A 57,671-nucleotide genomic window follows, 5' to 3' on the forward strand; every position below is an offset into this window, starting at 1 on the left:
TAAATTAGCCCAACAATGGATTACAGAAGAAACAGCCTAGCTTTTGTTTAGCAGAGCCCGGGCAGGAACTAGTAATCGGCTTGCGAACTCTTGACAAACCGAAGTCTTAAAAGGCTAAAATTGGTAACGTCAAGGGCTTATTTGTTATGCCTTTCTTTTGTTCCCTTCGCCCTTGTTATCTTTGAATTAGCCTTTTAAGACTGTTTGTCAAGAGCGATTACGTTATTTTTCTTTATGCTAATCTGTTCGTGTGGTATTTAATCTATTTTTTCATAGAACTTTTTACATTACCACCCTATTCTCTATATTAGACGATTGGAAAAGGAAAAAGTTCTATTATTGATAAAAATTTTTTTTTAGCATATAATAATAAAATCTAGTATAAAAAGGATGGTGTTTTAATGTTATCAAAGGAAAAAATCGAAAGAATTAACTTTTTAGCCAAAAAACAAAGGGAACAGGGTTTGACAGCTAGAGAAAAAGAAGAACAACAGGAATTAAGACAAGAATATATAAAAACAATAAAAAATCAGGTTAAAGCTGCCCTAGATAACACAAAGTTTATAGATGAAAAAGGAAATGAAATTAAAGTAAATCATAAATATCGACACAAAAGCTGTGGTTGCGGCTGTGGTCATAAACATTAAAACGAGGGAATTTCCCTCGTTTTTTACTTAATACCTGCCATATAGTTTTGTTAGTTCTGCTAATCTTAAGGCTATACTTTCAGTTAAATCTCCTTTTTTAAATCTCCATGTCCAGTTACCGCTAGCAGTACCAGGGACATTCATCCTCCCTTCTGCTCCAAGACTTAAAATATCTTGTAAGGGGAATATTGCTATGTTACAAACAGTAGATAAAGCTAGCTGAATAATATCCCAAGAAATATCTTTCCCATCACTTTTGGAATATTTTAAAGCGTATTCTCTATCCTGAGGTGAAGCTTTTTCAAACCAACCTAAAATCGTATCATTATCGTGGGTGCCTGTATATACTACTGAATTTTTTTCATATTTATAGGGGATTACATCACTTTCTTCTTTCGAATCAAAGGCGAATTGTAATATTTTCATTCCTGGGAAATTAAATTGTTCTCTAATCTCATGAACTTCTTTAGTAATAAAACCTAAATCTTCTGCAATGATAGGTAATTTACCTAAAGCCTTTTCTATACTGCTAAATAAATCGGCACCAGGTCCTTTTCTCCAAACTCCATTGACAGCCGTTTTTTCTCCATATGGAACAGCCCAATATGCTTCAAATCCCCTGAAATGATCTAAACGAACAATATCCACTAACTGTAAAGTCACTTTAAACCTATCTATCCACCATTTGTAATCATCTTCTTTCATTTTATCCCAATTGTATAATGGATTTCCCCATAATTGACCTGTAGCACTAAAATAATCTGGTGGCACCCCTGCTACCTCGGTAGGATAACCTTTTTCATCTAAACAAAATAATTCTGGCTGTGACCAAACATCGGCACTATCAAAGGCAACAAAAATTGGAATATCACCAATAACTTCTATGAAGTTTTTATTTGCATAACTCTTCAAATCCATCCATTGCTCATAAAAAATATATTGTATAAATTTTTGAAAACCAATTTCCTCTTTTAATTTTTCTTTCCAATATTCCAGGGCACTAGCTTCCCTTTTCGCTATTGGTTTATCCCAAGTATTCCAAACTGCTCCTTTATAATGTTCTTTTAAAGCCATAAATAGTGCATAATCATCTAACCATTTCTTTTGATTATGGCAGTAATTTTCATACTTTTCTTTTTGTATTTTTGTAGCATGTTTTTTAAAATTATTATAGGCTTTATTGAAAACAGAAAATTTAAAGTTAATTACTTCCCCAAACTCTACATGGTTATCATCAAATTTCTTAGGAGGTTTAATGTCTTCCTTTTTGAGGAAACCTTCTTGTACTAATTTATCTAAACTTATTAATAAAGGGTTTCCAGCAAAAGCAGAGAAACATTGATAAGGTGAATCTCCAAATCCTGTAGGTCCAAGAGGTAAAATTTGCCATAATTTTTGTTTGCTAGCCACTAAAAAGTCAACAAAATCATAGGCTTCTTTCCCTAAATCACCTATACCATAAGGACTGGGTAAAGATGTTGGATGTAATAAAATCCCGCTTGATCTTTTAAACATTAGTATTCGCTCCTTTTTATTATAATTTAAAGGGAGGCCAATACTTATAAAATTATAGGCTTATATGACCTTAAAAAGTATCCTAGTCTATTTTAATTCGATATAAATATAAAATTTCCTGCTAACAATATGCTCTGCTATTAAATTTTAATTATTAAAATTTACTTAATGGTGATGTTTATGATTACTCTTTAATAATGCTATTACTAACACACTAACAAAAACCAACCCCCAAAAACTGCTAGAATGACTAGTACCACTTTTTATAGTAAAAGAGATATTTATTCCAGGAAATAAATGATGAAAAACAATAGCACTGAAGATAGAAAACAGTGGCAATACGATTAAATATAATACCATTGCCCTCTTACCGAAAGCCTTATTTAGCATTAATAACTGACTAGTATTTGTTGCTGGACCTGTAATCAAAAAAACTATTGCTATAGCCGGAAAAGCCCCTTGGTTAATTAACGAAGCTACAAAGGGAATTGCACCTACATTACATACAAACATAATAACTCCTAAAAAAGCCGTTATTGTGAAAGAAAATACTTCCATAGAACCTAAGATATATTTAACAAAATCAGTTGGAACGAAAACTGTTAAAATCCCTGCCACAATAAAACCATAAACTAATGCCGGTGCTAATTCAACAGCTAAATTATTAAATGCCCAATCTAAACCAGAAATCACATTATCTTTTAATACCTTCCCTTTTTTTTCATCATGGTTAACATTACAACAACCACTCTTTTTCTTACCTCCAATATATTGAATATCAGGAACAAAAATATTTGCTAAAACTCCTAGAATTATTGCGGAAAGTCCTACAGTTAATATATAACCTAAAGTTAGTTGAAAACCCAACACTGATATACTTAAACCTATAGAAGCGGGATTAACTGCCGGTGCTGCTACTAATAAAGCTAAACAGGGTCCTATAGCTACTCCTTTTTTATGTAAGGCCAAAGATATCGGGATTATACCACAACTACACACCGGTAATAAGATTCCAATTAAACTTGCCCAGATTATTGGAAAAAAACCTTTCCCTCCAAGATATTTTTGTAGCAATTTATCAGGAATAAGCTGGTGGATTAATCCTGCTACAAATAAACCTACTAAAAACCAAAGGGCTGTTTCTTTTATTAACCCCCAAGTAACTAAAGACAAATGAAAAATTTTTTCCATTTAGTAACTACCCTTTCTATTTGTTTTTTGATTATATTTATTATTTCAATTAAAAATTTAGTACATTTGACATTATTCTCTTTTAAATGTATTATTAAATTAAAAATAAAGGAGGTATTTAATATGTTATCAGAAAAACTTTTAAATGAATTAAATTTACAGTTGAAATATGAAATGGAATCTGCAAATTATTATCTAGCAATGGCAGCTTACTGTGATTCTTTGGATCTCCCCGGCTTTGCTAATTTCTTTTTAGTTCAAGCTGAGGAAGAAAGATTCCATGCTATGAAGTTCTATAATTTCATCAATGATCTAGGGGGCAAAGTAACTATTTACGGTTTTGCTGATCCTAGAAACGACTTTTCATCTTTAGAAGATGTTTTCCAATCTGCATTAAAACACGAGCAATTTGTTACAAAAAGAATACATACGATTTTAGATTTAGCAAATGAAGAAAAACATTATCCAACAATTAGTTTTCTACAATGGTTTGTAGATGAGCAAGTTGAGGAAGAAGCTAGTATGAGTCAATTATTAAGTAAAGTTAAAAGATTAGGAGAAGATAACCCAGGAATCTATATGTTAGATGAAGAACTAGCAAAGAGAACCTTTACACCTCCTGCCACAGAATAATTTTTCCAAAAAATTCAATTGACTTATATATGAAAAGTTAATATAATATAATTCCAATCACATAAAAAAACTAATTTTGAGTAAATGGGATAGTCGCGGGTACAATAGCCGAAAGGCTGTACCTGAGGAAAGTCCGAGCTCCATAGGGCAGGGTGCTGGGTAATACCCAGTGGGGGCGACCCCAAGGAAAGTGCCACAGAAATAAACCGCCTTAAGTTTACCTTAAGGTAAGGGTGGAACGGTGCGGTAAGAGCGCACCAGCAGTTAGGCGACTAACTGGCTAGGTAAACCCCACCTGGAGCAAGACCAAGTAGGAGGGATATAGGAGTGGCCCGCTCTCCCTCGGGTAAGGTCGCTTGAGGTGTTAGGCAACTAACATCCTAGATAGATGACTATCACTTTTCCTTTGGAAAAGTACAGAACTCGGCTTACAAGTTTACTCAAAATTATCATAAAAATAAAGTGGTCTATTTTTAGACCACTTTTTTCTTTAATAATTCCTATTTAAATCATATAGTGGTACTTTTCTTATACCACTAAAAAAAGCCACAAGATTATTGGGAAAACTAGATATTTTTCTATTAAAATTTGAAGCTATTCTATTATACTCAGCCCCTGATATGGAAACTTTTTCATCAATTTCCCGTAACCTTTTAAATTGGCTAAAGTTCTCAACTTCTATATCTAATTTCTCTTTTAAAAAATTAGTAAAAATTAAAAATCCCTCTTCTATATTTTTTATCTTGTTTATATTTTCTCCATTGTAAATCCCTTCTTCACTTTCTAGGATTTCTTTTATATCACCTATTACGATAAAATAAATATATTTACCTCTATCATCATAGAGTTCTGAAAGATCTAAAACAATCCCTTCTTCATTACTTTGGAAATTTATTTCATTATTAAATACATTCATCAAACTAGATATTAGATTAAATCTTTCCTTTAAATCTTCCTCTAAAATTACCTTTGCAGCTTCTAATTCCCGCTCTACATCTAAAATAGAATAATAAACAAACATTAAGCTAACACCTAAAACAATAAAAACAATAAACACAAAAAAAGGCATTAGGGATAAACCCTTTTTTTCCATCGACATTTTAACTCCTCCCTAACCTTTACCTTTAAACTGCCCCAAAGCTTTATAAAAATATATATGGACAAGTATTAACTTTAGTTACATAAACTTCAACATCTTCTAATTTATCATTTACTAATTCCCTTAAATGCTCTAAAACTGGAACCTCTGTATAATAATGTCCTGCATCAATAACTGTTAGTCCTAAATCTACTGCCATTTGACCTTTATGATAATCAATGTCACCAGTTATAAGACATTGACATCCAGCAAATTTAGCTTCTTGAATCAAAGAACCTCCACTTCCGCCACAAATAGCTACTTTAGATATTTTCTTATCTAAATCCCGTGAAAAAATTTTTACTCCTTGGCAGTGCAATTTTTCTTTAACCTTTTCTGCCAATTCTTTTACTTTAATTGGTTCCTCTAGTTCGATAACAGATCCTAACCCAAACACCTTCCCTGTATTATTCAATGGAATTATATCATAAGCCACTTCTTCATAGGGATGAGCCTTAATCATCATTTTTATAACTGAAGATAAAATTTTATTTGGAACTATAGTTTCAAGTTTAATTTCTTGAACCTTTTCTATTGAACCTACTTTGCCAATATATGGATTAGACCCTTCTAAAGGCTTAAAGGTACCTTCTCCTTCAGTCATAAAGGAACAATGGCTATACCTACCAATATGACCTGCTCCAGCTTTGGATATAACTAAAAGAAGATCATGGGCATTTTCCTTAGGAACATAAACAACTAATTTTGAAAGTCCCTCTTTTTCTGTAGGATGTAAAACTGTACCTTTAGGAAACTCTAATTTTTTTCTTAGAGCTTCAGTTACACCTAAGTCCACAACATCTAAATTAGTATGGGCACAATAAACATTTATATTATTTTTTATTCCTTTTATAATAAGCCTTCCTTGTTCCATATCATCCCTAATATTTTTCAATCCTTTAAAAATAAAAGGATGATGGGTAACAATTAACTGACAATTTAATTTAATAGCTTCATCTAATACATCTGAAGTTAAATCTAAAGCCAATAAAACCTTAGAAACATCGGCAGAATAGCTACCTATTAACAAGCCATTGTTATCTTCAGGATAACAAGCTAAATCTTTAGGGGCAATCTCTTCAATTTTTCGAATTATCTCCTGTACTTTCAATTTCTTCAAGTACCTCCTTAATTAAATTATTATCGGCAACTAAACCTTCTTTTATATTTCCAGTATTGCTTCCTTTCTCGAGAAAGTTTAAAATTTTTCTGTTCTTTTCATATTGTTTTTTAAGATAACTGACAAAAGAATCTTCCTTCTTTTCCAATAAAATAGGTCCAAACCTATATTGTTTATAAGATAAAAAGGTAGTACTCCTTTTCTTTTTAGCTTTTATAATCTCATAAAATCTATGACCTTCTTTAGCAATATCTTCATCGATAATTTCCCAACCATTTTTATCTAAATATTCCCTTACAGTTGAAACCTCAGTCATTGGTTGAATTATTAGTGTTAATTCTTTTGAAAAACTAGGTGCTTCTTCTAAGATAGATATTATAGTTTCTCCACCCATCCCTGCTATTATTGCAGTATCAATGTCATCAGTTTTTTCTAAAACCAATAATCCACTTCCTAATCTAAAATCCACCTTTTGTTTAACTCCATATTTTTCTAATGTTTTTTTTGCTGCATTTAATGGTCCTATATTTACATCTGTAGCAATACATTTTTGGATTAGATTATTAATAATTAAATACAGAGGTATGTATCCATGATCTGTACCTACATCTATTACTTTAGATCCTTTATCTATCAAATTAGCTATTTTTTGTAATCTGGGAGTTAACTTCATAAATTCCTCCTAAAAAAATTATATATTTTTATCATATCATATATTTTGTAAAAAAAACAAAAGATATAAAAAAAAACACACTTTTTTGTGTGTTTTATTCACTGTGGTGACCCCTAGGGGATTCGAACCCCTGTTACCGCCGTGAAAGGGCGGTGTCTTAACCACTTGACCAAGGGGCCATGGTTGGTGGGCCCACCTGGACTCGAACCAGGGACCAACCGGTTATGAGCCGGTTGCTCTAACCAACTGAGCTATAGGCCCAAATTTGGCTCCCCAGGTAGGACTTGAACCTACGACCTACCGGTTAACAGCCGGTTGCTCTGACCAACTGAGCTACTGAGGAACGATTTCTAACGACATTTTTTATTATAACTTATTTTTTTTGTTTAGTCAATACTTTTTTTATAAATTTTATTTTTTCTTTCTACAGTTAAGCAGCGACAATATTTATTATATTTAATGCCATAAAAAATGTCAATAATTTTTATGATAAATTTTTTAAACCCCCATCTGAAAATGGGGGTTTTAATATTACTCTAGATAATCTTTAAGCCTCTTACTTCTACTTGGGTGTCTCAACTTCCTTAAGGCCTTTGCTTCAATTTGACGAATTCTCTCCCTAGTTACACCAAACACTTGACCTACTTCTTCTAAAGTCCTTGGTTTTCCATCATCTAGACCAAATCTCAACCTAAGAACTTTTTCTTCTCTATCTGTGAGGGTATCTAAAACTTCCTCCAACTGTTCTTTTAATAATTCAAAAGCTGCAGCATCGGCAGGAGCCTTTGCATCTTGATCTTCTATAAAATCTCCAAGATGACTATCATCTTCCTCACCAATAGGTGTTTCTAAAGATACAGGTTCTTGGGCAATTTTCATAATTTCCCTGACCCTATCTGGAGAGATATCCATATGTTTAGCAATTTCTTCATCAGTTGGTTCTCTCCCAAGTTCCTGTACCAATTGCCTTGAAACCCTAATTAACTTATTAATTGTTTCTACCATGTGAACAGGTATACGGATAGTACGGGCTTGATCTGCAATTGCTCTGGTTATAGCCTGTCTTATCCACCAAGTTGCATAGGTACTAAATTTATAACCTTTCTTATAATCAAACTTTTCAACTGCCTTGATTAACCCTAAATTACCTTCTTGAATTAGATCTAAAAATAGCATTCCTCTACCTACATATCTTTTAGCAATACTTACAACAAGCCTTAGATTTGCTTCAACTAACCTTTTCTTAGCTTGTTCATCGCCTTTTTCCATCCTTTTTGCTAATTCAATCTCTTCATCAGCAGAGAGTAAAGGAACTCTACCAATTTCCTTCAAATACATTCTTACAGGGTCATTAATACTTATCCCTTCTGGCAAGGAAAGATCAAGATCTATGTCAGTAATATCTGATTCAATGTCTGGATCAACAGCAGCTTCATCGATGTCTAATACATCTAAATTATCATCAATAGAATCATCTACTACCTCAATACCCATAGAAATAATTTTTTCATAATATTCATCAATTTGATCAGGTGTTAAATCGAACTCGTGGAGGTAATCCATAATATCTTTATAGGTCAATATCCCCCTACTTTTCCCTCGTTCTAATAGTTCTTTTTTTATTTCAGATAGTTTTTTTTCATTTGCCACTTATACTCCCCCCCTTTCCGAGAGTTAGATTATATAGATAATAGAGTAATGAATTTGACAGATAATATATATTCGCCATTTTTTTAAAAAACCCTTTATTTTTTTCTATTTTTTTCGACTAAATTCGCCATGTATTTTTTAAAATAAAAGTTAAGAATTACTTGTTAAATTTGCTATTAAATATAATAAATTTCTTCTAAATTTATTAATATCTTGATTAGAATATTTTGCTGGTCCTCCCTTTAGTAACTTAGCTTGTCGTAGCTTTGTATTTTGATGGCGAATCAGCAAAAAATTATCGATATTATCATGGGTAAAAATTTCTCCTCTTACTCCTAAGGGATTACCACCTTTTGCTAAAACCATTGATGCTAAACCATAATCTTGAGTTATGACAATATCCCCTTGTTGAGTATCATTTACTAGCTTAATATCAACACTTTGGTCTTTACAATCTAAAAATACATGATCTTCTTGTGAATCAGTTAAATCTGAGTAATGGGCTAAAGTGGTATAAAATGTAAGTGGTAATTTATATTTCTTTGCAATTTCTCTACAACAACTTTTAACTACTTTCGGGCAACCATCTCCATCAACTAATATCCTCATATAAATATTTCCTTTGATAATTATTTTAATATTTATATTCGAGTTTACTATGTAATTTTCCTGCAAAAAAAATGTTAAATTTTAATTTAAGAGTAAAGGCAATTTTCTAGTTTTTGACTATTTAGACTATATATAGTATTGACTTTTTAATTTTTTTTATTCTCAACAACTTATATTAAACTCCAAGCCTTAGGTATAAAGTGTTCTTTAAATATATTAACTATATAACGATCAGTCATCCCTGCAATAAAATCACAAATTGTTCTTTCTAGATTATTTTTTTCAATTTTAATATAAGTTTCTGCTGGTAATTTACGTGGATTTTTTAAATAAAAATGGTATAATAATGTTATGATTTTTTTTGCTTTATACTCTTGGGTTTTAGCAGGAGAATCAATATACACCTTTTTAAACAAAAAACTTCTAAGTTCATCCATAGCTTCTTTAATTTCTGGGGATTGTTTTATTTTAGGACTATTTTGACTAGAATAAATTAAATCTTTAACTAAAGTTTCGATTCTTTGACTTTTAGTTAAACCTAATTTAGATATAGGATAATAGGGCAAATCATTTTCACTAATAATTTTAGCACTAATAGCATCTTCAATATCGTGATTGATATATGCTATTCTGTCAGCTATTTTTACTATTTGTCCTTCAAGGGTAAATGGATCAACAGGTCCTGTATGGTTCAAAATACCATCAAGAACCTCTAAAGTTAAATTTAATCCTACTCCACCACCTTCTAATTTCTCCACTACCCTTAAACTTTGTTCGTTATGTTTAAACCCAAAACTTACCACTGAATTTAAGGCTTCTTCTCCTGCATGCCCAAAAGGAGTATGACCTAAATCATGACCTAAGGCGATGGCTTCTGTTAAATCTTCATTCAACCTTAATCCCCGTGCAATAGTCCTTGAAATTTGGGCCACTTCTAATGTATGGGTAAGTCTGGTACGAAAATGGTCATTTTCTGGAGAAATAAAAACTTGAGTTTTATGTTTGAGTCTTCTAAAAGCTTTAGAATGGATAATTCTATCCCTATCCCTTTGAAAATCCGTTCTAATACTACACTTCTTCTCTTCTTTTTTTCTACCCTTTGTTTGGGAACTAAGGGATGCAAAAGGACTCAACAATAACTTTTCATTGTTTTCCGTAATTTCCCTAATATCCATAGTAGAATCACCTCTAGTGGTATATTTCAACAAAATATTTAATATTCCTTTTTTCCATGTAATAAAAATTAAAAAGATTTATTTAGTACAAACTAATAAAGGTTATTATACAATTCTAGTAGTTCAGGAGGTTATAATTATGAAAAAAATATTTATAACATTATTTTTATTGATATTTAGTATAATAATTCTATTACCAACGGGAAATGTAACGGCCCAAGAATTTAATTTAAGATCCTATATAGTTATGGATGCCCAAACTGGCTATGTAATGTATGAAAAAAATGCTGATACTCCTTACCCACCAGCTAGTATTACAAAAGCAATGACTATGTACCTGATATTTGAAGCATTAGAAAATGGACAAATTACTTTAGATGAAAAAGTTACCGCTGGACCAAGGGTAAAAACAGCTCAAACTCCAGGAGCCCAAACTATATTTCTCCAACCAGGACATCAAGTATCAGTTCGAGAATTATTAACAACTATTGCCGTACCTTCTGCTAACGATGCCGCTGTAGCTATGGCCGAACATATTGCAGGTAGTGAAATGCAATTTGTTGCAATGATGAATGATAAAGCCAGGGAATTAGGATTAACAAATACATTATTTCAAAATTCCCATGGATTAGATGCACCGAATCACTATATGAGTGCTAGAGATATCGCCATTTTGTCCAAAAGGTTAATTAATGATTTCCCACAAGTCCTAGAATTTTCAAGTATTGAAACATATAGAACCCAAGAACAAACAAATCATTGGGGAGAAACACTTTTTTACGAATCTACATTTAGATCATTGCTTCGTAAACATAGAGGTATAATTGATGGACTTAAAACAGGATATACTGAAGAAGCAGGGCGCTGTATTACTGCAACTGCTTTCATTAATGGTCGCAGAGTGATAATAGTTCTGATGGGAGCTGAATCTATTAGCCAAAGGGATAATTATATAGAACAATTTATGAACAAAATAGTTACAGACTTCCGTTCTGTTATCGTTGCTGAAAAAGAGAACCCTGTAGAAGAAGTTCCCATACCAAGGGCAAAAAACAGATTAGTTCAAGTAGGCACTTTAGATGATGTAAGTTTAATGGTCCCTAATGTCAATCCCGATGTAACACAACAAATTATAATCAATGAAGGGGTTAGAGCACCATTAAACAAAGGAGATGAAGTAGGTAAAGTTATATATTATATAGGTGAACAACAGGTTTATGAGACACCTATTTATGTATTAGAAGATGTTCCCCAAGCTAATATAATTGTTAGGTTCTTTAGAGGTATAGGAAATCTCTTCTCAAAACTATTTAATTTAATATTCTAAAATATACCCCCAGCTTAAGCTGGGGGTATATTTTTTTACCCTTTAATTTTACTTTGAGCTGCAGCTAATCTTGCAATTGGCACCCTATATGGAGAACAGCTTACATAATTTAGTCCTAATTTATGGCAAAATTCTATAGATGATGGTTCTCCACCATGTTCTCCACAAATACCAGTTTTTAATTCAGGTCTAGTACTTCTTCCCTTTTCTACAGCAATTTTCATCAATGCCCCTACTCCTTCACGGTCTAAAACAGCAAAGGGATTTTCTTTATAAATCTTTTGATCGAGGTATGAAGGTAAAAACTTTCCTTCCGCATCATCACGACTAAATCCTAAGGTAGTTTGGGTTAAGTCATTGGTACCAAAGGAGAAAAATTGAGCGTGCTCTGCAATTTTATCTGCTGTTACACAGGCCCTAGGTAACTCAATCATAGTACCTACTGTATAATTTAATTTTTTACCTAACTTTTCTTCATATTTATTAGCAATATTTACTATCATCTCTTTTAAAATAGCCAATTCCTTTGCTTCTCCCACTAATGGAATCATTATTTCTGGGTAAACCTCTATATTTTCATTAACTAATTGGCTAATTGCAGCAAAAATTGCATTTACTTGCATTTCATAAATCTCTGGGAAAACAATGGCTAAACGGCAACCACGATGACCCAACATTGGATTAGCCTCTTGTAATGCTTTAACTCTTTTTAAAAGTTCTTCTCTTTTAGCAATTTCTCCACTGGATAATTCTCCTTTTTCTTTAGCAAGGGCTAATTCTATAGATAAATCACTTACATCAGGTAAAAATTCATGTAATGGCGGATCTAAAAGTCTAATGGTTACTGGAAGACCAGCCATAACTTTAAAGATTTCGTAAAAATCCCTTTGTTGAATGGGCAACAATTTATCTAAGGCTTCTTTCCTTTGAGCAATGGACTGGGCTAAAATCATTTTTTGTACTATAGGTAATCTATCTGCTTCCATAAACATATGCTCTGTTCTACAAAGACCAATTCCTTCTGCTCCAAATTCCCTCGCTTTTTTGGCATCTTGAGGGGTATCTGCATTAGCTCTAACCCTTAAATCCCTTAGCTCATCCGCCCAACTTAAAACTTTTAAAACATCTTCATTTAATTCTGGTTCTACTAAGTCAACTTCACCAATAATCACATCACCAGTAGTACCATCTATTGTTAGAATATCACCCTTATATAAAACAATATCACCGACAACTAGCTTTTCTTCTTCTAGATAAATATCTAAAGCTTCACAACCACAAACACAAGGTTTACCCATTCCCCTGGCTACCACCGCAGCGTGACTAGTCATACCACCTTTGGTTGTCAAAACACCTTGGGCTTCTACCATACCGTGAATATCATCGGGAGTAGTTTCAGGTCTTACTAATAATACCTTTTCACCTTTTTTACCTAATTGTTCTGCTTCATCGGCTTCAAAAACAATTTTTCCTGTGGCTGCCCCTGGAGAAGCAGGTAATCCCTTAGCGATTACATCTAATTTTACCTTGGTATCTATGGTGCGATGAAGTAATTTATCTAATTGATTAGGATCAATTTTCAAAAGAGCTTCTTCTCTAGATAATAACCCTTCTTCTACTAAATCAACAGCAAACTTAACCGCAGCCTTTGCAGTTCTTTTAGCATTACGGGTTTGTAATATAAATAATCTATTCTTTTCAACGGTAAATTCAATATCTTGAACATCCTTGTATTCTCTTTCCAACTTTTCACAAAGCTGTAAAATTTCTTCATAAATATCTGGCATAATTTCCTTCAGTTTTTGTATAGGCTGTGGTGTTCTAATCCCAGCAACGACATCTTCCCCTTGTGCATTGACTAAAAACTCACCGAATAAGATCTTTTCACCAGTTGAAGGATTTCTGGTAAATAAAACTCCTGTTCCACAATCATTTCCTTTATTGCCGAATACCATTGACTGAACATTTACAGCAGTACCATAATGCTCAGGAATCTTGTTAATTTGGCGGTAAATTATAGCCCTTGGATTATTCCAAGAATCAAAAACTGCCTTAATAGCCAGCTTTAATTGTTCAAAAGGCTCTTGTGGAAAAGATTTTCCACTATTTTTAAGTACTATTCTTTTATACTCATCAACTAAACCTTTTAAAATTTCCCCATCTAACATAGTATCTTCTGTTACTCCAGCTAATTCCTTTGCATTATCTAATGCCCTTTCAAAATTATAATGGGGAATACCTAAAACTACATTACTAAACATTTGAATAAATCTTCTATAACAATCATAGGCGAATCTTTTATCTCCAGTTTCTTCAGCTAATGCTTCAACAGTTACATCATTTAAACCTAAATTTAAAATAGTATCCATCATCCCTGGCATAGACACTGGTGCTCCTGATCTTACTGATACCAGTAGAGGATTTTCAGTAGAACCAAATTTCTTTCCTAAAGCTTCTTCTATTTTCCCCAAAGCATTTTTAACTTCTTCAAAAAGTTCCTCAGGTAATGACTTATTCTGATGATAATATAAATGGCATGCTTCAGTAGTAATGGTGAAACCTGGAGGAACAGGTAACCCTAAACTAGTCATTTCAGCTAAATTAGCCCCTTTACCTCCCAATAGTTCCTTCATGCTTTTATTGCCTTCAGAAAATAAATAAACATACTTTTTCAAATTTAGCCCTCCTTAATAATTTTTAATATACGACTAGCAGTTTCTTCTACCGCTTTGTTAGTAACATCTAAAATTGGACAATTTAATTTTCTCATTATCTCTTCTGCATATTCTAACTCCATCAAAATCCTTTCCATGGAGGCATAACTAGCATGATCCCTTAATCCTAATGCTAATAATCTTTCTTTTCTTATCTCATTTAACTGGTGGGGCGATATTATTAAACCGACAATTTTTTTAGGATCAACCTGAAACAGTTCCTTAGGTGGTTTAACTTCTGGTACTAAGGGGACATTTGCCGCTTTTATTTGTTTATGGGCTAAATACATACTTAATGGAGTTTTAGAAGTTCTAGATACTCCAACTAACACAACATCAGCCCTTAGTAATCCCCTAGGATCTTTCCCATCGTCGTATTTTACAGCAAATTCTATTGCTTCTATTCTTTTAAAATAATCGGTGTCTAACTTCCTCATTATTCCAGGCTCAAATTTAGGTTCTTTATTAGTTATTTTACGTAGTTGCTCCATTACTGGTCCTAATATATCTACATAGGGTAGTTTTTTCAGTTGACAAAGCTTAATGGTATATTCTCTAAGTTCTGGTAAAACAAAAGTAAAGGCTACCATGGCATTATCCTTTACAGCATCATGTATAGCTTCATTTACCGTTTCTTTATCAGTAACATAAGGAACCCTATTGATTATAGCATTACCTGAGTTAAATTGACTGGCAGCAGCTTTAACCACTAGTTCTGCCGTTTCTCCTAAAGAATCTGATAAAACATAAATAATTGGTTTATCCATCTATTTATCCCTCCTATTTGCCTTCCGCTAACTCTAATAACAATTTAGCAATATTTGTTTTAGTAAATCTCCCTACAACTTCTAAATACTCTTTACCATCAACAATTACCTTCTTAACTACTGGTAGAGAATCCACCTGATAATTGATTATTTTTTTTATAGCTTCATAAACTGGAGTCTCTTCTTCTACAAAAACAATGTGGGGAAGTCTAGTCATCACAACATCAACAGGAGTTGTCTCTAAATTCCCTTTACCCATAGTAGTTTTCAATAGATCTTTCCTTGAAACGACACCAGCCAAGAAACCATTTTTAACTACATAAATAGTTCCCACATCTTCTAAAAACAAAGTAACAATAGCTTCATATATACTTTGACCTTCTGTTATAACAATAGGTAAACTTTTAACTTCTCCAACTTTTAATTTTTTAAGGTAATCCCCTGTAATGTTAGTAAATCCTTTATCTACATAAAAATAACCAACCCTTGGTCTAGCTTCTAAAAGTCCAGACATAGTTAAGATAGTTAAATCAGGTCTTAAAGTAGCCCTTGTTAAATTTAACTTTTGGGCAATTTCTTCACCAGTTATTGGTTGGTTATTTTTAACAATATCTAATATCTTATATTGTCTTGCAGTAAGCTCCACATCTAATCACCACCAAATAGTATGTAATATTTAATTATTATGTTATACTATTTATTGATTTTTGTCTAGTGGTTTTGATAAATATGTTACACTACTTTTTAATTTTTCCACCTCTTTATCCGTTAATACTCTATATTTCCCTACTGGAACCCCTGCTAATGTTAAATCACCATAACGAACCCTAGTTAGTTTTAATACTTTTTTTCCTATAGCTTCCATCATCCTCCTAACTTGTCTATTACGTCCTTCATGAATAGTTAGTGAAATTACAGTCTCTCCATTAGTCTCCTTTAAAATAACAGCCTTTGCCGGAGCAGTTAAACCATCCTCTAACATAATCCCCTTTTCTAGTTTTTCAATTTGATCTAAACCTACTTTCCCTTTAACTTTAACATGGTACTCTTTTTCTACTAAATACTTAGGATGAGTCAACTGATAAGCTAACTGACCATCATCCGTTAATAGTAATAATCCATCAGTCATTATATCTAACCTTCCAACTGGAAATACCCTTTTACCCTTAGGTACTAATTCCATAACTGTTTTTCTTCCTTGAGGATCTGATACTGTAGTTACATAACCTACTGGTTTATTGAGTAAATAGTAAACATGATTTATTTTTTTGTTTATTACTTTTCCTTCTACTTCTACTCTATCTTTTTCTGAAACTTTAAATCCTAATTCCCTTATTACTTGACCATTTACCTTTACTTTACCTTCTAAAATTAACTCTTCTGATTTTCTCCTGGAAGCTACCCCTGCTGCAGCCATAAATTTTTGTAACCTTTCTATTTTAATCAACTCCCATTTATATTTTTAAATTTATTTTAACAAATAATAGCTAATTTTTGTCAACATTTTATAACTGGTGAATATGATAGATTAGAAGAGGGGGTGGGTTTTTGAGAATTTCCTATGAGTTTCTATTGAATAAAGGTGTAAAATTGCATATCGGGTCTTTTTTTGAATCATCATTATATCAAAATGGTAAATATATTAATAAAAGCTTTGGTTCTGATAATTTCCATGTAGAAACATTCCTTGAAAAAAGTAATCGGATTTCTGCTGTTGGAAGAAACTGTACAATTCAAATTCCCATTGAAGAATTACCTACAAAAGTACAAGTTCCTAAACCCTCTCAACTCACTTTAAGTTCCTTAGATAATTTAGAAATATTATGCCGGACTAATATTTTTCTAACAAAGGACTGTTTATGTAAACATATCAATCTATCTGTTAATTTAGATGAAAATAAATTATTAATTCCTTTAATAAAACACAATAATGAAATTACCTTCATAGAAAAGGGAAGATATATAATTAACCTTTCAAATATATTAATAACAATTGTAAACAAAGTCATTTTTTAAAGGCTGTAGTAATTAAACATTCTAACAAAGTTTTGCGTCGAGATTTAAGGCTTCTATCTAAAAGAAAGAAGGGTACCGCTCTAATTCGCCATCCATGGCTCAATAGAGCTTTCGGAACGTCCTGTTCCTCACCCCTTCTTCCTTTTATCTAATCAGCTCTTAAATCTATCTCCTCAACTTAATCGTATCTTTGTTTAATTACCACAGCTGATGATGACTTTATCTATAGTTTGTCTTCAGTCTAAACCACCGAGAGGTGGTTTTAGTCGTGTTTTAAGAAAAGATATCTTTCATACCAGTTTTTTTCACCCGCACACGAATTTCATCCAAATCTGTGGTATACAAGTTTTGATCTACTATATGTTGGAATAAAATGGAACCTGAGAAGGTGAAACGATTTTTGTTTCCTCCTTGACTTTTAAGGATTTTACCAGAATAATGAATTCCTTCCCCAATAGCAAGTTGTCTTGGAACCGCCAACATCTTTTCCCTTTTCCCTAACCTTACAGCATTAAAACCAGCTAAAGTACCTGTAACAATAGCTTCAGTATGGCCAACTAAAAGTCCTGCTTTCTCCCCTGCACAAAAGAGATTTTCCAAGCCTTCTACCTGTAAATATTCGTTTCTATATACAGAACTTAATAATCTTACAGAATTTGTTACTCCTCCAGATAAAGGATCTGAAAATCGGGCTTTTTCAAAGCCTGGAACATTTCGTAACAGTTCTAAGGGGAAATAAGGTGTCATCAATTTAGCATGTCCGCAATCTAATAAAACAAGATTTTCTTCATATTCTTTATAGGTATATTGCTGACAAACCTTTACTGATAAATATTTCCCTTTCCTCAATTCTTGTGGAATAGGAATTATACAAACTCCCGCTTCTTTAAGCCTTATTTGAATATCTTTTGCTAAACTTTCTTTTATAATTTTACATGCTCCACTTAATGCTCCAACTTCACCATTTTCTCTAATTCCTTGATATTCATTTATCCCAGCCTTTTCACTTATAGAAATCCTTCCTCCAAAGGTAGGACACCTAAGAATACACATAGCACAACCATTACCATATCTAGTACAATTATCTATACCTCCTGCACTTCCAGTAGTATCAATAAAGACATCTGCCTCCACTTCAGTGCCATCATCTAAAATAACCTTAATAATTTTTCCATCTTTTTTTACCACTTCTTTTCCCCTATTAGCAAAAAGAAGTTTAATACCTAATTTACTCAATAAACTCCGTACTTCCCCTTCGATAATTCTAACATCATATAATGAGCTGTGACTATGTTTTGGAAAATCTATATTTTTATGTAGACAATTATTATCAATTAAATCAACTAACTCTTTAGCACCCATCTCTTTCAATTCTTCAAAGACAGTATATCGACCATTATTCCTTACTATTCCCCCAACTAACCCAGTACCTAATAACATATCGGTTCTTTCTACTAATATTACATCTCCACCTGTTTTTTTAGCCTGAACTGCTGCAGCACAACCAGCCCAGCCTCCTCCAAATACTGCTACTTTAACCACTACTACCACTCCTTGAACTTCTTTTATTAGTTTAGTATTCCCCTAAATATAAAGAGTTATATTAAAGTAAGATTCTACAAACCAAAATAGAGGCTAAAAAACCAGCCATATCCGCCAACAACCCTACTGTCATGGAATAGCGGATTTTTTTTATACCTACTGAACCAAAATAAACGGTTAGAATATATAAAGTAGTATCGGTACTTCCTTGTAAAGTTGAAGCAACCATCCCTAAATAAGAATCTGGGCCATAATGTTCCATTATTTCAGTTGCCATAGCTAAGGCTCCACTGCCAGATATTGGTCTCATTAAAGCCAAAGGTAGTATTTCCGATGGAATCCTTAATAGATTTGTAATAGGTGCTATTATGCCTGTTAAAATTGCAAAGCCACCGGATTCCCTAAATATTCCGATAGCCACTAACATTCCCACTAAAAAAGGAATTAACTTAACAGCTGTTTGAAATCCTTCTTTTGCTCCTTCCACGAATGTGTCAAAAACATCTACTTTTTTTATGTAAGCATAAACAACAACCAGAAAAACCATGGCAGGCAATGCCCACTGAGATACAATATTTATAATTCCCATTTTAACGCCTCCTATATAGTTTTCTAAAAAATCTATCTAAGGAAATAGCTACAAAGGAAGAACAAAAGGTGGCTACAATAGTTGTTCCAACAATTCTAGTAGGGTCTGTAGAACCAGTAGCCATCCTTAAAGCAATTACAGTAGTAGGTATAATCGTTAAACTTGATGTATTTATTGCTAAAAAAGTACACATAGCATCAGATGCCGTTTCTTTATCTTCATTTAACTGTTGTAATTGTTCCATAGCTTTTAATCCTAAAGGGGTGGCAGCACTACCCATCCCTAAGAGATTAGCACTAATGTTCATTAAAATACTGGACATTGCAGGATGGCTAGATGGCACATCAGGAAATAAAAATTTTACAAAGGGCTTCAATAGCTTAATAAAAATATTTATCAAACCAGATCTTTCTATCAATTTCATAATTCCCAACCAAAAAGTTAAGATAGAAATAAGGCCAAAGGCCACTGTTACCCCTTTTTCTGCAGAGTTTAATAAAGTACTAGTTACAAGTCCTATTTCTCCCTTAACTGCAGCAACTAAAATTCCTATCACAATAAAGAAAAACCAAATCTTATTTACCATGAAAAATACCCCCTAACCCTTGGTAAAATATTGAGCATTCTAACTAACCTTTTATACCAAGGTAAAGGCTTTTCTTCTACACAATCACCAGCTACTAAGGGTTGAGTGTATATTAGTTCTCCCCCATTATAAAATAAGATTTCTCCTACTTTCTCACCCTTTTTTATCGGTGCTTTTAAAGAAAAAATTTTTTTCTCAGAAGATATAACCAATTGTTCCCCCTTTTTTACTGGATAAAAAACATCTTCTTTACTGACAACTGGTATCTTGTTTATTTTTCCATTTTCCACATCCACCACATCAACAACGGTGTCTTTTAATATCAATGGAACTAATTCATAATTCTCAAAGCCCCAATTCAATAATTTCATAGCATTATTAAACCAATCAGGGGAATTTAAAAATACTGAAACCAATTCCATCTGGTCTTTTTTTCCAACAGCACTTAAACATCTACCTGCGGGAGTGGTAAATCCAGTTTTTGAAGCTGAGGCATAAGGATAGTTAAGCAAAAATTTATTATTTGAATACATATCCCTCACTATCCCCTCTTTAGAAACTGACCTATAATATGTACAAGATGCAATTTGTCTAAACAAAGGATTTTCCATAGCATAAGCTGTAATCAGTGCTAAATCATAAGCTGTAGTATAATGATTTGGTGCATCTAAACCATGGGGATTAGCAAAGGAAGTATTATATGCTCCAATCATTTGAGCTTTTCTATTCATTAAGTGAACGAAATGTTCTTCCGTCCCTCCTATATAAATAGCTAAAGCTGTAGCTGCATCATTACCTGACTTAATCATTAGTCCATATAATAAATCGATAACCTTAATGGTTTCCCCTTCTTTCAGATACATAGATGAACCTTCAATTCCAGCGGCTTCTTTAGGGATTATAAAATATTCATCTAATTTTCCTAATTCTAATGCAACAATTGCTGTCATAATTTTAGTGGTACTAGCCATCGGTAGTTTATCATATTCATTTTCAGCAACTAATACCCTTTTAGTTTGTCTGTCCATTAATATATAGGCTTTAGAATTATATGCAAAACTTAGTTTGCTAGTCACTAAAAGAAAAATCAACAATAAAATAAAGGTAAAAATCTTCCTTTTCATCTCCCTACTCCCCTATTCTAATTAAAGATTTGGCTTATATAAAATATATTAGTTTGGTAATAGGGGTATGATAAACAAAACAAAAAAAGAGTTGTCAATTTGACAACCCTTTTTTAACTTTTCTCTAGTTGAGATTGAATTTGATTTAACTGGGCTTCTATTTTTTGTAGTTTCCCATCATTACCATTGCCATTACCATTATCTTTTACCATTCCCTGAATTTTTTCCATTAACTGCGGTACTGCATCAATTAGTCTGTCATAAATTGCATTATTACTTACTGGTAACAGCCTAACTTGATTATTACCTACAACTAAGAAGCCAACAGGTTGTACTGATACCCCAGCTCCACTACCACCACCGAAAGGCAATTCTTTGTGATCGTGATCCCCTACTTCAAATTCTGTACCCCCAGCAGCAAATCCAAATCCTACCCTTGAAACTGGGATAATGACACTACCATCTGGTGTTTCCACAGCATCACCAATAACAGTGTTCACATCAACCATTTCTTTAATACTTTCCATTGCCGTTTTCATTAATCCTTGAATTGGATGTTCTGACACTTTTACCACCTCCTAGACCCTTAGATATTTTATATTTTAAAACCATGGTTAAAAAAAACATACTTGTAATTATAATGTAACCTACCCGAGTCCTAAATATGCAATTTAATTCTGTTTTAAATAAATTTCTATTAAAATCAGGATAAATTTTTATATTAGGTTGACAGTTAATTTTAACTGTTTTATTTAACAGAAAAATTAAAACTGAAATTCCCTGCCAAATGAAGCCATACAACACACCAGTTAGAGCTGCATCTTCCACTCCATATTCCAACTCTAAATCAAATTTAGTTAACTTAAGTCCCCTTTTTGTTATCTTTGTAACCTTTGTAAGTAACTTTGAGATTTCCTTCTTTTTTTCGATAATATAATTTAAAAAACTCAAAAATTCACTAAAGCTTAATATAAAATTTTTTTCTTTATCTATAAAAGGTTTACCCTTATCCCTTTCCACTTCCCCCTCAATTTTTAAAACATTCCTTTTTGTATGTATTTTAGGAATATCTAAATCGAAGTGAATCAATCCCCAAAGAAAATGAATACCTATGTCTAATCTGTCGTCTTTTCCCCTTTTCTTACCTTGGATATTTATTTCTAAAGGGCTTAAAAGAATAATCAACAAAATCAGAGGAAGCAAAAAGAAAAGCCAATACAGAGACATTCTACCCACCTTCTCTCAACCCATATCCATATAGGTTTAGAATACCCCAATATTGGCAAAATAACACAATTTTTTTATTAAATTATCAAGAAGTTAATTTGGTTAAGTCTTCTAAATTCTTTAAACCAAATTGTTTGAGAAACTCTTCCGTAGTACCATAAAGGATAGGACGACCTATTCCTTCTTTACGTCCAACTTCAGTTATTAACCCCCGATTTAACAAAGTAGCTAGAGCCTTTTCCACCTTCACTCCCCGAATATCCTCTATTTCTGCCCGAGTTATAGGTTGTTTATAGGCTATGATTGCTAATGTTTCTATTGTTGCTGCCGTTAAATTATTAAATCTTTCTATTCCAAACAATTTTTGAATGAATTTATGGTATTGGGGTTTAGTGCAAAGCTGAATTCCTCCAGCCACTTCCCTAATCATTAACCCTCCAGATTGTTCTTTTTCATTTTTTAATTCCTCTATAACCTTACTTATTAAGAGGGGAGTAGTATCTAAAACCTCTGCTATTTGAGCTAATGTAAGGGGTTCCCCTGAAGCAAAAAGTAAGGCTTCAATACAAGATTTTAAAGACCTATTGTCCTCCATTTCCGACATCCTCTCTCCTTAAACTTATTTCAATATCTCCAAAAGGTTCCCCCTGAACAACATATATTTTTTTTAACCTTATAAGCTCTAATACTGCCAAAAATGAGATAACCAAATAATACTTGGAAGACCAATTCTTCAATAATTCCCCAAAATAAAGTTTAGGAGAAGTTTTCAGTAATTCCATAATATACTCCATTTGTTCGCCAATAGTAATTTCTTCTTTAACTATTTGATGTACCTTTTCTTCCTTTTCATTAAGGATTTTTGCTTTATCCATCGCCCGCTGAAATGCCCGAAAAAGGTGATGCAACGAAAGATTTAGAGGTCTAGATTGTGGCTCAATTTCTGATGGCAAACGGGTATGAAAATGTTCCGCATTATTAGCCATTTCTAACATAACCTTTGAAACCTCTTTATATTTTTTATATTCCAACAACCTCCGAACCAGTTGTTGCCTTGGGTCTTCTAGAAAATCTCCTTTATCTCCATTCCCCTTTTTAAAAGGTAAAAGGGTTTTACTTTTTATATCTATTAAAGTGGCAGCTACAACTAAAAACTCACTGGCCACATCTAAATCCAATCTTTCCATTTCCTGAATTGCCTTCAAAAAATCTTCAGTTATTTGGGCTATAGAAATTTCGTTGATATCTACTTGCGCTTTTTCTACTAAATGTAATAGTAAATCAAATGGTCCTTCAAAGTTAGCTGTCTTAACGTTAAACTCCAAAATTGCCCCTCCTTAAAAGAAAAGGTTTAAAATACTTAATGTAATAGTGTTTAAAATCCTTATTACAGAATTAGCCATAGGTGCTAAAATAATTGGTAATAAACCGGATATTAGTAAAAGAATTAGGATTAGCGGGGCATAGGGCTCTATCTGATAATATTTATAACGATAATTATAAGGTAAAATACTGTTTAAAACCTTCGAACCATCTAAAGGGGGAATAGGTAATAAATTGAATAACATAAAATAAATATTGTACATGATTAAATACCGGCTTAAAAAGTAAAGATAACTACTAACAGGTCCAAAAAACCCTAATGCTGAAAAATAGAATAGGAATGTACTAATAAAGGCAAAAAGTAAATTAGCTAAAGGGCCTGCTAAAGAAACTAAAATAACACCTCTGTTTCTATCCCCTTTAAAATTAAAAGGATTAATGGGTACTGGCTTTGCCCAACCAAAGCGAACGAATATCAGCATCAAAAACCCTAATGGATCTATATGGTCTAAAGGGTTTAAACTCAAACGTCCCTCTCTCCTAGGAGTAGGATCCCCTAAAATATCTGCAACTTTAGCATGGGCGTACTCATGGAAAGTCAATGCCAAGACAATTGCCGGTAAAATTAAATGAATATTATTTAGAAAGTGGTTAATATCTCTCATCTGTCAATTCACCATCCTTAAGCTTCGGAAGATATCGGGATTTAACCCATAAAATCTCCTCTTCCTTATTAGCTATATTTCCATCTAGTTTTTCTTTCTTTACATTTTGTATAATTTCCGAAAAAATCGGTCCAGGTTTTAAACCTAGTTCTAATAGATCTTCTCCTTTAATTTCCACGGAAATTTTAGAAAGCTCTTCTAAATACAGAAATACCCGCTTTTTAACTAAATTACTGCCTGATATAGCAGTTAAAGCAATTAAACTATCATTAGAAAACCTCTCTAACATACTAACCAACTGGGAAGGAGAATAAAACTTAGGATCTATAAGTTTTTCTAAAATCCCTTGATATTCAGTTAAAAAATACACTAAATCATCATAATTGTTTTTTTCTAAATTCATTCCCTTTAAAAATTTGTTTCTAACCCCTTCACTACAATAGGCTAAAATAGTCCTGAGATATATCAAAAAAGGTTCATCTATAGGTATTCCTTTATCTTTACACATTGCCAACAAATTATTACTAATCTCCATCCCTTTCAATAGTCCCTTTTTATCCTCTATTTCTCCAAAAATTTTATCTATAATCCCTAAATCCATAGCCCTTTTAAAACTAGCCAATCCTGTTTTTTCAACTAACATCAGCTTTAATTCATCTGCCATTCTAGATACTTTAACTTGTTCTAACATATTATTGTTTATGGCATTTTCCATAAAAGCTAATGTTTGTTCTTCAATTTTAAAGCCATACCTGGCTTCAAAGCGAATAGCCCTTAAAATCCTAGTGGGATCTTCCACAAAACTCAAATTATATAATACCCTAATTATACCATCTTCTAAATCCTTTTTACCATTAAAAAAGTCTAAAAAATCTCCAAAAACAGGGCTATTTAATTTAAAACCAAGGGTATTTATTGTAAAATCCCTCCGATATAAATCATGTTTAATAGTTGTTTCTTCTACTTCAGGTAAAGCGGCAGGGAAAGGATAAAATTCCATTCTAGCAGTAGCAAAATCAATTTTACTACCATCTTTTAATGTTAAAGTTGCAGTACCAAAATTAGGATAAGTTTTTAAATTTCCTCCTATATATTTAACTAACTTTTCCGCAAAACTGATGGCATTTTCCTCTACGACAATATCAATATCTAAATTCTCCACCCCTAAAAGGAGATCCCTGACAAAACCTCCGATAGCATAAGCTTTATAACCTTCTTTTTGAGCCTTTTGTCCAATTAACAGCAACAATCCTTGAACCTTTTTAGGTAAACGGCTGTTGATTAAAGCTGTTAAATTACCATTTACTTGGGCAATATTATATCCTCCGGTACTATATAGAGGTTTATGCCACCTTGGAACTTCCTCTCCGTGGATTAATTTTAAGATATCTGTCCTAGTTATAATTCCTATTATATTATCATTATCGTCAACTACCGGAACTCTACCGATATCTTTTTGAATTAAAGCCCTTTGAATTTCTGAGATGCTAGTATTTTCTTTAACCTTTACAATATTTCTAGACATAAAACCTTTTACCGGGCTGTGTCCTAACTTATGATGGATAGCTTTGTCTACATCCCTTCTGGAGATGATCCCTACCAATTTCCCATCTTCTACTACTGGAAAACCAGTATGTCCATACCTCAACATCAAACGGTTAGCTTCTTCTACAGTTACCTCTGAGGTAATTGTTTTAACAGGTTTTGTCATTATATCCCTAGCTAATAATGGTGAAGGCAATAGGTGTAAGTGGTGTTTTAAAAGGGTAACGACTTCATCAACACTCTTCCCTTTAATGGTTACCGCAGCAGCCATTTTATGACCATTGCCCCCTAACCTCTGAATACATTCCAAAATAGAGACTTCAGTTTTTAAACTTCGTCCTACCACATGAACCCTATCTACCATATAAACAACTGAAAAGATAGCATCGACATTATCGATATTACCTAGCTTCTTAGTTATTTCACCTACCCCCCCAATGAAATCATCAAAATATCCAGTAGTAATGGCTATATTCCAATCATTTACCTTTAAATGTTCAATATTATCCATCAGCTTGTCTAAAAGTTCCCTTTGACCTTGATTTAATGGTTTAGATATATATTCACCAACTATTGCTAATTTGGCCCCCTGTTGTAAGAGATAACTTACGGCATTGACATCCCTAACAGTGGTAGATGGATAAGTAAGGTTACCGGTATCTTCATAAATACCTAATGCCAATACTGTAGCTTCAAAAGGGGTTATTTTTATCCCCCTTTCTTTAATAGCTTCTACTAAAATAGTTACTGTAGCTCCTACTTGGGCCAAGACCCCTTTAATATGGGGCAGAAGCTCTTCTTTAACTGGATGATGATCATAGATTATCACTTCAATATTTCCATTACTAAGTAAAGGCCCAATACTTCCTAATCTCTTGCTCGATGAAGTATCAACTACTATTAACCTTTTAACTTTTTGGGGGTTGATCTTGGATAACTCCATTACATCAAAGGAGTCTTTATGCAGTGAATAAAATTCCTTAACATTTTTATTTAATTTTCCAGGGAAAACCATTTTCCCTCCTGGGTATAATTTAGTACAAGCAACCATAGATGCAAAACCATCAAAATCAGTGTTGGTATGGGTGATAATAATATCCACCTTAAGCCCCTCCCCTATTTCCTGTCCTATTCATAAAATTATAACATAAATAGGGCTTCTTCTACAAGAAACCCTATTTCAAAATTATTCAAATGTTCCTATTACTTTAATTTCCTTGTTCTCTACCATTACTTTCCCTAATGCTATAACTGAATCTATTTCCAAAGTTTCTTTATCTAATAATACTAAATCTGCATCATAATTTTCTTTTATAAACCCTTTATGTTTAAGCTTTAATATTTTCGCAGGATTAGCTGTTATTACTTTAATAGCCGTTTCTAAAGGTATTCCTTCTTCTAAAACAGCTTCCCTTACTGCCTTATAAAGGCTAGTTACTTTACCTACCTGTAACCCTTTTAATTCACCTTTTTCATTAAAAAGTGGTAAACTTCCTTGTCCATCGGAACTAAAAGCAATGTTTTCCACCTTAACACCTGCCGCCAACATCTCCTTTAATCCTTTACTACATTTAATTTCCCCTTCCTCTAAAAACTTTTCAGTAGTAGATGTAGTAAAGTCAACATAACCACCCTTTAACGCATATTCGATTCCTTTTTTAAATAAAAAAGAATTTCTATTGATGTGGGTAGGCAAAAATTGACTGATAGGTATTTCTGTTTCCGCTGCTACTTTTTCCAAAAAATCAATGGTCCTATCTCCATCTCCTAAATGGATATTTAATATACCAGCTTTTCCAGAGAGAATTCCTCCTAATCTAGCAACAGCCACCAACTTTATGAATTCCTCTAAGGTTGGTTGAGAAGAGCGATGGTCAGAGAGGGCAACTTCCCCTACCCCAATTACCTTATCAACTATAATTAAGTCATCCTCTACTTTACCTGTTATTGTCTTTATAGGTATATGATAAGAACCGGTATAGATATAAGTAGTGATACCCTCTTCTTCTAAACCTTTTGCTTTTGCTAATAAATTTAACATACTTCTGGTGGTACCATCGGTACCTAAGCAGCCAACAACCGTTGTAACTCCACCGGCAACAATTTGGGATAATTGTATTTCAGGGGTTCTGGTTTTAAAACCCCCTTCCCCTCCTCCACCGGCTATATGAACATGGGAATCAATAAAACCAGGTACTACAATTTTACCAGTAGCATCGATGACCTCTTCAGCCAACTTTTCTGGTACAGGAATATCATCTTCAATATATGCAATTTTATCATTGGCAATTAAAATATCCTTTTTACCTGAGTACTTTGGACAATAAATTTCAGCATTTTTTATTAATTTTAACATGTCCTTTGCCCCTTTCTTTAATGTCAAACAATTAGATTCTTTATAAATATAATCCCCAGGTGGACTGGGGATTATAAAAGAATAATTTATGAGCTAAGGACTAGATATTGTGTACCTTCTCCATACTTACCACACCGATCACCCCAGGTCCCTGCTACACTTCCATTGCGATACAGTTTTACCACTTCACAACCATTACCACAATCATTACAAATAAAAGAAGTAGGTTTAAAGTCATCTTCAACTGTGCTAAAGCCTCGAAAATTAGACACACTATCTTTAGCTTTAAGCTCTTTAGCTAATATAGCACTTCCATAAGCACCCATAACATCAAAATGTTCAGGAATAATGATCTGTGTTTTCAGTTCTTTTTCAAAGGCTTTAACTATCCCTGGATTGGCGGCAACTCCCCCTTGGAACATTATAGGAGAAAGGATTTCTTTTCCTTTAGCTAAATTATTTAAATAATTTCTTACTAAAGCGGTACATAGTCCAGCAAGGATATCTGTAATATCATTACCCATTTGTTGTTTATGGATCATATCAGATTCAGCAAACACTGAGCATCTTCCAGCAATTCTCAGTTCAACTTTTGATTTTAATGCCAGCTGACCAAACTCTTCAATTTTTATTCCCAACCTAGCTGCTTGTTGATCTAAAAATGAACCAGTACCTGCTGCACATACACTATTCATGGCAAAATCAGTAACAATACCATCCCGTAAAATGATAATTTTTGAGTCTTGACCCCCTATTTCCAAAACAGTTTTAACATCTTTATTGTATGTTAAACTGGCCATAGCATGGGCGGTGATTTCATTTTTCACCACATCTGCCCCCACCATTTCAGCAGCTAATCTTCTACCACTTCCAGTAGTACCTACTCCCACAATCCTTTTACCTTCACATAAAGGTCTTATCTTCTCTAAACCTTGTTTAACCGCTTGAATAGGCCTTCCATGGGTCCGAATATATTCCTTTGCAATAACTTTATTTTCTTCATCCATCAACACTATATTGGTAGAAACAGAGCCTACATCTATCCCTAAATAAAGATTATCCATAAACCACCTTACCCTCCTTTAATCCTTTCCTTTGCATTAACAGGTCTACAAAGGCTTCTAAACGGGTTTGGATCCCCGCTTCACCTGAATGTTCATCTAACGAGAAGGTTATTACAGGTATACCTTTATCACTAGAAATTTTGTGTATTATTCCTTGAGCCATTATTTCCGGTGCACAGGTAAAGGGGTATACTTGAATAACCCCATCATAATTTTCTTCTTTAGCCAATAAGGTATGGGCAACAGTTTCTAAACCGTGTCCTCCGATCATGTGTCCTAAATAATCTTTAGTAATATCTAAATAGCCTTCCTTTCTAGCAAAGGGGTTTAAATCTTTAATAATGTGGACACCAAACCAATCAGCTAAATAGATAGTCCTAGTAACTTCAACACCCATCTTTGATAAACGCTCTTCCATAAAGAAATTAGCATGGGGTTCACAAACCAAATAAATTTCTCCCACTAATTTTACCCGCAAAATTTCTTTATTTTGATCTTGAGGTAATTTTGCAAGCTTATCTAGGTACTTTATAAATAAATCTTCTATCCCTTTTTTATCAGCTAAAGGTAACAACTCTTTCATAAATTCTCTATACAGTTTAAAACTTTGAATTTTTCCCCTTTCCCTAGGAGCAGTTTTTAAAACTTGTTTATGGTATTTATCTAATAGATTTTGTTTGATCAATGCTAAATGGATATAGTAAAAGGTATCTTTCCAGGAAGTTTTCCTTTTTAATTTATTTAATACCTTTATACACCTCTGAAAATCTCTAGCCGGTGGTTCTAAAATATAAGTATCAAATTTATATCCCAATGACTGGAGTATTTGTTGCTGAACATAACCATAATAACCAAATCTACATGGTCCTACTCCACCTGCCATTAAAATAGCATCTGCCCCCCCTTCTAAAGCCTGAATAAAGGTTCCAGTGGTAATTTTAAGGGGAAGGCAAGCAAATTCTGGGGAGTGCTTAACCCCTAAAGCCATGGTTTTTTCCGTTATCGGTTGGGGTAATACTACATCATGACCTAACCATGTTAAAAAACTAGCAATACTGACATATGTGGAATCAAAAAGTGGAAAGGTTATGCCCATAATTTTTTCCTCCTCAAAGATATCAAATCCATAAAAGCCTCTAAACGGGTTACTAACCCTGCTTCCCCAGAATGTTCATCTAAAGTTAAAATCATCAATGGAACTTGATGGTGTTTTTTATGAAACTGTTGGATCAACTCATTGACAAAGGAATCAGGGCCACAACCAAAGGCCGTTACTAAAACCATCCCATCTACATCTTTGTATTTTAATGAATACAAAGCTGCAGCCAATATCTTTTCCCCAAAGGACCAAAAAAGAGGTTTCGGTAAAAACTGTTTACCTAAATTTAACTCTTCTTCAGAATACATTTCAACGGTTTTTACCTTTGCCCTTTTAGTCACTCTATCAAAAATATCTAAACTAATTCCACCATCATAAATATTATAGCCATGGCCAATTAAAGCTATTGTAAATTCCTTTTTCTCTGATTTATTATTTTGGGTCATTATTTCTTTTAAATTTTTACCTTCCTTCAAAAGTTTTTGATTATTCAAATAAGATTTTCTTACCTCTTTTAAAGCATGATCTATTTGATATTTATTAACAGGAAAGTGTTTTGAAATATCCTGAAGACTTTTTCGGAAATTATTAAATCCATTTACGTTTATATCGGGAGAAAAGAAGTTCAGTCTATCTCCAAAATAACTTTTAGCATAGTCAGGTAATCCTAAAAACTTAGGACAAATATATTTTCTCTTTTCAATAGAAATAACCCTAGGCAAAAATACAGTGGATACTTTTTGTTCTTCAAAATATTGTAAATGTCCCATACAAGCCTTTATAGGCAAACAAGCTTCATCAACCGACAGCTCATTACCCTTTTGAATTATTTTTTTGTTTGTAGGGGGAGACAATACTGTCTCTAACCCTAAGTTTTTAAAAAAATAATCTATATAGGGCATAAAGTCATAGTAAAGTAAAGCTCTAGGTATTCCAATAGTAAACTTATTCATTTATAACCTCCATCTATGTTCTATCTTCATCTTTAGGTTTTATAGCAGAAGGCCGGGACTTCGCTATAGGTACAGGCCTTCTAATAATTATTGTCCACAAGGCATTAATATTTAAAGGTATTAAAGGCCATAAATAAGGAACCCCAAAGGACTTTGTGGTCCCAGCAAGGATTAAAAAGATCAATGTTCCTCCAATAACCCCTGGAACTTGGAAAATCGCCGCTAAACAAAGTAAAAATAATCTAAATAACCTTAAGGTATGTCCTAACTCTAAACTAGGAGTAGCAAAGGTTCCTAAAGCAGCTATAGCTAAATATAGTACAACTTCTGGGGTGAGTAACCCTACTTGAATTGCAATATCACCTATCATAAAGGCAGCTATAATACCAAGGGCTGTTGCCAATGGAGAAGGTGTATGTACTGTAGCCATCCGGATCATATCAATCCCTATTTCTGCAATCAATAGCTGGACCCATAGGGGAATATTCCCCACCTTTTCTGGACCGATAAAGGATAAAGAGTCTGGTAAAACTTCTGGCTGATAAGACAGTGCTAACCAAAGGGGTGTAATAAACATTGAAAATAAAACGGCAATAGTTCTAATCCACCTCATATAGGTCCCTACTACCGGTATTTGTCGATATTCTTCTGCATGTTGTAAATGATGGAAAATTGTAGCTGGAGCTATTATAACACTAGGTGATGTATCACAAATAACAACTACATGGCCTTCTAACAAATGTATAGCTGCTACATCTGGTCTTTCAGTATAGCGAACTTGAGGAAAGGGAGAATACCCAGCTTTTACAATAAATTCTTCCAATGACTTTTCAGCCATAGGTAAACCATCAACTTTAATCTTTTCTATACTATCCCGAATTAACTCTACTAAATCTTTATTGGCAACATCTTCAATATAACAGAGGGCAATATCCGTTTTCGATCTAGTACCTACACTCAAATGTTCAATCCTGAGTTGAGGGTCTCTAATCCTTCGTCTAATCAAAGCAGTATTAAAAACCATAGTTTCTACAAAGCCATCCCTAGACCCTCTGGTAACCCTTTCTACATCTGGTTCTTCCGGTCCCCTTGCAGGATATTCCCTTGCATCAATTTCTATCGCTACATTTTCTCCTTCTACTAAGAGAATTAATGCTCCCGATAAAATACTGTCTATACAATCACCAAAGGTATCCTTTTCATCAACTTCAATATATGGGATTTTCGTTTCTATTAGCTTTTTAACAGGATTTAGTACTATTTCTTCCCGTTTTACATTATAAAGGGTTTGCATTATCATCAGCATAACATCATCTTTGGCAAAACCATCGACAAAAAAGAGGGCTACTTTTTTTCCTCCTACAACAAACTCCCTATTTATAACATCAAAACTTATCCCTACCCCTAATTTTTTTTCCAATATCTCTACATTTTTCTCTAAATCCTTTTCTAGTTTCTTTTCCAATAAGTGCTCTTTCAAAGTTATTCACCACCTAAACATGTATGTTATTACGGATTAGGATTTCTTTTAGTGCCTTAACCGTTATAGGTACACCTTTGGAAATATCATCTTTTCCCCCCATTTTTCCAATATCACCGATACCTACGATATGCTTTATACCCAATTTCTCTAAATTCTCCACAGTATCTCCATACAATAAGGGGCTGTCAATCTTTACTCCTTCTTTATCCACTGCCCCTTCTACTATTTCTCCATTATTTAAAACTGAAACTTCAGGATGAACACCTTCTACATAGGGACTGTTAGATGCTACCGCTAAAGCGCCGATAATTTCAATTTGAGGATGTTTACTTAAATATTCTGTTACCTGCTCGCCATTCCCTTGCCCAGCCTCTCCCCTATCATCAACCATCACTACCACTGGTTCACCTTTACTTTCTTGAACCAATTGGGCAATTTCTTCTCCAGTCAGTAAAGTTGGATTACCGGAAGATGATGAAATACATCTTCCCCCAATCTCTTTTACTGCCAATTCAATGGCCTCTTTAGCAACACCATCACCATCGGTAACAATAATTACTTTTTTTTTCACATGGTCTACCCCCTCAATATCCAACGGGTTAATTGAAAAAACAAATTATAAAAGGCTAGTTTGTAAAAAACAACCTGCCACTTTGGGGAAAAGTTCCAGGGAATTAAGTAGTTTATTGATAAATTTCCCTTTGTCCCAGATTTAAATGAAAAGTACTTACTAAGGAAAATCCCTATTATAAAAGGGAAAAAATTCAAAACTTCTAATTGTAAGTTAGGAAAGGATACATAGCTAAAGATTCCCCCAAATTTATAAAAATCATAGGAGTATCCAAGGTATAAAATTATAGATAAAGTCAAAATATCTATAGATAAACTAGCTAATAAAATTCTTTTATAATTAAAAACATCTAGTAATAAAAGGGTTATCAAAATTCCTAGTATGTCCAACTTAAGCATTTTTATCCCTTTGGATTAAAAAATAGAGCAAAAAAGAAGGCGAAAACTATAGCAGCGGTTATTCCAGTGCTAGTCAATTCAAACATTCCCGTCAATACCCCAATTAACCCATTTCTTTTAGCTTCTGCCATAGCCCCTTGGGCTAATGCATTGCCAAAACTAGAAATAGGTAAACTAGCACCAGCCCCTGCAAAATCAATAAGTTTTTCATATAGCCCAAATCCCCCTAAAATTCCCCCTACTACTACAAATCCAGATAATACATGGGCAGGGGTAAGTGGTGTTAAATCTAATAACAATTGACCAATTACACAAATAAATCCTCCAACTAAAAAAGCTGCTAAATATATGTTCATTATAATTCTCCTTTCCTAAATTATTTTTCGATAATTACCCCATGGGCAATTGCCGGAATGTTTTCCCCCTGTTGATATGTTGTAGGACTGTGTAAAGCACCGGTAGCGACAATGATAATTTTTTTATACTGGGGCTGTTTTAAGTAGTAACCCAATGACATAATAGCACAACAAGCACAGCCACTCCCCCCGGAATGGGTATCTTGATTTTTATCATAGATTTCCGCTCCACAGTCAAAGTAAATCTTTGAAATATCTAGGCCCCTATCCTTTAAAAGATCCACTAAAATACTGCTGCCAAATTTACCTAAATCTCCCGTTAACAACAAATCATAATCGCTAGGTTTTGTGTTGGTGTCAAAGAAAATATTAGCTATGGTATCTGCCGCCGCCGGTGCCATAGCTGCCCCCATATTCCACGGATCTTTTATCCCTAAATCCATTACTCTACCAATACTGGCAAATAACACTTTAGGTCCTTGACCTTTGTCTGCTACTACTGCACTTCCTGAACCTGTAACGGTATGTTGAGAATAAGGGGGACGCTGTCCTCCGTATTCTGTAGGAAAGCGATATTGTCTTTCTGCCGCTAAATTATGACTAGATGTTGCTATTAAAGCTTTTTGCACAAAACCTCCGTCTATTAAAAAAGATGCGACCATCAATGACTCGACAAAGGTAGAGCATGCCCCATATAATCCTAAATAGGGGATTCCTAAAGTAGATGCAGTAAAATTAGATGTTATTGTCTGATTTAGTAAATCACCGGCTATAAAAAGGTCTATATCCCTTTCTGTTAAATTAATTTTTTGTAGTGCTAACTTTGCCCCTTCTTCCATCATCTTCCCTTCAGCTTTTTCAAAACTCTTTTGTCCTAAGATAGTATCACTAAAGACCTTATCAAACTCTTTACCATAAGGTCCCTGTCCTTCTTTAGGACCAGCTACTGTGGCACTACTGATAATCACTGGTTTGGAAGGGAAAGAATAGGTGCTTTTACCTATTTTTTTAGTCATTATAATACCTCCTAAAGTATTGCTGAGATTATACCTACAATAAATGCCGTTACTACTCCAAAGACTATGACTGAACCTGCTAAAATAAACATTTTGCTTCCTACTCCTAAAACAAAACCTTCTCTTTTAAACTCTAAAGCGGCACTTACCATGGAGTTGGCAAACCCTGTTACTGGCACAGCGGTTCCCGCTCCAGCAAATTTTCCAATATCGTCAAAAACACCGAGAGCAGTTAAAAGTCCACCGATAAAGATAACTGTAGCTACAGTGGGATTAGATGCTTCTTTCATTGACATATCAAAAAATCTGGCATAAAAACTTTGTATAAACTGTCCAATTAAACATATCGTTCCCCCTACCCAAAAGGCATTAAAAAGATTTTTTAGTAGTGGGGGTTTAGGTTGTTTTTTTTGTACCATCTGACTATATTTTTTTTGTTTAATTTGCTGTTTATTTTTCTTTTGGCTTTCCTTAGACATTAGAATTCCCTCCAAAAAGATGCTAAAAATATTTTCACCGAATAAAGGGGTAAATATACCAAAACCCTCCTACATTAGGAGGGCTTTTAAATTTTATTTAACTTCAAAGGCAACATCTAAATTTGTTTTATACTCTACGATTCTACCGTCCCGCACTACCGCCGTCATTCTTTTAATTTCTACCCCTGTAATATTATCTAAGCTCTCTTCAGCTCTAGATAGTGCCTGGTTTGCAGCATCTTCCCAGGATTTTGGAGAATCTCCTACTAATTCAATTATTTTAACTACTGACATATATCTTGCCTCCTTTATTTTTTTAATATATCCTTTTTTAGCTTACCCATTTTAAAAAAATTTATTTTCTAAGAAAGTATAAAAAAAACTGCATTAACCCTTTTACTTCCTGGAGGTATTTCTTCATCGGAAGGTTTAGGTCTAAAGAAAAATATAGAAAAGGTTGTAATAATAAAAATAACTAATACGAAAAGTAATAAAATTTTATAACGGGTTTTATTCATCTTTAACACCTCAATTTTAATATTCCCAAAAAAATAACAAGATATAATCTAATCTTGTCCTCTAACATCAGTACAATCCATATTAAGAGATATAAAAAATCTTAAAAGTAAAAAAAAAAAGACCAATTTACGGTCTGTAGTTAAGATCTAATTCTATGCTTAGTATTGCTATTAAGTTCACTGATTACCATAAATATTTTTCAATTTATTGATAACCTTTCTTTCAATTCTAGACACATGGACTTGGGAAATATTTAGTGTTTCCGCAATTTTTTGCTGACTTTGTTCTTGAAAATACCTTAAAATTATGACCTTCCGTTCAATACCCGTTAAATTAGACAAAATTTCTTTTAACAACAGTTTTTTATCTAACTCTTCAGTAAAACTATTATCTTCTATATAATCCTTTAAAGTATTACCATTTTCATCACTTATTGACTGTTCTAATGATGTAGGATTTTGTCCAGCCTCCAAAGCCATTACAACTTCTTCAGTGGTTATTCCCAAAGCACTGGCAATTTCACTAACTTTTGCCCCCCGGCCAAGTTCATTACTCAATTTTTCTTCCATTTCCTTTACCGTTTTTGATAAAGCTATCTGTTGCCGACTTATTTTTACAGGGTTATTATCCCGAAAATACATTTTAATTTCACCTAAGATTTTAGGAACTGCATAAGTAGAAAACATGGTATTCATAGAAGGATCAAAGCGGTCTATCGCCTTTAAAAGTCCAATAGCACCAATTTGAAATAAATCATCTTCATCGTAAACCCCTTTATATTTTTCAACTAACTTAGCCACTAACCTTAAGTTATGATTAAATAGTTTCTCCCTAGCCTGTAAATCTCCTTCCTTTACAAGTTGAAATAATTTATTGACCTCATCAGCTTCTAAAGGTGGGTATTGGTTTATTTTATCTTTTATCCTCTCCCACATGATTATCTACCTATTGAGCTTTCAAATTATTGATTTTTTTTCTAAGGGTTATCTGAGTCCCTGCCCCAACTTTAGATATAATTTCTACTTCATCCATAAAACCTTCCATTACTGAAAACCCTAGTCCAGATCTTTCCATCTCTGGTTTTGATGTATATAAAGGTTCCCTTGCCTGTTCTATGTTTTCAATCCCCACCCCTTGATCTATTATATTTACCTCAAATACGTCATCATAAATTTTGGCTTTAATTCTAATTTCTCCAACACCATCGGGATAGCCATGGATAATAGCATTAGTAACCGCTTCAGAAACTGCTGTTTTTAATTCATTTAAATCATTCAAGTCAGGGTCAAGCTGGGAAAAAAAAGCACCTACTACCGCCCTGGCAAAGGATTCATTTTTTGAATAACTAGGTATAATCAATTCCATATAATTCTCCATCATTGACCCTCCTTTAAAAATTTCATCCCTTGAGGTATATCATCAAAAACCTTGATAATTTTGTTTAAACCAGATATTTGAAATATCTTTTTAACAGTATCATTAAGACCTGTTACCACTAACTTACCACCTAATTTATCTAACTCTTTATATCTGCCAAGAATAACTCCAACACCAGAGCTATCCATAAACTTAAGCCCTTTCAAATCTAATATAACCTTTGTTGTAATCTCCTTTTGAATTTCTTTTTGCAAAACTTCCCTAACCTCTACAGCAGTATGATGATCTAATTCCCCTACAAGGGAAGCTATCATAAATTTGTTTTCATACCGAACAACAACTTTCAAATTAATCCCCCCTTATCCTATAAACTCAAATATATTTTTCGCTAAAATTTACCTTATTCCTGCTTAAATTTTAAAAAATTTAAGTTTTTTTCTTTTTCCCTGTTAAAAAATAAGATTTACCCAAAACTTAGGTAAATCTTAGATTCACTTAAATTATTTAACCTTTTCCAACATCTTAAAAAACAACCGCCCCATCAAAGTAAAGGTTCCTGCTTTTTCCACATCTTCATCAACTATTAGATCAACGGTTTTAATTACTTCATCACCCTTTAAGACCTCTATATTACCTACAACTTGCCCTTTAGTCAAAGGTGCTGCTAATTTTTTAGGTAAGTTAACCCTATGGGTAATATCTTCTTTAGCTTTTTTATCTAAAAGAACCGATACATTATCTTTGGTAATTACATCTATCCTTTCCTTTACTCCTTTATCTACTACTAAATTATCTATCACATCACCTTTTTTGTTTATATGCACAGTTTTATATGAACCAAAACCTAAATTTAAAAGTTGTGAAACTTCTTTTAATCTGACATCTGGATTAGGTGCTTTCATGATAACGGCAATAAAACGGGTATCATCTCTCTTTGCAGTTGCAGAAAGACAATAACCGGCTTCTGTAGTCCAACCAGTCTTTAAACCATCGGCACCAGGATAGTTCCGTAAAAATTTCATATTTGTATTGGACAAATAAACTCTACCTAAAAAATTGGTATCCCATTGGATCGTTGTCCACTGATAAATGATCTCATGTTTGAGAAGTTCTCTAGACATTAACGCTATATCATAGGCAGAACCGACATTTCCTCCACCTTCAACAGGTAAACCTGAGGAATTTACAAATTTTGTGTTCTTCATCCCTAACTCTTCTGCCCGTTTATTCATAGCTTCAATAAACCCTTCATAACTACCGCCAATGTGTTCTGCTATCACTACCGAAGCATCATTTGCAGATCCTACAGCCACTGCTATTAAAGCATCCCTTAAAGAAATTTGTTCTCCCTGCTCAAGGAAAATTTGGGTTCCACCCATTTCTTTAGCCCTTTGGCTAGTAGTTAACATATCATCTAAACTAACCTTCCCTTGCTCTACTGCTTCAAGGGCTAACAACATTGTCATGATTTTACTGACACTAGCCATAGGTAAAGGTTCATGGGCATTTTTTTCAAAAATTACAGTGCCTGTAGACTGTTCCATCAACAGGGCAGCATGGCTCTCTAACTCCAAAGAACTAACCCTTTGAACAGGGAATACAAAGAAAAATGTTAAGATTATCAAGATAGAAATGCACCTTTTCACAAAAAAACCTCCTATCGGTTAAAATCTACAGTCAAATTACAACTATAGATTTCCCAATATTTGTGAAAATAATGCATTGATTTAGTTTCTAAAATTTCCTTATACCTTCTTCTGTTACTATACCGTAAATTAAAGGGATTGGTTGAGTTTTTTCCTGGGAAATTACAATTTTATTTAGTACTTCTCCTACTAACTGTTCTCCCTTTACCCTGTCATTGACATACATAGTAGCTATAACTTCCCCTTGTTCTACAAAGTCTCCTACTTTTTTGTTGATGATAAGGCCAACACCATAATCTATTTTATCTTCTTTTTTAGCCCTACCTGCCCCTAAAATCATCGCTAATGTTCCTAATCCCTCTGCATTGATTTTTTGGACATAGCCAGAAGTAGGACTTTTAACTTCAATTTGCTCTTTAGCCAATGGCAACAAAGAATAATCATCTATAACTCTAGGATCTCCCCCTTGAGAAGAGATAAACTCCCTAAATTTCTCCAATGCTTTACCATTAGCTATTACTTCATTTAGAAGTTTCTTTGCTTCTTCTTCATTTTCACAAATTTTAGCTATTAACAACATCTGAGCTGCTAATTCAATACATAAATCCAATAAATCTTTAGGACCTCTACCTTTTAATGTTTCAATAGCTTCAATCACTTCAAGGGAATTACCAATAGCATTTCCTAATGGCTGGTTCATATCAGTAATAAAGGCCACTGTTTCCCGTCCTAAATGGCTTCCTATACTAACCATCTCTTTTGCTAAGGAGAAGGAATCATCTAAAGTTTTCATAAAAGCTCCATCCCCTGTTTTAACATCTAAAACAATGCCATCGGCACCAGCTGCCAACTTTTTACTCATAATAGAGCTGGCAATTAGGGGAATACTGTCTACCGTTGCAGTAACGTCCCTTAAACTGTAGAGCTTACCATCGGCAGGGGCAAGCTTTGCCGTTTGGCCCATAACCGCCACTTTAGTTTTGTTAACTTTTTCGATGAACTCTTCTTTGGTTAAATCAATACGGAATCCAGGGATAGATTCTAATTTATCTAAAGTTCCACCAGTATGTCCAAGTCCCCTACCAGACATCTTAGCTACCGGAGCACCACAGGCAGCGACTAAAGGTCCTAATACAAGGGTAGTAGTATCCCCAACTCCCCCTGTACTGTGTTTATCAACTTTAATTCCTTCTATTTCGTTTAAATCAATAGTCTCACCGGAATTTATAATACTATTTGTCAAATATGCTGTTTCCTGTGAAGTCATCCCTTGGAAAAACACTGCCATAGCAAAGGCGGACATTTGATAATCGGGAATATCCCCTTTAGTATACCCTTGGATCAAAAAGTCAATTTCCCTTTCTGTCAGTTCCTTACCTTGCCGTTTCTTTAAAATTAAATCAACAGCCCTCATTTACACTGTCACCTCTTTTAACCATCCTTTAACTAGTTTAATAAACTTAGGACGGGTTTGATTAGCAATTTTCACTACCTGTTCGTGGGTTAATGGCTCTAAATGGTCTGGAATTGCCATATCTGTGATACAAGAAATACCTAAGACCTTTATCCCTAAATAATTTGCTACAATAACCTCTGGAACCGTTGACATTCCCACTGTATCTCCCCCTAAAGTGATAAGCATTCTAAGTTCTGCTGGAGTACAATAGGAAGGCCCAGTTACCGGTGCATAAACACCTTTTTGTACTTTAATATTTAGCTCATCGGCCACTCTCTCAGCAATGGCAATAAATTCCCTGTTGTAAGCTTGTGACATATCGGGAAATCTAGGTCCTAATTCTTCGTAATTAGGTCCTATTAACGGATTGGTAAAATAGGTGTTGATATGATCTGTAATTAACATTAAATCCCCTGGAGCAAATTTTTTGTTTAACCCACCACAGGCATTGGTAACAACCAAAGCTTTAATTCCTAAGGCATGCATTACATAAACAGGGAAGGTTACTTCTTGTAAAGAATAACCTTCATAGTAGTGGAACCTTCCTTGCATTGCCACCACCCTTTTCCCTTCTAACTTCCCAATAACTAACCTACCAGCATGGCCACTAACGGTAGATTTGGGGAAATGGGGGATCTCTTCATAAGGAACTGCTACACTCTCTTCTATTTCGTCAGCTAAAGTTCCTAATCCTGAACCTAAAATTAAACCTATTTCTGGAAGTATATCAACCTTTGATTTAATTACTTCAGCGGCTTCTTTAATTTTTTGAAGTAAGCTCATAATCTACCCCTCCCTATATTTCTTTTACAATATTTTTAACTAATTTAATAAAGTCTTCTCTAACCTGTTTGGTCACTTGGATAACTTCACTATGATCTAGCGGCTGATCTAGAATACCTGCTGCCATATTTGTGATACAGGATATTCCCAAAACCTTTAATCCACAATGGTTAGCAACAATTACTTCTGGTACAGTTGACATACCAACAGCATCTCCACCGATGGTTCTAACCATTTTTATTTCTTGAGGAGTTTCATAATTGGGACCTGAAAAACCCACATAAACCCCTTCAGCCAAGTTTATACCTAAATCTTTAGCTACCTTTTTGGCTATTTCCCCCAACCCTTTATTATATGCCATTGACATATCGGGAAATCTCTCCCCTAATTCATCTAAATTAGGACCTATTAGGGGATTACTGCCTGTTAAATTTATATGATCGGTAATTAACATCAATTGTCCTACATTAAATTCTTTATTTACTCCCCCTGCGGCATTTGTTACTAAAAGTTTTTCAACACCTAATAATTTCATTACCCTTACCGGAAATGTAACTTCTATTTGGCTGTATCCTTCGTAATAGTGGAACCTTCCTTGCATTGCTACTACAGGTTTCCCTTGTAGATAGCCGAAAACCAAATTTCCTGCATGACCAGATACGGTGGAAACAGGGAAATTAGGTATTTCTTCATAGGGAATTTTCACAGCTTTTTCTATTTCCTCTGCTAAAATCCCTAAACCAGATCCTAAAATCATACCAATCTCTGGTTGAATTGCAACCCTTTCCTTAATATAACTAACCGTTTGATCCAGTTTTTCCATTATATTCTCCACTAAAATCCCTCCCTTTTAAATCAAGCTTTTACCGTTATATTGATCTTTTAAATTAAAGATTTTAACTAGTGTTGCTGCTACATCGACAAAACTTTCCCTTACACCCAAAGATTGTACCGGTAATTTCTTTCCATATACTAAAACTGGTACATATTCTCTAGTATGGTCAGTACCTGGGTGAGTAGGGTCACAGCCATGGTCAGCGGTAATTATTAATACATCATCTTCTTTTAAATTATCAAGAATTTTCCCTACCATTTGGTCAGTTTCCATTAAAGCTTTTCCATAGCCTTCCACATCATTTCTATGACCATAAAGCATATCAAAGTCTACTAAGTTAGTCATTATCAGCCCTGAGAAATCCCCTTTAAGGGATTCAAGGGTCTTTTCTAATCCGTCTAAATTGGATTTAGATTTTAAACTTCTAGTTATCCCAACTCCCCCATATATATCCCAAATCTTACCTATCGAAAGAACTTCATAACCTTCTTCTTGTAAAGATTGAAGGACAATTTTTCTATCTGGTAGTCGGGAAAAGTCCTTTCTGTTAGTGGTACGGCTGAAGTTTCCTGGCTGACCAACAAAGGGACGGGCAATTACCCTTCCTACACCATGATCTCCAACTAACATTTCCCTAGCTATTTTGCACATCTCATAAAGTTCTTCAAGGGGAATAACTTCTTCATGGGCAGCAATTTGAAAAACACTATCAGCAGATGTATAAACTATCGGGTAGCCGGTTTTAACATGTTCTTCCCCTAAATCTTCAATTATTTGGGTTCCAGAAGCGGGGTAATTTCCTAAAGTTTTTCTGCCAATTTTCCTTTCAAATTCTTCGATTAAATCTTTAGGAAAACCATTTGGATAAGTGGGAAATGGTTTATCTAAAATATATCCCGCTATTTCCCAGTGGCCAGTTGTTGTATCCTTTCCTGGGGACTTTTCAGCCATTTTTCCGTAAGATGCAATGGGACTTTCCGCCGGCTCGACTCCTTTAATAGGGTGAATATTACCTAAACCCATTTTTTGAAGGTTAGGAAGGTTTAAGCCTCCTAAAGATTCGGCAATATTTGCCAAGGTATTTGCACCTTGATCATTGTAAAGATGAGCGTCAGGGAGTGCTCCAATCCCTACACTATCCAATACTAATAAAACAACTCTTTTCATTTACATTACCTCCTTTATTAGTTAGACATCTGACAACTTAAGTAAAAAAAGAATTACCCACGGGGGTGAAATTTTTTATGGATATTTTGAAGTTTTTTCCCGGTAACCTGGGTATAAATTTGGGTAGTTGAGATATCGGCATGACCTAACATTTCCTGGACAGAGCGGAGATCTGCCCCATTTTCTAGTAGATGGGTAGCAAAGGAATGTCTAAAGGTATGGGGAGTTATTTCTGTGTCAATACCTGATTGTTTAGCATATTTCTTAATAATTTTCCAAAACCCCTGTCTAGTTAATGGTCTACCGTGGAAGTTTAAAAAAAGTGTCTTTTGGTAAATATTTTTTACTAGCTTTGGTCTGGATTGTTGTAAATACAATTGAATATAGTGTATTGCCATCTTTCCAAGGGGAACTATCCTTTCCTTAGAACCCTTTCCTTGACATCTTAAAAATCCTAAATCTAAATTGACGTCATCTACTTCTAAACTGATAAGTTCTGATACCCTTAGTCCCGATGCATACAATAGTTCCAACATAGCCCTGTCCCTAATTCCCATTTTATCTGTTTCATCGGGCTGACTTAGTAATTCCTCCACTTCTTCAACTGTAATTATCTTAGGAAGTTTCTTAGATAATTTAGGGGAGTCTAAATCCCTTGCCGGATCTTCTCCTAGAAGATTTTCGGCACTTAAATAGTTAAAAAAAGACCTAATGGCAGCTAGATTTCTAGAAATCGAAGCTGGTGCCATTTTTTCTCCCTGTAATTTTAATAGGTATGTAATTATTTGTTGTCTTTTAACACTGGATAAGTCTGAAAAACCAGTTTCTTTTAGGAAATTGATAAATTTTTTCAAATCCCTTTCGTAACTTAGTACTGTATTTTGGGCCAAACCCCTTTCTACCTTCAAATAGGTTAGATAGTCGGCCAGTAACTTCTCCATTACTATATCCCCTTTTACATGTTTTAATAATATATTTCAATAAAAAAATAGAAATTCCTGCTTTTTATATTCCTATTGAATAAAATTCTTTTAATACTAAAATAACCCTTTCCCAAAGTTTAATATCCCAACCTGTAGAAGCTTTAACTACAACCTCTCCTCCATATAAGTATACCACTAAATTGATAAAAATAGAAAGAGTAGAAATAAAAAACCAAAAAATTTTTATTGGCAGCCTAATAAAAAATATTTTCACATCTATCCCCCCTCCTTCAAAATCTTATGTATATTTTATGAAATTATTACAAAAAGACATCAACAAAAGTCTGTTGATGTCTCAGACTGAAGACAAACTATAGACAAAGTCACCATCAGCTGTGGAAATTAAACAAAGATACGATTAAGTCGAGGAGATAGATTTAAGAGCTGATTAGATAAAAGGAAGAAGGGGGGAGGAACAGGACGTTCCGAAAGCTTATTGAGCCATGGACGGCGAATTAGAGCGGTACCCTTCTTCCTTTTAGATAGAAGCCTTAAATCTCGACGGAGACTTTGTTAGAATGTTTAATTACCACAGCCTTTAAAAAATGACTTTGTCTACAAATTAAGACATCAACAAGAGTCTGTTGATGTCTTAAGTATTAACTATGCTTTTAATGCTTCTTCTAAAGGAGTATATTCTAAGTCTAAGGCTTCAGCTACAGCTTTGTAGGTAACTTTTCCGTTAATTACATTAACACCTAGTGCCAATGCTTTATCCTCTTTAATGGCTTGTAAATAACCTTTGTTAGCTATTTTTACTGCATATGGAATAGTAACATTAGTTAAAGCGAAGGTTGAAGTTCTTGGAACAGCTCCAGGCATATTTGCAACAGAGTAATGTACCACACCGTGTTTTACATAAATTGGGTCACTATGGGTAGTTACTCTATCGATTGTTTCTACTGATCCACCTTGATCGATTGCCACATCTACGATTACAGAGCCTTCTTTCATAGTCTTAACCATCTCTTCAGTTACTAATCTTGGAGCTCTAGCACCTGGTATTAAAACTCCACCAATTAACAAATCACAATTTTTAACAGCTTCTGCAATAGTAAATGGATTTGACATTAAAGTATTTACACGGCCGTGGAAGATATCATCTAAGTAACGTAATCTTTCAGCATTAATATCTAAAATTGTTACATTGGCACCAAGACCTACTGCCATTTTTGCCGCATTTGTACCTACTACTCCACCACCGATGATCACAACTTCTGCAGGCTTAACTCCTGGAACACCACCTAGCAATACACCTAAACCTCCATTAGGTCTTTGTAGGAAAGTAGCCCCAATTTGAGTAGCCATACGACCTGCCACTTCACTCATAGGAGTTAATAATGGTAAAGAACCATCTTCTAATTGAACTGTTTCATAAGCGATAGCTACCACTTTTTTCTCCATCAAAGCACGGGTTAATTCTGGTTCTGGAGCAAGGTGTAGATATGTAAATAAAATTTGACCTTCTTGGAACAATTCATACTCTTGAGGAAGGGGCTCTTTTACTTTTAAAATCATTTCAGCTTGAGTCCAAACATCTTTTGCAGTAGGAACAATTTTAGCTCCAACTTTTTCAAATTCTTCGTTGGTAAAACCACTGCCTTTACCAGCATTATTTTCAATAATCACTTGGTGTCCATTGTTAATAAGACTTAGAACACCAGCAGGGGTAATAGCAATACGATTTTCATTGTTTTTAATTTCCTTAGGTACTCCTATAAGCATGTTTTTTCCTCCTTTAGGATTTTCTCATCTTATATTTTTTGCAATAATTATGCCAATTATCAATTTAATATTTTTGTCCTATTTGACACAATATTCTCTGCATTTTCTTGCAAATAAGAAAAAAAATGCTTGCAAAATATTGCATTAAATCATAATTGGCACAACTAATTTTAATAATATTGGGATAATGTAGGCTTCTATCATCCCTGCAATTACCATAAAAATTCCACTTAACAAAATTAAAAAACAATAGTTGAGGAAAAAACTTTTAATATTAAAGTTTTTGTTTTTTACTATTTTTAATAAAATAACCCAAGAAAAAGAAATACTGGCTACTGAACTTAATAATAAAGCTGGAATGATCAAAAGATTATGGGGAACTATAGCTGCTAAAGAAAATAATAACCCTTTTAAAGTAGAATGATTAAAAATAAATCCAACGGTGAAACCTAAGATAACCCCACGGAAAAAAAGCATTAAAATTATTACCGGGATTCCTATAACTGTTAAGCCAGATAAAAAGGCAACTAATATAAATTTCCCATTGGTTAGTAAAGATTCCTGTAAAATACTGTTCTTATTAATACCCGTTGCCTCGTCCAACACTTCAAAATAAAAATTAATTTCCTGTTTTAATCCTTCACTGTGTTGGCTGGGCAGGCGATTGACCATAATAGATCCAAAAATAATTCCACAAATAAAAATTAGAACAACAAAGGTGAAAGAATATAAATTTTCTTTAATGTACCGCAAAAGTAGATGATTAAAAGCCACAGCCTTCCCCTCCCAGAAAATTATATAATTACTTTATGCTAGAGAAGAAGGATTTAGACCTAAACCATTACTTTACCATATTTCCCTCCACCACCCCTTTGTAAGCTCAAACTACCTTCACGGCCTTTAATTATAATTTCCACTATCTTATCACTAAAATACTTCCTTAACTTTTCTTCGCTAATTTGGTGTAAAATTTGTGCTTCAGTACCTAACTCTTGTAACGCCTTTTCCCGTCCTTTCTTCCCTAACCCTGGGATAAATTCTAATGGGATTTGATAATAATACTGGGGACGATGTATGGGATGATGACCAAAATTTAAATCCTTTATTTCCATTATTCTGTTATAAACCCCTTTAACTATCTTTTGTTTATCACAAAAACAATCTTCTAAAACCTTATCACAATTAGCGCAAAAATTATAATAATACTTTCCTAGTTGGGGGTCTAATCCGTAATTAGCTATTATTTTCCTTCCATCTCTATTTTTAATTCCTTTTTTTATTTCCGAAAAAGTGGGAGCTTCTAATTGTAAAACATTATATTCACGGGCAATTTTACCTACACTGTGGGCATCGGAGTTAGTTAAAAAATTAAAATTATGGAGTTCTGCAATACAATCCGCCAGTTTTGTATCAGCACTCAACCCTAATTCCACCACATCTATCTCCTCTACTCTATTGCCGAAACACTCTTTTAACCTGGTAAATGCTTTACCATAATAACTTTTATGGGGAGTAAAAATATGGGCAGGCATAAAGATTCCATCATGTTCTTTAACAAAATCTAATAACTGATTGGAAGTTACATTTGCCCGCTGGGTACTTAAATTATTATTAGTAACTTTTGTAGCTAAAAATTCACTAAAGGCAATGGTTCTTGAAAGGTCAGGGAAAAAACAAACAGCATGAACTCCTTCCTGGGTTTCCACTTCACTGCCTAATATCAAAGTTAAAGAAGCTAAATCACTTTTATAAACTAAGCCCCCTTCCTCTAGTTCTTCTAATATCCCCTCTCTTATTAAAAAAGATAATTCCTGTAACACATAGGGGGAACCACAATCAACTAAACCAATTATGTCCATCCCCTTTGCTACAATAGAATGTTCAATGATATTTAAAATTGTCATATTTCTAGATGCGGTGACCTTTACCGCCTTTTTACAGGCTGAACCTATATGAATATGAAAATCACAGTTATATTTTTTCATTTTTTCTACCTCTAACAATAATATTTTTAAACCTCCCGCATATAATATATTAAAAATTTAGGGAGGTATATGTTATGTATATTAACAATAAAGGCATCTTTTTTCAAGGAAATATTAAAGAGTTAATGGAATTTTTAAAGGGGTTAGAAAAGGAATATGCAACATACTTTGCCAATGCCGTTAAAGCATCAAAATATTCAGGGTTATCATCATATCCCCTTCCCATAGAAGAAAGGTTTATTCCATAATCTTCTGCTTCTTTTAAAATATCAACTTTAGAGCAGATTTTGATAGAATGTTTTTTTGTCAAACCTTCATTTTTTAGCTGTGTTAAAATAAAAGTTATTTTTTTTCTTTCCATATCAGGTAAAACCAATGGATAACTTCCTTTAACTAGGCTGCCAAAATTAGTGAGAAAATGATGACTTATCCCCCGATGTCTCTCCCGCTGGTCAGCAAAACCTAACCGGAGGGCAGGATAAACATCACAACCTAAATTTTGGGCAACATCAGAAATATATCCCTGTTCTATTCCAGTGAACCCATATTTAGTACCTGTTCCAACAATACCGGGCCCCATGCCAACGATAGTTATCTGGGCTTGAAAATAGGCAATACTCCCTTGTATAGCTGTAATAAAGTTTACGCTCTCTAAATCGCCACCAAAGGCATGGCCACAGGTAATAACCCCTTGGATTAATTTATTCTCTTTTAAAATCTTTAATGTATTACTGTGATATGCCGGCAAAGCTCCACCATCGGTCATGCAATAGGTAATTTTTAAATGGGGATTTATTTTTTTAAGGCCAATTACTAAGGGTGCTAACATACTATGTAGCTCTATAGTGATTACTTTATGTCCTGAAAAACTAAATTTATCCAAATTTTCTCCTAACTGTTCCTCTAAGGTATGAACCTTTAATTGTAAAGGAGTATACCTAAGTTTCATAATATGACCGGGACTTTTATCCTTTTTAGGTGTAGGGTTTAATTTGCTGATGATAAAATGATATCCACCTGTCCCTAAGTTTAAGTCAACGGCAGTAGTATTTACAAAAACTTCATCTCCTACTTCTACCCTTCCTATCAATGTTGGATAGTTATAACCTTGGCTATTATCAGCAAATTTGACTATCTGTACATCTACTCCTTTACTTACATCTTTTACAATTTCAATAACTTTTTTCACTTCAGTATTAATCATAATTATCCACCCTTTCCATTAACTCCTAACCATCTAATAATATTATAACAGGGATTTTCATAAACATCAAAAAGAGGCAATGAAAAACTCCATTGCCTCAGACTGAAGACAAACTATAGACAAAGTCACCATCAGCTGTGGTAATTAAACAAAGATACGATTAAGTCGAGGAGATAGATTTAAGAGCTGATTAGATAAAAGGAAGAAGGGGTGAGGAACAGGACGTTCCGAAAGCTCTATTGAGCCATGGACGGCGAATTAGAGCGGTACCCTTCTTCCTTTTAGATAGAAGCCTTAAATCTCGACGGAGACTTTGTTAAAATGTTTAATTACCACAGCCTTTAAAAAATGACTTTGTCTACAAACTGAGGCAATGGAAAACTCCATTGCCTCTAGCTTTTTATTTAACGAAAGCTGCACCCCTATTTAGTGCTTCTTCGTTCATTGGTATTAAGTTGTGGCGATGTTCTGGTAAAACCTTTTTCAATGATTCTATAATTGATTCTTTTGATACTACTTTTGTTTGAGCAATCAAAGTCCCTAAAACCACCATGTTGGCAACCTTTAAGTTACCTAGTTCATTGGCAATTTCATTGGCAGGAACTTCTATAACCGTTATATCTTCCCGCTGACAACTACGATTGATCAAAGAAGAGTTAATTATTAACACTCCACCAGGTTTCACCATAGATTCAAATTTATCTAATGATGGTAAATTCATCGCTACTACTACTTGAGGTTCAGTAACTACCGGTGAACCAATAGGCTCTTCTGAAACCACAACTGTACAGTTAGCAGTTCCTCCCCGCATTTCAGGACCATAAGAAGGCATCCAAGAAACCTCTTTACCTTCTAACATTCCCGCATAGGCAATTAACTGCCCCATAGACATAACCCCTTGGCCACCAAAACCAGCTAAAATCATATCCAACATATTATTTAGCCTCCTTTTCGGGGTCTCTTAAGTTACCCAATGGATAGTATGGAATCATGTGTTCTTCTAACCACTTAAGGGCTTCTACAGGGCTGATACCCCAGTTAGTTGGACAAGTAGAAAGAACTTCTACTATACCAAAACCTTTACCTTCCATTTGTACTTGGAAAGCCCTTTTAATAGCTCTTTTTGCTTTCATTATATTAGGAACATTGTGAACTGAAACCCTTTCAACAAATACCGCTCCTTGAATTGTAGCCAACATTTCAGACATTTTTATTGGATAACCGGCATGGTTTTCATCTCTACCGAAAGGAGATGTAGCTGTAACCTGGTTAACTAACGTAGTTGGTGCCATTTGACCACCAGTCATACCATAAATAGCATTGTTAACAAAGATTGTAGTAATCTTTTCACCTCTAGCTGCAGCATGGACAATCTCGGCACATCCAATAGATGCTAAGTCCCCATCACCTTGATAAGTAAATACCACATTATCTGGATGTACCCTTTTTATTCCTGTAGCTACCGCTGGAGCTCTACCATGGGCAGCTTGTTGCATATCACAATCAAAATAGTTATATGCCAATACTGCACAACCTACAGGGGCAACACCAATAGCCTTTTCTTTGATCCCTAGCTCATCCATAACCTCAGCGATTATTTTGTGAATTATACCATGGGTACAACCTGGGCAATAGTGTAAAACATTATCTGTTAAACTTTTGGGTTTTTCCCATACTCTCACCCATTCCATTACTTAACACCCCCTGCTAATTCCCTAACTTTTTCTGCAATTTCTTGTGGAGTTGGTATCATACCACCGGTTCTTCCATAAAAATGTACTGGCTTTCTTCCATTAACGGCAAGCCTTACATCTTCCACCATTTGTCCAGTACTCATTTCTACTGTTAAGAAAGCTTTAGCTGTATCAATAACTTCATTAAAGGCTTTTTCTGGATATGGCCAGAGAGTTATTGGTCTAATTAAACCAACTTTAATACCCTCTTTACGTAACTGTTGAACAACGGTTTTACAAATCCTTGCAGTGGTACCGTAAGCAACTAAAATAATTTCTGCATCTTCAGTTTGATACATTTCACACTTAGTTTCTTTTTCCGCTATTTCCCTATATTTAGCTTGTAATCTTAAATTATGTTTCTCTAACTCTTCTGGAGCCATGTGGAGAGAGTTTACAACATTTGGTTTTCTTCCTTTAGCACCAGTTGTAGCCCAAGTTTTTTCTGGCAAATCCCTACCCTTAGGAGGATTAAATTCTACCGGTTCCATCATTTGACCGATAATACCATCTCCTAAAATCATTACAGGAGTTCTATAGGCATCGGCAATATCAAAGGCCTCCATAGTTAAATCAACTAACTCTTGTACTGTAGATGGTGCTAATACTACTAAACGATAATCACCATGACCTCCACCTTTAGTAGCTTGGAAGTAGTCGGATTGGGCAGGTTGGATACCACCTAGTCCTGGACCTCCCCTAACAATATTAACAATAACACAAGGAAGTTGAGCACCGGCGATATATGAAATACCCTCTGTCTTTAAACTGATACCAGGGCTGGAAGAAGAAGTTAATACTCTAGCACCAGCACCTGCTGCTCCATAAACCATATTTATCGCTGCAACTTCACTTTCTGCCTGTAAAAATACTCCCCCGACCTCTGGCAATCTTCTGGCAAGATATGCAGGAATTTCGTTTTGTGGGGTTATAGGGTAACCAAAAAAGTAACGACAGCCCGCTTGAACGGCAGCTTCTCCAAGAGCCTCATTACCTTTCATTAACTTTTTAGCCATGAATTAAACCTCCCTTATTTTTTAGCTTCCTTTTCTACTACAATAACGCTATCTGGACATATTCTTGCACATTGTGCACAGCCAATACATTTTTCCATTTCATATACAGTTGCAGGATTGTAACCTTTTTTGTTTATCCTATCAGTAGCCATTTTCACGATGTGTACAGGACAAACGATATTACATAATTCACAACCTTTACATTTGTCTTCATCAAAAATAACTCTTGGCATATTTCTAACCTCCTTATCTACAGCCATGGTAATTTATAGTCTATTTCTATGGGAAAAACTTTTGTATTTATTTTCTCCTTTAACTTTTCCGCCAATTCCCCTTTAGCCCCTGTAAAAACCACATTTAAACCTAGTTCTTCTCCAGCTTTTTCGACTAACTCTTGTCCCAGCAAAATATCTTCGATTTCAGTTAGTTCCCCTAAATTAGTGTTATTTATCAGCCCTGTTACTTTCAATCGGGACTTTCTTTCAATTCTTTCTTTAATAGTTTTTATTCCTTCCACTGTAGAAGTGAAAGGTCTTTTTTCATTAATTACCATCCAAAATTCATAACCAGTCTTTTGTAAATGATGATAATATCGCCCTAAAACTATGGCTCCATCATCACCCCCAACATCGATTACCACTGGTTTATCTGAAGTAAAACAACCTATAACTTCTGGTGGCAAAGCAGGTAGATCTGCTGTACCATACCTTTGATTAAAAATTACTTCTACATTATTTTCCCGTAAATCTTCAGCACTATCCCTAGACCTAAAAAAAGGGTTAACGATATCCAGGTCTACTAAATAACTTTTACCATAGGTTTTTGCTAAATATTTACTGAAATTTAGTGCTACCTGGGTTTTACCACTACCAAATTCACCACAAAAGATAAATACTTTGGATTTAGACAATAAATCAAGCATTTATTTTAATCCTTCATAAATTTTGGGCTTTTCTTCCCCAGTAAGCACCCTTAATCCACCTTCTGCTAAAGCAAGCATTTCATCTTCCCCTGGATAAACCAAAACATCAGATATAAAGTTTACCCTTTCTTTAATCCAGCCTACAAGAACATTGTCATAGGCTAAACCACCGGTTAAGATGATGGCATCTACTTCACCTTTTAAAACAGCTGCACAACTACCAATCTCTTTTGCCACTTGATAAGCCATGGCTTGATAAACAAGTTCTGCGTCCTTATCGCCATTTTCAATCATTTTTCTAACTTCTCGACCATCATTGGTATTTAGGTAGGCAACTAATCCACCTTTACCGACGATTTTTTTCATAATTTCTCCTTGGGTAAACTGATTAGAGAAACATAATTTAACTAAATCTCCTACAGGTAAACCACCACTTCTTTCAGGAGAAAAAGGACCTTCTCCATCTAAGGCATTATTAACATCTACTACCTTCCCTTTTCTATGGGCTCCTACTGAGATACCGCCACCTAAATGGGCTACAATAAAGTTAAAATCTTCATAAGATCCTTGAAGATCATTAGCTGCTCTACGGGCAACGGCCTTTTGATTTAAGGCGTGGAAAATACTTTTCCTTTGGATTTCCGGCATACCAGAAATCCTTGCAATGTCCTCCATTTCATCAACAACTACAGGATCGACAATATATGCTGGAATATTAAATTGTTCTGCAATTTCATGGGCAATGATACCACCTAAATTGGAAGCATGTTGGCCTTGTAAACCTTTTCTTAAATCTTCCAACATTTTTTCATTAACTTCATATGTTCCTCCAGGCATTGGAGCTAATAATCCCCCTCTACCCACAACCGCTGATAGTTTATTTAGATTAATTCCTTGTTCATCTAAGGTTTTTAAAATGACATTCTTTCTAAATTCATATTGATCAATAATAGATTTAAAGCCCACCAATTCTTCAGCAGAGTGGCGAAGGGTTTCTTCAAAAAGGGCATTGTCATTTTCAAATACAGCGATTTTTGTGGAGGTGGAACCGGGATTAATTGTTAGAATTCTAAAGCTATTTGGCATTTTATAATTACCTCCTTAAATACATCTTGAAACTTTTTAAAATAGGGAGTTGACTAAAGCCAACCCCCTTATTTTATAACTATCCTTTTAGGGTCTAATTAGCCAAGATAAGTGTTGCGAACTCTACCAAGTTTTTCAATTCTTTCTTCAGCCATTCTATCAGCAGCTTTATATGTTGGAATATTGTCTCTCTTAGCAATTTGGAATACCTTTTTGATGTTATCGTATATTTTAGAAACAGTTTGCATAGCCCTTTCTTCATTATATCCTTTAAGTTCATCGGCTACGTTAATTAATCCACCGGCATTTATTACATAGTCTGGAGCATAAATGATACCTTTTTCAGTAATGATATCACCATGACGTTCTTCTTTAAGTTGGTTATTAGCACCACCGGCGATAATTTTGCACTTAAATTGTGGTATAGTTTCATCATTTATTGTAGCACCTAAAGCATTAGGAGAGTAAATATCACACTCTACTCCATAGATTTCATTTAAACCAACAGCTTGGGCACCAAATTCTCTAACAACTCTATCAACAGCTTCTTTATCAATGTCAGTAACAATCAATTTAGCTCCAGCTTTGTGTAAATACTCACATAGGTAGTATCCAACTTTACCTACACCTTGTACGGCAACTACTCTACCGGTAATATCATCGGAACCCCAAACTTCATTGGCGCAAGCTTGGATACCTCTGAAAACTCCATAGGCAGTTTTAGGAGATGGGTCACCACTACCACCTAAAGTTTTAGATACACCTACAACGTAAGGAGTTTCTTGTCTAATATAATCCATATCGTCAACAACGGTTCCAACATCGGCAGCGGTAATATAGCGGCCATTTAAACTTTGGACAAATCTACCAAATGCCCTCCATAATTCTTCAGATTTCTGGGTTTTAGGATCTCCCCAAACTACAGTTTTACCTCCACCTAAATTTAATCCTGCTGCAGCAGCTTTATATGTCATACCCCTTGATAATCTTAAGGCATCTTCAATAGCTTCTTCTTCAGTTTTGTAATTCCACATACGGGTTCCACCTAAGGCTGGACCTAAAGTAGTGTCATGAATACCAATAATAGCTTTTAAACCAGAAGTTTTATCATGACAAATAACCACTTGCTCATAATCATACTTTTCCATGTACTTGAAAATTTCCATTTGAAATTCCTCCTTAAATTTTTAATATATAGCTTACCTATTGGCAGCTACTAAAACCCCTAAAGCTATAGAATATAATTTAGCTTCATGGGTATCTGACCTAGAAGTTAACACAACTGGTGCTTTGGCACCGGCAATTATCCCTGCAGTTTTAGCATTAGCAAAGTAAACTATAGATTTATATAAAACATTTCCTGCTTCAATATCGGGAACTAATAGAATATCGGCATTACCAGCTACTGGACTTACAATTCCTTTATGTTTTGCAGCTTCTAAAGATACTGCATTGTCTAATGCAAGGGGTCCATCGATAATACAACCTTTAATTTGTCCCCTATCTGCCATCTTAGAAAGATTTGCCGCATCTAATGTCGCCTGCATATCAGGGTTTACTAATTCCACTGCTGCTAAAGGTGCTACCTTAGGAGTATCGATTCCTAGAGCATGGGCTACTGTTACAGCATTTTGTACTATTTGAGCCTTTTGACTTAAATCAGGGGCGATATTCATAGCACCATCTGTTAATAAGAACAATTTATCATATCCTTGGATCTCCAATACTGCCACATGACTTAAAACTCTACCGGTCCTTAGACCAATTTCTTTATCAAGGACTGCCCTTAAAATATCTGCTGTACCTAATAAGCCCTTCATAACTAGACTGGCTTCACCTTGAGAAACCATTTCCACTGATTTTCTAGCAGCTTTAATTTTATCTGGTTCATTGATAATTCTACATCGGGAAATATCATAACCTTCCCCTTGGGCAATTTCTTTAATTCCTTCTTCATCGCCAACTAAAATAGCGTCAACAATTCCTAAATTTACCCCTTCGCTTACTGCAGCTAATACTTCGTTATCCTCTGCAGCTGCTACCACTAGGGTTTGTTTCGGTACTTCTTTAGCCTTTTCAATGATTTGTTGAATAGATGTTATCATCCAAACACCTCCCTAATAAGTTTTTGCTTTTTCTTCATTATTTAGTACCCTTAAAACACCTTCTACTAAAGCAATCATTTCATCTTCACCAGGATAAATTAAAACTTCTGCAATAAAACTAATGTACTGAGAAATTTTATCTGTTAAGTACTTAGAATGGGATAAACCACCGGTTAAAACAATTTTTTCTACTTGACCTTTCAATACTGTAGCCATTGCTCCGATTTCCTTAGCAATTTGATAAGCCATAGCATTGTATATAAGTTCTGCGTATTTATCCCCTTCTTTAATTCTCCTTTCAACTTCCCTAGCATCATTGGTGTTTAGATAAGCAACTAAACCACCTTCTCCGGTAAGCTTCTTCTTTAAAGTAGCTAAATCGTACTTTCCGGAAAAAGCTAATTTAACTAAATCACCTACCGGTAATCCTCCAGTTCTTTCTGGGGAAAATGGACCCATTTCATTGGCATTATTAACATCTATCATTTTATTTTTTCTAATTGGTACTATGGAAATTCCTCCACCTAAGTGGGCAACTATTAAGTTCATCTCCTCTAGAGATTTACCTAAATCTTTAGCTACCCTATGGGCAACTGCTTTAACATTTAAAGCATGTAACAAACTTCTCCGAGGTATTTCTGGCATTCCTGAAATTCTTGCTATATCTTCAAACTCATCTACTGCAACGGGGTCAACGATATAGGCCTTAACCCCAAACTTCTCGGCAATCTTTTTGGCAATTAATCCTCCTAAATTTGATGCATGCTCTCCTTGTACCCCAATTTTCAAGTCTTTAATCATCTCTTCATTAACTTCGTAAGTTCCACTTTCCATAGGTCTTAAAAGACCACCACGACCAACTATAGAGTGAAAAGAGGTAAAACCATTTTCCTCCAACCACTTTTCAATTACTTCATAACGAAAGTCTAATTGATCTATTATTTTACTGTATTTTTTAAGCTCTTCTCTACTATGGCTTAAGTTTTCACTTTTAATTAATTCTTTGCCCTCATAAACAGCGATTTTAGTAGAAGTAGAGCCAGGGTTAATTGCTAAAATTCTAAACATAACTACAACCCCTTATTTTTTATATATTGTCTTAACCTTCCTATAAGTTTCTAATCTCTCATGAACTAAAGTATCGGCAGCTTTATATGTTGGAATGTTATCCCTTCTGGAGATTTCAAAGATTTTCAATAACATATCATAAATACCTGCTGCTTTACCGTATGCCCTTTCTTTATTGTATCCACCTGGTTCTAGTTCATCGGCAACTTGAATTAGACCTCCAGCATTAACAACATAATCTGGGCCATAAACTATTCCTAATTCATGGAGCTTATCACCATGGCGAGGTTCAGCCAATTGATTGTTAGCAGCACCGGCAATAGCTTTACACTTTAATTTAGGAATTGTCTCATCATTGATAATTGCACCTAGAGCATTAGGTGAGAATATATCACATTCTACTTCATAAATTTCTTCAGGTTTCACTATAGTTACTTGTGGATAATCTGCTAATACTTTATCAATGTGTTCTTGAATTATATCTGTACCAATTACTTTAGCTCCATCTTC

The 57,671-nt window shown here is 34.3% G+C and carries 62 protein-coding genes, 3 tRNA genes and 1 other RNA gene (1 of these 66 running past the window's edge); 5 read left to right on the forward strand and 61 right to left on the reverse strand.

Translation table 11 applies throughout. From position 1 onward, the window contains the following. Positions 1 to 401 precede the first annotated feature (401 nt). Positions 402 to 647 (forward strand): DUF896 domain-containing protein, encoded by a 246-nt coding sequence (locus tag BMX60_RS00005; protein ID WP_091347544.1) that lies wholly within the window; start codon positions 402 to 404, stop codon positions 645 to 647. A gap of 27 nt (positions 648 to 674) precedes the next feature. Here BMX60_RS00005 and malQ read toward each other — a convergent pair whose 3' ends face one another. Both malQ and BMX60_RS00015 read right to left on the reverse strand, forming a co-directional pair. After that, positions 675 to 2,168: a 4-alpha-glucanotransferase gene (gene malQ, locus BMX60_RS00010; RefSeq protein ID WP_278276541.1), complete on the reverse strand. Its 1,494-nt coding sequence runs from the start codon at positions 2,166 to 2,168 to the stop codon at positions 675 to 677. 159 nt (positions 2,169 to 2,327) lie between these two features. Next, on the reverse strand, positions 2,328 to 3,353 hold the full coding sequence (locus tag BMX60_RS00015; RefSeq protein ID WP_091347551.1) for a permease: 1,026 nt from the start codon (positions 3,351 to 3,353) through the stop codon (positions 2,328 to 2,330). Between the two features lie 123 nt (positions 3,354 to 3,476). On the opposite strand from BMX60_RS00015, the gene BMX60_RS00020 reads away from it, so the two are divergent. Continuing rightward, the gene (locus BMX60_RS00020) at positions 3,477 to 3,986 is read left to right on the forward strand and encodes a ferritin (RefSeq protein ID WP_091347554.1); all 510 of its coding nucleotides are present in this window, start codon (positions 3,477 to 3,479) and stop codon (positions 3,984 to 3,986) included. Between the two features lie 77 nt (positions 3,987 to 4,063). Further along, an RNA gene (gene rnpB, locus BMX60_RS00025) (RNase P RNA component class A) lies at positions 4,064 to 4,433 on the forward strand. Between the two features lie 43 nt (positions 4,434 to 4,476). On the opposite strand, the gene BMX60_RS00030 is transcribed toward rnpB, so the two are convergent. From BMX60_RS00030 to BMX60_RS00070, 9 genes are all read right to left on the reverse strand, one after another. Then, on the reverse strand, positions 4,477 to 5,085 hold the full coding sequence (locus tag BMX60_RS00030) for a LemA family protein (protein ID WP_091347557.1): 609 nt from the start codon (positions 5,083 to 5,085) through the stop codon (positions 4,477 to 4,479). Between the two features lie 43 nt (positions 5,086 to 5,128). Continuing rightward, positions 5,129 to 6,235 (reverse strand): Nif3-like dinuclear metal center hexameric protein, encoded by a 1,107-nt coding sequence (locus tag BMX60_RS00035; protein WP_177159615.1) that lies wholly within the window; start codon positions 6,233 to 6,235, stop codon positions 5,129 to 5,131. Then, the gene (locus BMX60_RS00040) at positions 6,204 to 6,917 is read right to left on the reverse strand and encodes a tRNA (adenine(22)-N(1))-methyltransferase (protein ID WP_091347562.1); all 714 of its coding nucleotides are present in this window, start codon (positions 6,915 to 6,917) and stop codon (positions 6,204 to 6,206) included. The genes BMX60_RS00035 and BMX60_RS00040 overlap by 32 nt, the downstream gene beginning before the upstream one ends. A gap of 104 nt (positions 6,918 to 7,021) precedes the next feature. Further along, positions 7,022 to 7,096 (reverse strand) — tRNA-Glu (locus tag BMX60_RS00045). 5 nt (positions 7,097 to 7,101) lie between these two features. After that, a tRNA-Ile gene (locus tag BMX60_RS00050) sits at positions 7,102 to 7,178 on the reverse strand. A 5-nt stretch (positions 7,179 to 7,183) separates the two neighbouring features. Then, positions 7,184 to 7,260, reverse strand: a tRNA-Asn gene (locus BMX60_RS00055). A gap of 188 nt (positions 7,261 to 7,448) precedes the next feature. Next, positions 7,449 to 8,567: an RNA polymerase sigma factor RpoD gene (gene rpoD, locus BMX60_RS00060; RefSeq protein WP_091347565.1), complete on the reverse strand. Its 1,119-nt coding sequence runs from the start codon at positions 8,565 to 8,567 to the stop codon at positions 7,449 to 7,451. A gap of 150 nt (positions 8,568 to 8,717) precedes the next feature. After that, positions 8,718 to 9,176: a YaiI/YqxD family protein gene (locus BMX60_RS00065; protein WP_091347569.1), complete on the reverse strand. Its 459-nt coding sequence runs from the start codon at positions 9,174 to 9,176 to the stop codon at positions 8,718 to 8,720. 170 nt (positions 9,177 to 9,346) lie between these two features. Next, positions 9,347 to 10,351 (reverse strand): deoxyguanosinetriphosphate triphosphohydrolase, encoded by a 1,005-nt coding sequence (locus BMX60_RS00070; protein ID WP_091347572.1) that lies wholly within the window; start codon positions 10,349 to 10,351, stop codon positions 9,347 to 9,349. Between the two features lie 139 nt (positions 10,352 to 10,490). Here BMX60_RS00070 and BMX60_RS00075 point away from each other — a divergent pair, with 139 nt between their 5' ends. Next, positions 10,491 to 11,678 (forward strand): D-alanyl-D-alanine carboxypeptidase family protein, encoded by a 1,188-nt coding sequence (locus BMX60_RS00075; RefSeq protein ID WP_091347576.1) that lies wholly within the window; start codon positions 10,491 to 10,493, stop codon positions 11,676 to 11,678. 35 nt (positions 11,679 to 11,713) lie between these two features. Here the strand turns inward: BMX60_RS00075 and ppdK are convergent, their stop codons facing one another. Genes ppdK through BMX60_RS00095 form a run of 4 tightly spaced genes read right to left on the reverse strand, consistent with a single transcriptional unit; the run spans position 11,714 to position 16,606 of the window. Then, positions 11,714 to 14,353 carry a pyruvate, phosphate dikinase gene (gene ppdK, locus BMX60_RS00080; protein ID WP_278276538.1) on the reverse strand — a complete coding sequence of 880 codons (2,640 nt, stop codon included), beginning with the start codon at positions 14,351 to 14,353 and terminating at the stop codon, positions 11,714 to 11,716. 2 nt (positions 14,354 to 14,355) lie between these two features. Beyond that, positions 14,356 to 15,159 (reverse strand): pyruvate, water dikinase regulatory protein, encoded by an 804-nt coding sequence (locus tag BMX60_RS00085; RefSeq protein ID WP_091347580.1) that lies wholly within the window; start codon positions 15,157 to 15,159, stop codon positions 14,356 to 14,358. Positions 15,160 to 15,172: 13 nt separating this feature from the next. Next, a complete protein-coding gene (ccpN, locus tag BMX60_RS00090; protein WP_091347583.1) occupies positions 15,173 to 15,805 on the reverse strand; it encodes a transcriptional regulator CcpN in 633 nt (210 codons plus the stop codon). Between the two features lie 51 nt (positions 15,806 to 15,856). Continuing rightward, positions 15,857 to 16,606: a pseudouridine synthase gene (locus BMX60_RS00095; protein ID WP_278276539.1), complete on the reverse strand. Its 750-nt coding sequence runs from the start codon at positions 16,604 to 16,606 to the stop codon at positions 15,857 to 15,859. A gap of 101 nt (positions 16,607 to 16,707) precedes the next feature. On the opposite strand from BMX60_RS00095, the gene BMX60_RS00100 reads away from it, so the two are divergent. Beyond that, positions 16,708 to 17,175, forward strand: a complete 468-nt coding sequence (locus BMX60_RS00100; protein ID WP_091347590.1) for a hypothetical protein — start codon at positions 16,708 to 16,710, stop codon at positions 17,173 to 17,175. 273 nt (positions 17,176 to 17,448) lie between these two features. On the opposite strand, the gene BMX60_RS00105 is transcribed toward BMX60_RS00100, so the two are convergent. The 46 genes from BMX60_RS00105 to BMX60_RS00325 all read right to left on the reverse strand — a co-directional run. Then, positions 17,449 to 18,717, reverse strand: a complete 1,269-nt coding sequence (locus tag BMX60_RS00105) for an FAD-dependent oxidoreductase (RefSeq protein WP_091347595.1) — start codon at positions 18,715 to 18,717, stop codon at positions 17,449 to 17,451. A gap of 61 nt (positions 18,718 to 18,778) precedes the next feature. Beyond that, positions 18,779 to 19,306: a spore maturation protein gene (locus tag BMX60_RS00110; protein WP_091347599.1), complete on the reverse strand. Its 528-nt coding sequence runs from the start codon at positions 19,304 to 19,306 to the stop codon at positions 18,779 to 18,781. A gap of 1 nt (position 19,307) precedes the next feature. Next, on the reverse strand, positions 19,308 to 19,892 hold the full coding sequence (locus BMX60_RS00115; RefSeq protein ID WP_091347602.1) for a nucleoside recognition domain-containing protein: 585 nt from the start codon (positions 19,890 to 19,892) through the stop codon (positions 19,308 to 19,310). Continuing rightward, positions 19,886 to 21,016, reverse strand: a complete 1,131-nt coding sequence (locus tag BMX60_RS00120; RefSeq protein ID WP_091347605.1) for a D-alanyl-D-alanine carboxypeptidase family protein — start codon at positions 21,014 to 21,016, stop codon at positions 19,886 to 19,888. Before BMX60_RS00120 ends, BMX60_RS00115 begins: the two co-directional genes overlap by 7 nt. A gap of 113 nt (positions 21,017 to 21,129) precedes the next feature. Then, positions 21,130 to 21,582, reverse strand: a complete 453-nt coding sequence (gene ytfJ, locus BMX60_RS00125) for a GerW family sporulation protein (RefSeq protein WP_091347610.1) — start codon at positions 21,580 to 21,582, stop codon at positions 21,130 to 21,132. Then, positions 21,530 to 22,243: a DUF2953 domain-containing protein gene (locus BMX60_RS00130; RefSeq protein ID WP_091347613.1), complete on the reverse strand. Its 714-nt coding sequence runs from the start codon at positions 22,241 to 22,243 to the stop codon at positions 21,530 to 21,532. Before BMX60_RS00130 ends, ytfJ begins: the two co-directional genes overlap by 53 nt. A gap of 85 nt (positions 22,244 to 22,328) precedes the next feature. Further along, positions 22,329 to 22,847, reverse strand: a complete 519-nt coding sequence (scpB, locus tag BMX60_RS00135; protein ID WP_242945672.1) for an SMC-Scp complex subunit ScpB — start codon at positions 22,845 to 22,847, stop codon at positions 22,329 to 22,331. Beyond that, entirely contained in the window at positions 22,825 to 23,568 is a 744-nt protein-coding gene (locus BMX60_RS00140) for a segregation and condensation protein A (protein ID WP_177159616.1), read from the reverse strand. The genes scpB and BMX60_RS00140 overlap by 23 nt, the downstream gene beginning before the upstream one ends. A gap of 12 nt (positions 23,569 to 23,580) precedes the next feature. Further along, a complete protein-coding gene (locus tag BMX60_RS12365) occupies positions 23,581 to 24,231 on the reverse strand; it encodes a site-2 protease family protein (protein WP_091347623.1) in 651 nt (216 codons plus the stop codon). Next, positions 24,218 to 26,878: a CBS domain-containing protein gene (locus BMX60_RS00150; RefSeq protein ID WP_091347626.1), complete on the reverse strand. Its 2,661-nt coding sequence runs from the start codon at positions 26,876 to 26,878 to the stop codon at positions 24,218 to 24,220. Before BMX60_RS00150 ends, BMX60_RS12365 begins: the two co-directional genes overlap by 14 nt. An 84-nt stretch (positions 26,879 to 26,962) precedes the next feature. Next, a complete protein-coding gene (gene iadA, locus BMX60_RS00155) occupies positions 26,963 to 28,132 on the reverse strand; it encodes a beta-aspartyl-peptidase (protein ID WP_091347629.1) in 1,170 nt (389 codons plus the stop codon). 86 nt (positions 28,133 to 28,218) lie between these two features. Continuing rightward, positions 28,219 to 29,196, reverse strand: coding sequence for an acyl-CoA dehydratase activase (locus BMX60_RS00160; RefSeq protein ID WP_091347630.1), 978 nt, complete (start codon positions 29,194 to 29,196; stop codon positions 28,219 to 28,221). Further along, positions 29,189 to 30,292: an acyl-CoA dehydratase activase-related protein gene (locus tag BMX60_RS00165; RefSeq protein ID WP_091347635.1), complete on the reverse strand. Its 1,104-nt coding sequence runs from the start codon at positions 30,290 to 30,292 to the stop codon at positions 29,189 to 29,191. Before BMX60_RS00165 ends, BMX60_RS00160 begins: the two co-directional genes overlap by 8 nt. After that, entirely contained in the window at positions 30,283 to 31,248 is a 966-nt protein-coding gene (locus BMX60_RS00170) for an acyl-CoA dehydratase activase-related protein (RefSeq protein ID WP_091347640.1), read from the reverse strand. The genes BMX60_RS00165 and BMX60_RS00170 overlap by 10 nt, the downstream gene beginning before the upstream one ends. A 13-nt stretch (positions 31,249 to 31,261) precedes the next feature. Continuing rightward, a complete protein-coding gene (locus tag BMX60_RS00175; RefSeq protein WP_207648364.1) occupies positions 31,262 to 32,728 on the reverse strand; it encodes a spore germination protein in 1,467 nt (488 codons plus the stop codon). Between the two features lie 13 nt (positions 32,729 to 32,741). Continuing rightward, a complete protein-coding gene (gene spoVAEA, locus BMX60_RS00180) occupies positions 32,742 to 33,302 on the reverse strand; it encodes a stage V sporulation protein SpoVABEA (protein WP_091347643.1) in 561 nt (186 codons plus the stop codon). A gap of 5 nt (positions 33,303 to 33,307) precedes the next feature. Continuing rightward, a complete protein-coding gene (locus BMX60_RS00185) occupies positions 33,308 to 33,700 on the reverse strand; it encodes a hypothetical protein (RefSeq protein ID WP_091347647.1) in 393 nt (130 codons plus the stop codon). Positions 33,701 to 33,702: 2 nt separating this feature from the next. Then, positions 33,703 to 34,056, reverse strand: a complete 354-nt coding sequence (gene spoVAE / locus BMX60_RS00190; protein WP_207648365.1) for a stage V sporulation protein AE — start codon at positions 34,054 to 34,056, stop codon at positions 33,703 to 33,705. A 20-nt stretch (positions 34,057 to 34,076) separates the two neighbouring features. After that, entirely contained in the window at positions 34,077 to 35,075 is a 999-nt protein-coding gene (spoVAD, locus tag BMX60_RS00195) for a stage V sporulation protein AD (RefSeq protein ID WP_423230149.1), read from the reverse strand. Positions 35,076 to 35,083: 8 nt separating this feature from the next. Continuing rightward, on the reverse strand, positions 35,084 to 35,551 hold the full coding sequence (gene spoVAC, locus BMX60_RS00200; protein ID WP_091347657.1) for a stage V sporulation protein AC: 468 nt from the start codon (positions 35,549 to 35,551) through the stop codon (positions 35,084 to 35,086). A gap of 93 nt (positions 35,552 to 35,644) precedes the next feature. Further along, the gene (locus BMX60_RS00205; protein WP_091347660.1) at positions 35,645 to 35,845 is read right to left on the reverse strand and encodes a dodecin family protein; all 201 of its coding nucleotides are present in this window, start codon (positions 35,843 to 35,845) and stop codon (positions 35,645 to 35,647) included. A 68-nt stretch (positions 35,846 to 35,913) separates the two neighbouring features. Beyond that, positions 35,914 to 36,069, reverse strand: coding sequence for a hypothetical protein (locus BMX60_RS11950; protein WP_177159617.1), 156 nt, complete (start codon positions 36,067 to 36,069; stop codon positions 35,914 to 35,916). A gap of 177 nt (positions 36,070 to 36,246) precedes the next feature. Beyond that, complete coding sequence (locus BMX60_RS00210) at positions 36,247 to 37,005, reverse strand: sigma-70 family RNA polymerase sigma factor (RefSeq protein ID WP_091347661.1); 759 nt, start codon at positions 37,003 to 37,005, stop codon at positions 36,247 to 36,249. Positions 37,006 to 37,015: 10 nt separating this feature from the next. Next, positions 37,016 to 37,450: an anti-sigma F factor gene (gene spoIIAB / locus BMX60_RS00215; protein ID WP_091347664.1), complete on the reverse strand. Its 435-nt coding sequence runs from the start codon at positions 37,448 to 37,450 to the stop codon at positions 37,016 to 37,018. Next, a complete protein-coding gene (locus BMX60_RS00220; RefSeq protein WP_091347665.1) occupies positions 37,447 to 37,794 on the reverse strand; it encodes an STAS domain-containing protein in 348 nt (115 codons plus the stop codon). The genes spoIIAB and BMX60_RS00220 overlap by 4 nt, the downstream gene beginning before the upstream one ends. Positions 37,795 to 37,947: 153 nt before the next feature. Then, complete coding sequence (locus BMX60_RS00225) at positions 37,948 to 39,093, reverse strand: D-alanyl-D-alanine carboxypeptidase family protein (protein WP_091347668.1); 1,146 nt, start codon at positions 39,091 to 39,093, stop codon at positions 37,948 to 37,950. An 88-nt stretch (positions 39,094 to 39,181) separates the two neighbouring features. Continuing rightward, on the reverse strand, positions 39,182 to 40,507 hold the full coding sequence (locus BMX60_RS00230) for a pyrimidine-nucleoside phosphorylase (RefSeq protein ID WP_091347669.1): 1,326 nt from the start codon (positions 40,505 to 40,507) through the stop codon (positions 39,182 to 39,184). Then, positions 40,508 to 41,332 carry a purine-nucleoside phosphorylase gene (locus tag BMX60_RS00235; protein WP_091347672.1) on the reverse strand — a complete coding sequence of 275 codons (825 nt, stop codon included), beginning with the start codon at positions 41,330 to 41,332 and terminating at the stop codon, positions 40,508 to 40,510. 13 nt (positions 41,333 to 41,345) lie between these two features. Continuing rightward, complete coding sequence (locus BMX60_RS00240; protein ID WP_091347991.1) at positions 41,346 to 42,155, reverse strand: purine-nucleoside phosphorylase; 810 nt, start codon at positions 42,153 to 42,155, stop codon at positions 41,346 to 41,348. A 27-nt stretch (positions 42,156 to 42,182) separates the two neighbouring features. Next, positions 42,183 to 43,334 (reverse strand): phosphopentomutase, encoded by a 1,152-nt coding sequence (locus tag BMX60_RS00245; protein ID WP_091347675.1) that lies wholly within the window; start codon positions 43,332 to 43,334, stop codon positions 42,183 to 42,185. A 53-nt stretch (positions 43,335 to 43,387) separates the two neighbouring features. Then, positions 43,388 to 44,275 (reverse strand): site-specific tyrosine recombinase XerD, encoded by an 888-nt coding sequence (xerD, locus tag BMX60_RS00250; RefSeq protein WP_091347679.1) that lies wholly within the window; start codon positions 44,273 to 44,275, stop codon positions 43,388 to 43,390. 64 nt (positions 44,276 to 44,339) lie between these two features. Further along, a complete protein-coding gene (locus tag BMX60_RS00255) occupies positions 44,340 to 44,531 on the reverse strand; it encodes a hypothetical protein (RefSeq protein ID WP_091347681.1) in 192 nt (63 codons plus the stop codon). A 389-nt stretch (positions 44,532 to 44,920) separates the two neighbouring features. Next, positions 44,921 to 46,042, reverse strand: coding sequence for an alanine dehydrogenase (ald, locus tag BMX60_RS00260; RefSeq protein ID WP_091347685.1), 1,122 nt, complete (start codon positions 46,040 to 46,042; stop codon positions 44,921 to 44,923). Positions 46,043 to 46,186: 144 nt separating this feature from the next. Further along, the gene (spoIIM, locus tag BMX60_RS00265) at positions 46,187 to 46,816 is read right to left on the reverse strand and encodes a stage II sporulation protein M (protein ID WP_177159619.1); all 630 of its coding nucleotides are present in this window, start codon (positions 46,814 to 46,816) and stop codon (positions 46,187 to 46,189) included. Positions 46,817 to 46,875: 59 nt separating this feature from the next. Then, the gene (locus tag BMX60_RS00270; protein ID WP_091347993.1) at positions 46,876 to 48,027 is read right to left on the reverse strand and encodes an endonuclease Q family protein; all 1,152 of its coding nucleotides are present in this window, start codon (positions 48,025 to 48,027) and stop codon (positions 46,876 to 46,878) included. 103 nt (positions 48,028 to 48,130) lie between these two features. Next, entirely contained in the window at positions 48,131 to 49,231 is a 1,101-nt protein-coding gene (locus tag BMX60_RS00275; protein ID WP_091347691.1) for a DUF3866 family protein, read from the reverse strand. A gap of 400 nt (positions 49,232 to 49,631) precedes the next feature. Continuing rightward, positions 49,632 to 50,165, reverse strand: coding sequence for a 2-oxoacid:acceptor oxidoreductase family protein (locus BMX60_RS00280; RefSeq protein WP_091347694.1), 534 nt, complete (start codon positions 50,163 to 50,165; stop codon positions 49,632 to 49,634). A 1-nt stretch (position 50,166) separates the two neighbouring features. Beyond that, positions 50,167 to 50,922, reverse strand: a complete 756-nt coding sequence (locus BMX60_RS00285; RefSeq protein ID WP_091347697.1) for a thiamine pyrophosphate-dependent enzyme — start codon at positions 50,920 to 50,922, stop codon at positions 50,167 to 50,169. Next, positions 50,922 to 51,980 carry a 3-methyl-2-oxobutanoate dehydrogenase subunit VorB gene (locus tag BMX60_RS00290; RefSeq protein WP_091347700.1) on the reverse strand — a complete coding sequence of 353 codons (1,059 nt, stop codon included), beginning with the start codon at positions 51,978 to 51,980 and terminating at the stop codon, positions 50,922 to 50,924. Before BMX60_RS00290 ends, BMX60_RS00285 begins: the two co-directional genes overlap by 1 nt. 14 nt (positions 51,981 to 51,994) lie before the next feature. Further along, entirely contained in the window at positions 51,995 to 52,213 is a 219-nt protein-coding gene (locus BMX60_RS00295; RefSeq protein WP_091347703.1) for a 4Fe-4S binding protein, read from the reverse strand. A 17-nt stretch (positions 52,214 to 52,230) separates the two neighbouring features. Beyond that, positions 52,231 to 52,902, reverse strand: coding sequence for an ATP-binding protein (locus BMX60_RS00300; protein ID WP_091347707.1), 672 nt, complete (start codon positions 52,900 to 52,902; stop codon positions 52,231 to 52,233). Then, positions 52,903 to 53,988, reverse strand: a complete 1,086-nt coding sequence (gene buk / locus BMX60_RS00305; protein ID WP_091347710.1) for a butyrate kinase — start codon at positions 53,986 to 53,988, stop codon at positions 52,903 to 52,905. 98 nt (positions 53,989 to 54,086) lie between these two features. Next, on the reverse strand, positions 54,087 to 55,154 hold the full coding sequence (locus BMX60_RS00310; RefSeq protein ID WP_091347713.1) for a Leu/Phe/Val dehydrogenase: 1,068 nt from the start codon (positions 55,152 to 55,154) through the stop codon (positions 54,087 to 54,089). A gap of 33 nt (positions 55,155 to 55,187) precedes the next feature. Further along, entirely contained in the window at positions 55,188 to 56,093 is a 906-nt protein-coding gene (gene ptb, locus BMX60_RS00315) for a phosphate butyryltransferase (protein ID WP_091347717.1), read from the reverse strand. Positions 56,094 to 56,105: 12 nt separating this feature from the next. Then, the gene (buk, locus tag BMX60_RS00320) at positions 56,106 to 57,161 is read right to left on the reverse strand and encodes a butyrate kinase (protein WP_091347721.1); all 1,056 of its coding nucleotides are present in this window, start codon (positions 57,159 to 57,161) and stop codon (positions 56,106 to 56,108) included. A 12-nt stretch (positions 57,162 to 57,173) separates the two neighbouring features. Next, positions 57,174 to 57,671: the 3' end of a Glu/Leu/Phe/Val dehydrogenase dimerization domain-containing protein gene (locus BMX60_RS00325; protein WP_091347725.1), read on the reverse strand. Its footprint extends 579 nt past the window's final position; only the last 498 of its 1,077 coding nucleotides appear in the window; its start codon lies off the right edge, out of view; its stop codon occupies positions 57,174 to 57,176.

The sequence above is a fragment of the Anaerobranca gottschalkii DSM 13577 genome, assembly GCF_900111575.1.
In the GTDB taxonomy this organism is placed as follows: domain Bacteria; phylum Bacillota; class Proteinivoracia; order Proteinivoracales; family Proteinivoracaceae; genus Anaerobranca; species Anaerobranca gottschalkii.

What these genes read in the sequence shown, in the direction of transcription:
- BMX60_RS00130 (WP_091347613.1), bottom strand. Translation starts at nt 22,243, where the DNA reads ATGTCTCTGTATTGGCTTTTCTTTTTGCTTCCTCTGATTTTGTTGATT.
- BMX60_RS00165 (WP_091347635.1), bottom strand. Translation starts at nt 30,292, where the DNA reads ATGGGCATAACCTTTCCACTTTTTGATTCCACATATGTCAGTATTGCT.
- BMX60_RS00310 (WP_091347713.1), bottom strand. Translation starts at nt 55,154, where the DNA reads ATGGAAATTTTCAAGTACATGGAAAAGTATGATTATGAGCAAGTGGTT.
- scpB (WP_242945672.1), bottom strand. Translation starts at nt 22,847, where the DNA reads ATGTCGGAAATGGAGGACAATAGGTCTTTAAAATCTTGTATTGAAGCC.
- BMX60_RS00230 (WP_091347669.1), bottom strand. Translation starts at nt 40,507, where the DNA reads ATGAGGGCTGTTGATTTAATTTTAAAGAAACGGCAAGGTAAGGAACTG.
- BMX60_RS00275 (WP_091347691.1), bottom strand. Translation starts at nt 49,231, where the DNA reads ATGATTAATACTGAAGTGAAAAAAGTTATTGAAATTGTAAAAGATGTA.
- BMX60_RS00160 (WP_091347630.1), bottom strand. Translation starts at nt 29,196, where the DNA reads ATGGATAATCTTTATTTAGGGATAGATGTAGGCTCTGTTTCTACCAAT.
- BMX60_RS12365 (WP_091347623.1), bottom strand. Translation starts at nt 24,231, where the DNA reads ATGAGAGATATTAACCACTTTCTAAATAATATTCATTTAATTTTACCG.
- BMX60_RS00115 (WP_091347602.1), bottom strand. Translation starts at nt 19,892, where the DNA reads ATGGTAAATAAGATTTGGTTTTTCTTTATTGTGATAGGAATTTTAGTT.
- BMX60_RS00065 (WP_091347569.1), bottom strand. Translation starts at nt 9,176, where the DNA reads ATGAGGATATTAGTTGATGGAGATGGTTGCCCGAAAGTAGTTAAAAGT.
- BMX60_RS00285 (WP_091347697.1), bottom strand. Translation starts at nt 50,922, where the DNA reads ATGGAATGGGTGAGAGTATGGGAAAAACCCAAAAGTTTAACAGATAAT.
- BMX60_RS00085 (WP_091347580.1), bottom strand. Translation starts at nt 15,159, where the DNA reads ATGGATAAACCAATTATTTATGTTTTATCAGATTCTTTAGGAGAAACG.
- BMX60_RS00075 (WP_091347576.1), top strand. Translation starts at nt 10,491, where the DNA reads ATGAAAAAAATATTTATAACATTATTTTTATTGATATTTAGTATAATA.
- ptb (WP_091347717.1), bottom strand. Translation starts at nt 56,093, where the DNA reads ATGATAACATCTATTCAACAAATCATTGAAAAGGCTAAAGAAGTACCG.
- BMX60_RS00110 (WP_091347599.1), bottom strand. Translation starts at nt 19,306, where the DNA reads ATGGGAATTATAAATATTGTATCTCAGTGGGCATTGCCTGCCATGGTT.
- BMX60_RS00070 (WP_091347572.1), bottom strand. Translation starts at nt 10,351, where the DNA reads ATGGATATTAGGGAAATTACGGAAAACAATGAAAAGTTATTGTTGAGT.
- BMX60_RS11950 (WP_177159617.1), bottom strand. Translation starts at nt 36,069, where the DNA reads ATGAATAAAACCCGTTATAAAATTTTATTACTTTTCGTATTAGTTATT.
- spoIIAB (WP_091347664.1), bottom strand. Translation starts at nt 37,450, where the DNA reads ATGATGGAGAATTATATGGAATTGATTATACCTAGTTATTCAAAAAAT.
- BMX60_RS00185 (WP_091347647.1), bottom strand. Translation starts at nt 33,700, where the DNA reads ATGCTTAAGTTGGACATACTAGGAATTTTGATAACCCTTTTATTACTA.
- BMX60_RS00290 (WP_091347700.1), bottom strand. Translation starts at nt 51,980, where the DNA reads ATGGCTAAAAAGTTAATGAAAGGTAATGAGGCTCTTGGAGAAGCTGCC.
- xerD (WP_091347679.1), bottom strand. Translation starts at nt 44,275, where the DNA reads ATGGAGAAGTTACTGGCCGACTATCTAACCTATTTGAAGGTAGAAAGG.
- BMX60_RS00280 (WP_091347694.1), bottom strand. Translation starts at nt 50,165, where the DNA reads ATGTTGGATATGATTTTAGCTGGTTTTGGTGGCCAAGGGGTTATGTCT.
- buk (WP_091347710.1), bottom strand. Translation starts at nt 53,988, where the DNA reads ATGCCAAATAGCTTTAGAATTCTAACAATTAATCCCGGTTCCACCTCC.
- BMX60_RS00205 (WP_091347660.1), bottom strand. Translation starts at nt 35,845, where the DNA reads ATGTCAGTAGTTAAAATAATTGAATTAGTAGGAGATTCTCCAAAATCC.
- BMX60_RS00020 (WP_091347554.1), top strand. Translation starts at nt 3,477, where the DNA reads ATGTTATCAGAAAAACTTTTAAATGAATTAAATTTACAGTTGAAATAT.
- spoVAC (WP_091347657.1), bottom strand. Translation starts at nt 35,551, where the DNA reads ATGTCTAAGGAAAGCCAAAAGAAAAATAAACAGCAAATTAAACAAAAA.
- spoVAE (WP_207648365.1), bottom strand. Translation starts at nt 34,056, where the DNA reads ATGAACATATATTTAGCAGCTTTTTTAGTTGGAGGATTTATTTGTGTA.
- BMX60_RS00120 (WP_091347605.1), bottom strand. Translation starts at nt 21,016, where the DNA reads ATGAAAAGGAAGATTTTTACCTTTATTTTATTGTTGATTTTTCTTTTA.
- BMX60_RS00030 (WP_091347557.1), bottom strand. Translation starts at nt 5,085, where the DNA reads ATGTCGATGGAAAAAAAGGGTTTATCCCTAATGCCTTTTTTTGTGTTT.
- BMX60_RS00300 (WP_091347707.1), bottom strand. Translation starts at nt 52,902, where the DNA reads ATGCTTGATTTATTGTCTAAATCCAAAGTATTTATCTTTTGTGGTGAA.
- BMX60_RS00210 (WP_091347661.1), bottom strand. Translation starts at nt 37,005, where the DNA reads ATGTGGGAGAGGATAAAAGATAAAATAAACCAATACCCACCTTTAGAA.
- BMX60_RS00270 (WP_091347993.1), bottom strand. Translation starts at nt 48,027, where the DNA reads ATGAAAAAATATAACTGTGATTTTCATATTCATATAGGTTCAGCCTGT.
- BMX60_RS00040 (WP_091347562.1), bottom strand. Translation starts at nt 6,917, where the DNA reads ATGAAGTTAACTCCCAGATTACAAAAAATAGCTAATTTGATAGATAAA.
- BMX60_RS00170 (WP_091347640.1), bottom strand. Translation starts at nt 31,248, where the DNA reads ATGAATAAGTTTACTATTGGAATACCTAGAGCTTTACTTTACTATGAC.
- BMX60_RS00005 (WP_091347544.1), top strand. Translation starts at nt 402, where the DNA reads ATGTTATCAAAGGAAAAAATCGAAAGAATTAACTTTTTAGCCAAAAAA.
- BMX60_RS00245 (WP_091347675.1), bottom strand. Translation starts at nt 43,334, where the DNA reads ATGAAAAGAGTTGTTTTATTAGTATTGGATAGTGTAGGGATTGGAGCA.
- BMX60_RS00235 (WP_091347672.1), bottom strand. Translation starts at nt 41,332, where the DNA reads ATGAGCTTACTTCAAAAAATTAAAGAAGCCGCTGAAGTAATTAAATCA.
- BMX60_RS00240 (WP_091347991.1), bottom strand. Translation starts at nt 42,155, where the DNA reads ATGGAAAAACTGGATCAAACGGTTAGTTATATTAAGGAAAGGGTTGCA.
- BMX60_RS00295 (WP_091347703.1), bottom strand. Translation starts at nt 52,213, where the DNA reads ATGCCAAGAGTTATTTTTGATGAAGACAAATGTAAAGGTTGTGAATTA.
- ald (WP_091347685.1), bottom strand. Translation starts at nt 46,042, where the DNA reads ATGCTTATAGGAGTACCTAAGGAAATTAAAAACAATGAAAATCGTATT.
- BMX60_RS00015 (WP_091347551.1), bottom strand. Translation starts at nt 3,353, where the DNA reads ATGGAAAAAATTTTTCATTTGTCTTTAGTTACTTGGGGGTTAATAAAA.
- buk (WP_091347721.1), bottom strand. Translation starts at nt 57,161, where the DNA reads ATGTTTAGAATTTTAGCAATTAACCCTGGCTCTACTTCTACTAAAATC.
- iadA (WP_091347629.1), bottom strand. Translation starts at nt 28,132, where the DNA reads ATGTTAAAATTAATAAAAAATGCTGAAATTTATTGTCCAAAGTACTCA.